At 27.1% G+C, this 54,314-nt stretch carries 42 protein-coding genes, 2 tRNA genes and 2 pseudogenes (2 of these 46 running past the window's edge); 15 read left to right on the forward strand and 31 right to left on the reverse strand.

Annotated features, from left to right (window positions below):
- Positions 1-619 carry the 5' portion of a pyridoxal phosphate-dependent aminotransferase gene (locus H0H63_RS01415; protein ID WP_185858765.1) on the reverse strand. The gene continues 572 nt to the left of window position 1, outside the view, so 619 of the gene's 1,191 nt are visible here — the first part of the coding sequence; it begins with the start codon at positions 617-619; its stop codon lies beyond the left edge, outside the window.
- Between the two features lie 85 nt (positions 620-704).
- Here H0H63_RS01415 and rsmG point away from each other — a divergent pair, with 85 nt between their 5' ends.
- The gene (gene rsmG, locus H0H63_RS01420; protein ID WP_185858766.1) at positions 705-1,325 is read left to right on the forward strand and encodes a 16S rRNA (guanine(527)-N(7))-methyltransferase RsmG; all 621 of its coding nucleotides are present in this window, start codon (positions 705-707) and stop codon (positions 1,323-1,325) included.
- A 4-nt stretch (positions 1,326-1,329) separates the two neighbouring features.
- Positions 1,330-2,286: an amidohydrolase family protein gene (locus H0H63_RS01425; RefSeq protein ID WP_185858767.1), complete on the forward strand. Its 957-nt coding sequence runs from the start codon at positions 1,330-1,332 to the stop codon at positions 2,284-2,286.
- 1 nt (position 2,287) lies between these two features.
- On the opposite strand, the gene lysS is transcribed toward H0H63_RS01425, so the two are convergent.
- Positions 2,288-3,781: a lysine--tRNA ligase gene (gene lysS, locus H0H63_RS01430; RefSeq protein WP_185858768.1), complete on the reverse strand. Its 1,494-nt coding sequence runs from the start codon at positions 3,779-3,781 to the stop codon at positions 2,288-2,290.
- Positions 3,782-3,852: 71 nt separating this feature from the next.
- On the opposite strand from lysS, the gene lipB reads away from it, so the two are divergent.
- Positions 3,853-4,566 (forward strand): lipoyl(octanoyl) transferase LipB, encoded by a 714-nt coding sequence (gene lipB, locus H0H63_RS01435; RefSeq protein WP_185858769.1) that lies wholly within the window; start codon positions 3,853-3,855, stop codon positions 4,564-4,566.
- 11 nt (positions 4,567-4,577) lie between these two features.
- On the opposite strand, the gene mtaB is transcribed toward lipB, so the two are convergent.
- The 10 genes from mtaB to H0H63_RS01485 form a co-directional block, all read right to left on the reverse strand.
- Positions 4,578-5,906, reverse strand: coding sequence for a tRNA (N(6)-L-threonylcarbamoyladenosine(37)-C(2))-methylthiotransferase MtaB (gene mtaB, locus H0H63_RS01440; RefSeq protein ID WP_185858770.1), 1,329 nt, complete (start codon positions 5,904-5,906; stop codon positions 4,578-4,580).
- A gap of 78 nt (positions 5,907-5,984) precedes the next feature.
- Positions 5,985-6,629 carry a peroxiredoxin gene (locus H0H63_RS01445; RefSeq protein ID WP_185858771.1) on the reverse strand — a complete coding sequence of 215 codons (645 nt, stop codon included), beginning with the start codon at positions 6,627-6,629 and terminating at the stop codon, positions 5,985-5,987.
- 70 nt (positions 6,630-6,699) lie between these two features.
- Positions 6,700-8,523 carry a DNA primase gene (gene dnaG / locus H0H63_RS01450; RefSeq protein ID WP_185858772.1) on the reverse strand — a complete coding sequence of 608 codons (1,824 nt, stop codon included), beginning with the start codon at positions 8,521-8,523 and terminating at the stop codon, positions 6,700-6,702.
- Between the two features lie 5 nt (positions 8,524-8,528).
- Positions 8,529-9,179: a ribulose-phosphate 3-epimerase gene (rpe, locus tag H0H63_RS01455; protein ID WP_185858801.1), complete on the reverse strand. Its 651-nt coding sequence runs from the start codon at positions 9,177-9,179 to the stop codon at positions 8,529-8,531.
- 6 nt (positions 9,180-9,185) lie between these two features.
- A complete protein-coding gene (locus H0H63_RS01460) occupies positions 9,186-9,998 on the reverse strand; it encodes an enoyl-ACP reductase FabI (RefSeq protein ID WP_185858773.1) in 813 nt (270 codons plus the stop codon).
- A gap of 10 nt (positions 9,999-10,008) precedes the next feature.
- Positions 10,009-11,268 carry a methionine adenosyltransferase gene (metK, locus tag H0H63_RS01465; RefSeq protein WP_185858774.1) on the reverse strand — a complete coding sequence of 420 codons (1,260 nt, stop codon included), beginning with the start codon at positions 11,266-11,268 and terminating at the stop codon, positions 10,009-10,011.
- Between the two features lie 43 nt (positions 11,269-11,311).
- Positions 11,312-12,385, reverse strand: a complete 1,074-nt coding sequence (locus H0H63_RS01470; protein ID WP_185858775.1) for a bifunctional 3-deoxy-7-phosphoheptulonate synthase/chorismate mutase type II — start codon at positions 12,383-12,385, stop codon at positions 11,312-11,314.
- 7 nt (positions 12,386-12,392) lie between these two features.
- The gene (locus tag H0H63_RS01475) at positions 12,393-13,247 is read right to left on the reverse strand and encodes a prephenate dehydrogenase (RefSeq protein WP_185858776.1); all 855 of its coding nucleotides are present in this window, start codon (positions 13,245-13,247) and stop codon (positions 12,393-12,395) included.
- Positions 13,244-14,401, reverse strand: coding sequence for a pyridoxal phosphate-dependent aminotransferase (locus H0H63_RS01480; RefSeq protein ID WP_185858777.1), 1,158 nt, complete (start codon positions 14,399-14,401; stop codon positions 13,244-13,246). The genes H0H63_RS01475 and H0H63_RS01480 overlap by 4 nt, the downstream gene beginning before the upstream one ends.
- A complete protein-coding gene (locus H0H63_RS01485) occupies positions 14,398-15,237 on the reverse strand; it encodes a prephenate dehydratase (protein WP_185858270.1) in 840 nt (279 codons plus the stop codon). Before H0H63_RS01485 ends, H0H63_RS01480 begins: the two co-directional genes overlap by 4 nt.
- 210 nt (positions 15,238-15,447) lie before the next feature.
- On the opposite strand from H0H63_RS01485, the gene H0H63_RS01490 reads away from it, so the two are divergent.
- A complete protein-coding gene (locus H0H63_RS01490) occupies positions 15,448-16,773 on the forward strand; it encodes an Nramp family divalent metal transporter (protein WP_185858802.1) in 1,326 nt (441 codons plus the stop codon).
- 4 nt (positions 16,774-16,777) lie between these two features.
- Here H0H63_RS01490 and rplI read toward each other — a convergent pair whose 3' ends face one another.
- The 5 genes from rplI to mnmE all read right to left on the reverse strand — a co-directional run bounded on the left by rplI (position 16,778) and on the right by mnmE (position 20,893).
- Complete coding sequence (gene rplI, locus H0H63_RS01495; RefSeq protein ID WP_185858271.1) at positions 16,778-17,239, reverse strand: 50S ribosomal protein L9; 462 nt, start codon at positions 17,237-17,239, stop codon at positions 16,778-16,780.
- Positions 17,240-17,241: 2 nt separating this feature from the next.
- Positions 17,242-17,544 carry a 30S ribosomal protein S18 gene (gene rpsR, locus H0H63_RS01500; protein WP_185858272.1) on the reverse strand — a complete coding sequence of 101 codons (303 nt, stop codon included), beginning with the start codon at positions 17,542-17,544 and terminating at the stop codon, positions 17,242-17,244.
- Complete coding sequence (gene rpsF, locus H0H63_RS01505; protein WP_185858273.1) at positions 17,537-17,881, reverse strand: 30S ribosomal protein S6; 345 nt, start codon at positions 17,879-17,881, stop codon at positions 17,537-17,539. The genes rpsR and rpsF overlap by 8 nt, the downstream gene beginning before the upstream one ends.
- 74 nt (positions 17,882-17,955) lie before the next feature.
- Positions 17,956-19,479 (reverse strand): glutamate--tRNA ligase, encoded by a 1,524-nt coding sequence (gltX, locus tag H0H63_RS01510; protein WP_185858274.1) that lies wholly within the window; start codon positions 19,477-19,479, stop codon positions 17,956-17,958.
- 16 nt (positions 19,480-19,495) lie between these two features.
- Positions 19,496-20,893 carry a tRNA uridine-5-carboxymethylaminomethyl(34) synthesis GTPase MnmE gene (gene mnmE / locus H0H63_RS01515; RefSeq protein WP_185858275.1) on the reverse strand — a complete coding sequence of 466 codons (1,398 nt, stop codon included), beginning with the start codon at positions 20,891-20,893 and terminating at the stop codon, positions 19,496-19,498.
- 37 nt (positions 20,894-20,930) lie between these two features.
- On the opposite strand from mnmE, the gene H0H63_RS01520 reads away from it, so the two are divergent.
- The 5 genes from H0H63_RS01520 (at position 20,931) to H0H63_RS01540 (ending at position 27,758) form a co-directional block, all read left to right on the forward strand.
- On the forward strand, positions 20,931-21,821 hold the full coding sequence (locus tag H0H63_RS01520) for a N5-glutamine methyltransferase family protein (protein WP_185858276.1): 891 nt from the start codon (positions 20,931-20,933) through the stop codon (positions 21,819-21,821).
- A 12-nt stretch (positions 21,822-21,833) separates the two neighbouring features.
- Positions 21,834-23,858: an NAD-dependent DNA ligase LigA gene (gene ligA / locus H0H63_RS01525; RefSeq protein ID WP_185858277.1), complete on the forward strand. Its 2,025-nt coding sequence runs from the start codon at positions 21,834-21,836 to the stop codon at positions 23,856-23,858.
- 145 nt (positions 23,859-24,003) lie between these two features.
- Positions 24,004-26,406, forward strand: a complete 2,403-nt coding sequence (gene lon / locus H0H63_RS01530) for an endopeptidase La (protein WP_185858278.1) — start codon at positions 24,004-24,006, stop codon at positions 26,404-26,406.
- A gap of 49 nt (positions 26,407-26,455) precedes the next feature.
- Positions 26,456-27,664 (forward strand): diaminopimelate decarboxylase, encoded by a 1,209-nt coding sequence (gene lysA / locus H0H63_RS01535; RefSeq protein ID WP_185858279.1) that lies wholly within the window; start codon positions 26,456-26,458, stop codon positions 27,662-27,664.
- 10 nt (positions 27,665-27,674) lie between these two features.
- Positions 27,675-27,758: transfer RNA gene (locus H0H63_RS01540), tRNA-Ser, on the forward strand.
- 50 nt (positions 27,759-27,808) lie between these two features.
- Here the strand turns inward: H0H63_RS01540 and metG are convergent.
- Positions 27,809-29,503, reverse strand: coding sequence for a methionine--tRNA ligase (gene metG, locus H0H63_RS01545; protein WP_185858280.1), 1,695 nt, complete (start codon positions 29,501-29,503; stop codon positions 27,809-27,811).
- A gap of 21 nt (positions 29,504-29,524) precedes the next feature.
- Between metG and H0H63_RS01550 the strand changes: the two genes are divergently transcribed.
- Positions 29,525-30,421, forward strand: coding sequence for a 5'-3' exonuclease (locus H0H63_RS01550; RefSeq protein ID WP_185858281.1), 897 nt, complete (start codon positions 29,525-29,527; stop codon positions 30,419-30,421).
- A 10-nt stretch (positions 30,422-30,431) separates the two neighbouring features.
- On the opposite strand, the pseudogene nadD reads toward H0H63_RS01550, so the two are convergent.
- Together nadD and H0H63_RS01560 are read right to left on the reverse strand one after the other, a co-directional pair.
- Positions 30,432-31,018 (reverse strand): annotated as a pseudogene (nadD, locus tag H0H63_RS01555) (nicotinate (nicotinamide) nucleotide adenylyltransferase).
- A 44-nt stretch (positions 31,019-31,062) separates the two neighbouring features.
- The gene (locus tag H0H63_RS01560) at positions 31,063-32,157 is read right to left on the reverse strand and encodes a porin (protein ID WP_185858282.1); all 1,095 of its coding nucleotides are present in this window, start codon (positions 32,155-32,157) and stop codon (positions 31,063-31,065) included.
- 144 nt (positions 32,158-32,301) lie between these two features.
- Here H0H63_RS01560 and H0H63_RS03105 point away from each other — a divergent pair.
- The 3 genes and pseudogenes from H0H63_RS03105 to ribB all read left to right on the forward strand — a co-directional run bounded on the left by H0H63_RS03105 (position 32,302) and on the right by ribB (position 35,922).
- Positions 32,302-34,115 (forward strand): annotated as a pseudogene (locus tag H0H63_RS03105) (DNA translocase FtsK 4TM domain-containing protein).
- A 6-nt stretch (positions 34,116-34,121) separates the two neighbouring features.
- Complete coding sequence (locus H0H63_RS01570; RefSeq protein WP_185858283.1) at positions 34,122-35,273, forward strand: LptF/LptG family permease; 1,152 nt, start codon at positions 34,122-34,124, stop codon at positions 35,271-35,273.
- Positions 35,274-35,280: 7 nt separating this feature from the next.
- Complete coding sequence (ribB, locus tag H0H63_RS01575; protein WP_185858284.1) at positions 35,281-35,922, forward strand: 3,4-dihydroxy-2-butanone-4-phosphate synthase; 642 nt, start codon at positions 35,281-35,283, stop codon at positions 35,920-35,922.
- Between the two features lie 4 nt (positions 35,923-35,926).
- On the opposite strand, the gene H0H63_RS01580 is transcribed toward ribB, so the two are convergent.
- The 11 genes from H0H63_RS01580 to dnaE form a co-directional block, all read right to left on the reverse strand.
- Positions 35,927-36,000, reverse strand: a tRNA-Asp gene (locus H0H63_RS01580).
- 12 nt (positions 36,001-36,012) lie between these two features.
- Positions 36,013-36,342 (reverse strand): thioredoxin, encoded by a 330-nt coding sequence (gene trxA, locus H0H63_RS01585; RefSeq protein ID WP_185858285.1) that lies wholly within the window; start codon positions 36,340-36,342, stop codon positions 36,013-36,015.
- Between the two features lie 64 nt (positions 36,343-36,406).
- The gene (locus tag H0H63_RS01590; RefSeq protein WP_185858286.1) at positions 36,407-37,498 is read right to left on the reverse strand and encodes a M20 family metallo-hydrolase; all 1,092 of its coding nucleotides are present in this window, start codon (positions 37,496-37,498) and stop codon (positions 36,407-36,409) included.
- Positions 37,489-38,274 carry an acetylglutamate kinase gene (gene argB / locus H0H63_RS01595; RefSeq protein WP_185858287.1) on the reverse strand — a complete coding sequence of 262 codons (786 nt, stop codon included), beginning with the start codon at positions 38,272-38,274 and terminating at the stop codon, positions 37,489-37,491. Before argB ends, H0H63_RS01590 begins: the two co-directional genes overlap by 10 nt.
- Entirely contained in the window at positions 38,271-39,227 is a 957-nt protein-coding gene (locus tag H0H63_RS01600; protein ID WP_185858288.1) for a Rossmann-fold NAD(P)-binding domain-containing protein, read from the reverse strand. Before H0H63_RS01600 ends, argB begins: the two co-directional genes overlap by 4 nt.
- A 9-nt stretch (positions 39,228-39,236) precedes the next feature.
- A complete protein-coding gene (gene carB / locus H0H63_RS01605; RefSeq protein ID WP_185858289.1) occupies positions 39,237-42,473 on the reverse strand; it encodes a carbamoyl-phosphate synthase (glutamine-hydrolyzing) large subunit in 3,237 nt (1,078 codons plus the stop codon).
- A gap of 20 nt (positions 42,474-42,493) precedes the next feature.
- Entirely contained in the window at positions 42,494-43,600 is a 1,107-nt protein-coding gene (gene carA, locus H0H63_RS01610; protein WP_185858290.1) for a glutamine-hydrolyzing carbamoyl-phosphate synthase small subunit, read from the reverse strand.
- Positions 43,590-44,744 carry an aspartate aminotransferase family protein gene (locus tag H0H63_RS01615; protein WP_185858291.1) on the reverse strand — a complete coding sequence of 385 codons (1,155 nt, stop codon included), beginning with the start codon at positions 44,742-44,744 and terminating at the stop codon, positions 43,590-43,592. Before H0H63_RS01615 ends, carA begins: the two co-directional genes overlap by 11 nt.
- A 19-nt stretch (positions 44,745-44,763) precedes the next feature.
- Positions 44,764-45,741, reverse strand: a complete 978-nt coding sequence (gene argC / locus H0H63_RS01620; protein ID WP_185858292.1) for an N-acetyl-gamma-glutamyl-phosphate reductase — start codon at positions 45,739-45,741, stop codon at positions 44,764-44,766.
- Positions 45,738-47,507, reverse strand: coding sequence for an argininosuccinate synthase domain-containing protein (locus H0H63_RS01625; protein WP_185858293.1), 1,770 nt, complete (start codon positions 47,505-47,507; stop codon positions 45,738-45,740). The genes argC and H0H63_RS01625 overlap by 4 nt, the downstream gene beginning before the upstream one ends.
- Before the next feature lie 153 nt (positions 47,508-47,660).
- Positions 47,661-51,980: a DNA polymerase III subunit alpha gene (gene dnaE / locus H0H63_RS01630; RefSeq protein WP_185858294.1), complete on the reverse strand. Its 4,320-nt coding sequence runs from the start codon at positions 51,978-51,980 to the stop codon at positions 47,661-47,663.
- 182 nt (positions 51,981-52,162) lie between these two features.
- Between dnaE and rpsA the strand changes: the two genes are divergently transcribed.
- Both rpsA and H0H63_RS01640 read left to right on the forward strand, forming a co-directional pair.
- Complete coding sequence (gene rpsA, locus H0H63_RS01635) at positions 52,163-53,977, forward strand: 30S ribosomal protein S1 (protein ID WP_185858295.1); 1,815 nt, start codon at positions 52,163-52,165, stop codon at positions 53,975-53,977.
- A 12-nt stretch (positions 53,978-53,989) separates the two neighbouring features.
- Positions 53,990-54,314: the 5' end (the start) of a ribonucleoside-diphosphate reductase subunit alpha gene (locus H0H63_RS01640; RefSeq protein ID WP_185858296.1), read on the forward strand. Its footprint extends 1,391 nt past the window's final position; only the first 325 of its 1,716 coding nucleotides appear in the window; the start codon lies at positions 53,990-53,992; the stop codon falls past the right edge of the window.

Genomic DNA, 54,314 nt, shown 5'->3' on the forward strand with positions numbered 1-54,314 from the left:
TTTCATCAGAAAGAATCATTATTTTTGGATATTTTTTAAAAATTTCTGCTAAATTTTTTAATTCTTCATAAGAATAAACACTTCCTGTAGGATTACAAGGGGTACTAAAAATAAATAATTTAGTTTTACATGTAATAGCTTTTTCTAATTGTTCCGGATGAATCTTAAAATTATTTTTCATAGTTGTTTGAATTACAACAGGACAAGATTCACATAATTTTACCATTTGTAAATAACTAACCCAATAAGGAGCAGGAATAATGACTTCATCATTTTTATTTAACAAAGATAAAAGAACATTCATGATAGCTTGTTTTGCTCCAGTAGAAACTACAATTTGAGAAGGAGTATATGTTAAATGATTATCTCGTAAAAATTTTTTGCATATAACTTTTCTAAGTTCTAAATATCCGGATACAGGAGTGTAATAATGGTACCCTTCATCTATAGCTTTTTTTGCGGCATTTAATACGAAATTAGGAGGTAAAAAATCGGGTTCTCCCAAACTTAAGTTGATAATATCATACCCTTTATTTTTCAATTCTCTAGCTTTAGCTGACATAGCTATAGTTTGCGAATAAGATATATTCTGTAAACGATGAGATAATCTATTTTTCATAGATATTTTATTTAGAATTTGAAATGATTACAAATCTAAATAAATTTGGTTATAAATTTATTTAATTCGTTAAAATGCTATTTATATGGAATTAATTAAAAAATATTTTCCATCTTTATTGGATCAACAAATCTATCAATTGTCTTATTTAAAAAAATTATATGCATATTGGAATACATATGTAAATTTGATTTCCAGAAAAACATTTTCTGATTTCTATCAAAAACATATTCTTTTTTGTTTAGGAATAGCTAAAGTATTTTCTTTTTTTCCTGGATCATGTGTGATGGATTTAGGTACAGGAGGAGGTTTTCCTGGAATTCCATTATCTATAGTTTTTCCACATACAGAATTTATATTAGTAGATTCTATTAGAAAAAAAATTAAAATTATAGAAAAAATCATAGACGATCTTCATTTAAAAAATGCAAAACCTATTTGTATACGCGCAGAAAAATTAGAAAAGAAATTTGATTTTGTAGTAACTAGAGCTGTAGCGAAAATAGATATTATTCAGAATTGGATAAAAAATAAATTTAAATACAAATCAAAATATCCATTTTATAATGGAGCTTTATATCTAAAAGGAGGAAATATTTATGAGGAAATGAAAAGATTTCCCCATGCTATAGAATATTCTTTAAAGCATTTTTTTCAAGAACCATTTTTTATAACTAAAAAAGTTATTTGGATTTCTAACATTTAAAAAAATGAATCCTAAAAAAATTTTTATAGAAAAAATTAAAGAGAAAGGAGGATGGGTAAATGCTCATTCCCACTTAGATAGAGCTTATACTCTAACAAAAAAAAATTTCAAATATTCTTATTTTTCTATCAATAAAAAATGGTATTTGGTTGATGAAATGAAACGTTTATCTACAGAAGATGATATTTATATACGTATGGAAAAAGCTGTAGAATATTTTATCATGCAAGGAACACAAGCTTTGTGTACTTTTATTGATGTGGATGAGATTATTGAAGATAGAGCTTTAAAAGCTGCTAAAAAATTAAAAAATAATTATGGGAATTTTATTCATATTTGTTTTGCCAATCAAGTTCTTAAAGGAGTATTAGAAAAAAAATCCAAATATTGGTTTGATCAATCTATAGAATTTGTAGATATCATTGGTGGATTACCTGCTAAAGATTATGGAAAAGAAGACGAACATTTAGATATTTTATTAGAAACAGCTAAAAAAAAGGGAAAAATAGTACATGTACATGTAGATCAATTTAATACCAACGAAGAAAAAGAAACTGAAAAATTAGCAAAAAAAACGATAGAATATGGAATGCAAGGAAAAGTGGTAGCTATCCATAGTATTTCTTTGGCAGCTCATCATAGAACTTATCGTTACAAAATATATCAATTAATGAAAAAAGCAAATTTAATGGTCATATCTTGTCCCATTGCTTGGATTGATCATACCAGAAATGAACATTTAACTCCTAGCCACAATTCTATCACTCCAGTGGACGAGATGGTCCCTGAAGGAATTATAGTAGCTTTTGGAACAGATAACATCTGTGATATCTACAAACCTTTTTCTGATGGAAATCTATGGATAGAATTACGTGTTATGTTAGAAGCTTGTCATTATTATGATATAGACCATTTGGTAAAAATTGCTACAATAAACGGATTAAAAGTTTTAGGATTATAATTTATTTTTTTATTACTTTTTCTGGACGCATTTGTGGAAAAAGTAAAACTTCTTGAATAGAATTATTTTGAGTTAGTAACATGACCAAACGATCGATTCCAATTCCAATTCCTGCAGTAGGAGGCATTCCAAATTCCAAAGCTCGTATGAAATCTTTATCAATAGACATAGATTCATCTTTTTTGTCTCCATTTTTTATTGACTTTATTTGTTCCCGAAAACGATACATTTGGTCGATAGGATCATTAAGTTCTGAATAAGCATTCGCAATTTCTTGTCCATTTATAATAAGTTCGAAACGTTCTGATAAATTTTTTTTACAACGATGTTTTTTGGTTAAAGGACTCATTTCTATAGGAAAATCAATAATAAAAGTAGGATTTATATAATTTTTTTCACATTTTTCTTCAAAAATGTTATCAATGAGTTTGGATTTACTCATTTTTACATTTTCTTCTATATGCAATTTTTTACAAACTATTCTTAATTCCTCTTTTTCCATTTCTTGTAGATCGAACCCTGTGTATTTTTTAATAGAATCCAATATAGAAATACGAGGAAAAGGAGTTTTAAAACTAATATGATTATTTTTTTTAAATTTATTCCATATGTATTTCATCAGTTTTTCTGTAAAATTCATCATCCAGTAATAATCTTTATAAGCTACATAAAGCTCTAGTACAGTAAATTCTGGATTATGAATACGGTCCATTCCTTCATTTCTGAAATTTCTGGAAAATTCATATACTCCATGAAATCCACCAATGATAAGTCTTTTCAAATAAAGTTCATTAGCTATACGTAAATATAATGGAATTCCAAGTGTATTATGATAGGTTTCGAAAGGACGAGCAATTGCTCCTCCAGGAATGGATTGTAAAACAGGGGTGTCTACTTCTAAATACCCTTTTTCATCCAAGAAATTTCTTATATTTTGTATGATTCTCGTACGTTTAAAAAAAATGTCTTTTACATGATCGTTTACGATAAGATCAACATAACGCATACGATAACGTTGTTCTGTATTGGAAAAAGCATCATGTATTTTTTTATTTTTATCTATTTTTACTTGTGGCAATGGTCGTATAGATTTGGATAATAAAGTTAATTTATCAACATGTACCGTAATTTCATCCATTTTTGTCTTAAATAAAAAACCTTTCACTCCAATAATATCTCCTATATCTATAAGTTTTTTTAAAAAAATATTGTAAGTATCTTCCTTACCCATTTTATCCGAAGATAAATGATCCTTCGAAAAGTAGATTTGTATACAACCTGTATGGTCTTTTATTTCTCCAAAAGAAGCTTTTCCTAAAATTCGAAAACGCATTAAACGTCCAGCTATGCTAATGGTTTTTTTTTCTGTAAAAATTTTTTTTATATTAAATATTGTATCATTAACTATATATTCTTCTGAAGGATATGGGTTTATACCTAATGATTTTAGTTGATCTATTTTTTTTATGCGTATAATTTGTTGTTCTGATAACATATACTGATTTTTGTCTATCCCAAGGTATGAACAAGACGAAGGTACATTTGATTATATTATATTATATATTTATGAAAAAAAAAATACTTTTTTTCGAAGATTTAGGAAAAAAAGAATATAAAGAAACTTGGAAGTATCAAAAAAAATTATTTGATGATCTCATCCAAAAAAAAGAAAATAACAAATTTTATAAAAAAGAAGCAGGATATTTTCTTTTTGTAGAACATCCACATGTATACACTATAGGTAAAAATGGAAAAAAAGATAACCATTTATTGGTTACATCAGAATTTTTAAAAAAAATAAATGCTAGTTTTTGTAAAACAGATCGAGGAGGAGATATCACTTATCATGGACCTGGACAACTTATAGGATATCCCATTTTGAATATGGATTATTTTTTTACGGATATTCATAAATATCTTCGGATGTTAGAAGAAGTGATTATCCATTTTTTATGGAAAAATTATGGAATCATTGGAGAACGAAAGAAAGGAAGAACAGGAGTTTGGTTTCATAATCAAATAGGAAAATCAAGAAAAATATGTGCAATAGGAATTAGAATAAGTCGTTGGGTTACTATGCATGGATTTGCTTTAAATGTAAATACAGACTTACGGTATTTCGATCATATTATTCCTTGTGGAATTTATAATCAAGAAGTTACTTCTTTAAAAAAAGAATTAAAAAAAAATGATATCTCTTTTCAGGAGGTTAAACAGATGGTAAAAAAATCCTTTCAAGAAATTTTTGATGTAGAATTTGTTTCTATGCATCATAAATAAAAAAATAAATTCTATGAAATGGATTTTTTTATTTCTGCTATCACAATTCCGTCTTGATCTATTTTTCTTATCCAAACATCTTGTAATGTATTTCTATATATAGTAGCATCGTTGTATGAATTCAATGGGATTTTAGTTCTAATATAATTTTCTGTATATCCATACAAATATTCTTTATCTGGATGATTGTTTTCGAACAAAACTGTTTTTTTCGTATGAATTTGTTTTTCACAAAACAAACGATATTTTTTCTTCGAAAGAACTCTCAAAATTTTATTTCGTTTCCATTGTATTTTTTTAGATACATGTTCCTGTATAGGTATAGCAATGGATTTTGTATTTGGTCTAGAAGAATAAGTAAATATATGTATAGATGAAATTTCTAATTTTTTTAAAAAATGATAAGTTTCCAAAAAATGTTTATGTGTTTCTCCAGGAAATCCAACAATAACATCTGAACCTATATAAGCGTTTGGGATTAAATCTCGTATTTTTTTTATTTTTTCTTGGTAAAGTTCTCTTCTATAACGTCTATGCATTTTTACCAAAATATCATTGCTACCAGATTGTAAAGGAATATGAAAATGAGGAACAAAATGTTTACTTTTAGACAAAAATTCAATATATTCAGATTTTAATAAATTAGGTTCGATAGAGGATAAACGTATTCTTCCTTTTTCTTCTATATCGTCGATAGCTTGTATTAAATCAAAAAATGTATTTCCAATTTTTCTTCCATAATCTCCAATATTAACACCTGTTAACACAATTTCTTTTACCCCTTTTTTTAAAAGAAACTTAATCTTTTTCAAGATATTTTCTATACTATCAGAACGAGAGAATCCTCTAGATATGGGAATGATGCAGTAACTACATTTATAATCACATCCATCCTGTATTTTTAAAAAAGATCGTGTTCTATCTCCAACGGAAAACGATGGAAAAAAAGTATTTTTTTTGGACGTATTGTAAAAAATATTTGCATCATATTTTTTTTTTACTTTTCCCAAATAATCTATAATTTTAAATTTTTCTTCATAACCTAAAACTAAATCAACTCCAGTAATAGAAGAAACTTCTTTAGGATTCCATTGAGCATAACATCCTATTGCTATAATAAAAGCTTTGGAATTTTTTCTTATAGCAGAACGTACAATGTATTTAAATTCAATTTCTGCATTTCTTGTAACAGAACAACTATTGATGACATAAATATCGGCAAAACTATTGAAAGGGACATGTTGATAATATAAATTAGAAAATTTTCTTGCTATAGTGGATGTTTCTGCATAATTCAGTTTACACCCCATAGTATAAAATGCTATTTTTTTTTTCAACATTTTTTTGAATATGAATCAGTAAGTATCAAGTAACTACTATCATTATTTACGTATCGTCCTATCCCATATGATCCACTTTTATTTATTATAATAATCTACAATTCCACGATGAGTCGCCTTCATTGCTTTTTTTCCTTTAGTCCAATTAGCGGGACATACTTCCCCACTTTTTTCATAATATTGAAGAGCATCTATCATACGAATAGCTTCATGGACATTTCTACCTAAAGGGAAGTCGTTAATTAAAAGATGTCGTATAATTCCTTTTTTATCTATTAAAAATAAACCTCTGTAAGCAATAAGTTCCCTAGGTTCCGTAGAAGATTGACCCCCTTCCTCATAAGGAGGATTGCAAATCCAATTACCAGATAAAACTCCATAATTATGAGAAATAGTTTTATTAATATCAGAAACAATAGGAAAAGTGACCCCATCTATTCCACCTTTTTCTTTTGGCATCTGTAACCAAGCCCAATGAGATTGTTCTGTATCCGTAGATACAGCAATGATTTGTACATTTCTCATTTCAAAAGACTTTATGTTTTCTTGAAATGCATAAATTTCTGTGGGACATACAAAAGTAAAATCTTTGGGATAGAAGAAAAGTAAAACATACTTACTTCCATGAAATTGTTCTAAAGTAAAATTTTGTACAATATCTTTCCCATTTATAACCGCACTAGCCGTAAAATTATGGGCTTTTCTTGAAATTAAGGTATTCATTTTTTTCTAGTTTTATTTATTACACAACGTAATTTACCAAAAAAATTTTTACTAAAAAAAGAAAAAAGAATCACACATATCTATGTAATTTTTTAGAAAGTTTATTTTTTATATTTGTTAAATACATGATTCTTTTTAGAAAATATTTTCTGTCATTATTTTTTGTTGTTTTATGATGTTGTATTTCTTTTTTTATCAATTTAGAAATATACAAATATTTATATTTCAATAAAATATCTATAACATATTGATCTATATGATCCTCTTTAGAGGGAACTTGTATTCCTTTTTTATCCCATTTGGATAATGAATAAGATTTTTGATTCTTTCTATTATCCAAAAACTTGAATGTTTTTTCTTTTTGTGAAAAAATTTGATCAAAAATTTCTTGGTTATCTTTCAAAAAAGAACGTAATTTATAGGCTTTAAAAACATGCAATATTTCTTCTTTTACCGTTCTATTATATTTTGTTATTATTTTACTTCCATAATTCAAAATCAATCGAATCAATTCTTCTTCCAAAAAAGGAAAATCATCTTTTTTTTCATAAAAAAACGTTTTATGTTCCTGAACCGTGCTTATCGTCCTTAGTTTTTTTTTTTTATTTATTTTTTCTAATTCATCCATTAAAACTTCTTGACGAATCCTTAATACTTTGGAAGCTTCTTGCAAATATAATTCCTTTTGAATAACATGGGATATTTTCGAAATACTATTCAAAATATTTAAAACAAAAAATGATTTTTTAATGGGATCATCTTGATGAAATTTTTCATATATTTTTTGTTTAAAAGAAATAAAATTATAACTATTTTTTGATAAAAAATCTTTTAGTTGGGAAATAGAATATTTTTTAGATATAGAATCTGGATCTTCTCCATTAGAAATGAATAAAATTCGTAAATTCATTGTTTGTTCCAATATCATATTAATTCCTCTTAAAGAAGCTTTAATTCCAGAACGATCTCCATCATAAAAAAGAATAATATTTTTTGTAAATTTTTTAATCAATAAAATTTGATCTACGGTTAGTGAAATTCCAGAAGAAGAAACCACATTTTTTATTCCAGATTGATATAAAGAAATTACATCTGTATATCCTTCTACTAAATAACAAAGATCTTCTTTGATAATGTTTTTTTTAGTTTGGAACAATCCATATAAAATTTTACTTTTTTGAAAAATCTCACTTTCTGATGAATTAATATACTTGGTTGTTGAAGAAATAGAATCAATATTTCTTCCACCGAACCCTATAACCCTTCCTGATATACTATGATGGATTGGAAACATTACACGTTTACGAAAACAATCAAAATGGTTATATTTTTTTACAATAGAAAGACCCGATTTTTTTATATCCCATATTTTAAATCCTTTTTTTAGTGCATGGTCCGTAAAAGAACTCCAATAAATAGGAGCATATCCTAATTCAAATTTTTGAATTATTTTCATATGTAACCCTCTTTTTTGAATTAAATAATTCAATCCATTTTCTTTTCCTTCTTTGGTAAAAGATAATTGATTTATGAAAAAATGTTTTGCATAATCTTGTATGGAGTATAGTTTTTCATATTTTTTATGATCTATTCTATTCAAAAATTTTTGATCAATATTGATCCCATATCTCTTAGCAAGATAACGCAATGATTCTACATAAGTAAAATGTTCATGTTCCATAAGAAAAGTAATAATATTTCCTCCTTTTCCAGAACTGAAATCTTTCCATATTTTTTTTGTAGGAGATACAACAAGAGAAGGTGTTTTTTCATTAGAAAACGGACTTAAACCTCTATAATTGATTCCACTTTTTTTTAATTCTACAAAATCTCCAATTACATTTTCTATGCAAGAAGAAGAAAGTATTTTTTGTATAGTTTTTTTAGAAATCATATTATTTATTCCTCTAATAATCTATGAATAATTTTTTTTGGATTAGAATTAGAAAAAATAGTAGTTCCTGCTACTAATATATCTGCTCCATTTTTGAATAATAAAGAGGCATTTTCTAAATTAATACCTCCATCTACTTCTATAAGTGCAGAAGAATCTTTTTGTAATATTAAATCTTTGGTTTCTTCTAATTTTTGATATGTTTGTTTAATAAATTTTTGACCGCTAAAACCAGGATTAACACTCATCAATAAAACAAAATCTATATCTTTTATCACATCTTTTAATAGAAAAACTGGAGTATGTGGATTCACAGCTACACCTACTTTTATTCCATATTTTTTAATAGAATAAATAGTTTTGTGTAAATGAATACAAGCTTCATAATGAATATGTAAATGATCGGATCCACAATCTTTAAACTCTTTTATATATCGTTCTGGTTGTAGGATCATCAAATGGACATCCATGGGTTTATGGGCGTGTTTTTTTACATATTTAGTAAACAAAGATCCAAAAGAAATATTAGAAACAAAAGAGGAATCCATAATATCAATATGAAACCAATCTGCTTCACTTTCATTTATCATTTCTATATCACGATATAAAAAAGCTAAATTTGCTGAAAGTAAGGATGGAGCTATAATTTTTTTCATCATTCTTCAGTAATTTTCTGAAATCAGAGCTTCACTAATTATTCCAGTATTAGAAAAACCTCCATCATGATACAAATTTTGCATTGTTACTTTTCTTGTTAAATCTGAAAAAAGTGTAATGATATAGTTAGCACAATCTCGAGCAGAAGCGTTTCCTAACGGAGATATTTTTTCAGAAAAAATAAAAAATTTATTAAACCCTTTAACGGCTTTTGCTGCTCTTGTAATACTAGGAGATTGTGAGACTGTATTTACTCTCACCTTTTCTTTTATTCCCCAATAATAACCAAAATTACGAGTAATACTTTCTAAATAAGACTTATAATCCGACATATCTACATAATGTGGAAAACATCGTTGAGAAGCAATATATGTTATAGCTACAATAGAACCCCATTTATTCATCGCTTTCTTTTTCCAAGCTGTTTGCATAATTTTATGATAAGATACAGCAGATATTTCCCATCCTTTTCTTAAAAATTCGTAATTCATAGAGGGATAAGTCAATCCTTTTCGTATATTCATAGACATAGCTATGGAATGTAGTAAAAAATCTATTTTTCCTCTGAAATGATCTAATGTCTTTTCAAATAATATATCCAGATCTTGTATGGAAGTAGCATCTGCTGGAATAACCATAGATTTTGTTTTACGAGATAATTCATGAATTTTTCCAATTCTTAAAGAAACTGGAGTATTGGTTAATACAAAAGACGCTTTTTCTTCATAAGCTTGTTCTGCGACTTTCCAAGCAATAGAATTTTCGTCAAAAGCTCCAAATATAATTCCTTTTTTTCCTTCCAATAGATTATAAGACATAGAAAAACACCTATTTTTTTAATTTAAAAATATCTTTTATAACAGGTAAATAATCCAACTTTTCCCATGTGAAAAGTTCTACTTCTTTTTGTATTTTATTCCCTTCCATATCCGAAAAATACTTCCATACTTTATTTGGAATTTTTCCCATATGTCCATACACAGATGTTTCTTCATACATAGGTTGATGTAATTTTAATCTTTTTCCTATAGCATAAGGACGTAAATCAAAAATTTTATTTATATTCAACACAATATCTTCACTATTTATCTTTGATTTACCATAAGTATTTACAAAAATACTAATGGGTTTTACAATTCCTGCTGCATAGGATATTTGTATCAGTAGTTCATCTGAAATTCCTGATGCAACAAGATTTTTAGCTATATGTCTGGCAGCGTAAGCTCCAGATCTATCCATTTTAGATGGATCTTTACCAGAAAAAGCTCCTCCTCCATGAGATCCTTTTCCTCCATAAGTATCCACGATCATCTTTCTTCCGGTTACCCCTGTATCTCCATGAGGGCCTCCAATCACAAACTTTCCTGTAGAATTAATGTAATATTTTGTTTTATCCGTAAATAATTTTTTTCTATTTTTGTATAGAAAATTCTTCTTCACTCTTGGAATCAAAATATTGATAATATCGTAAACAATCTGTTTATGCATTTTTTCTTTTGTATCAAACTCATCATGTTGAGTTGAAATAACAATAGCATTAATATGTACCGGTACATTGGTATCCGAATATTCTAAAGTAACTTGCGATTTTGCATCTGGACGTAAATACGTCATTTTTTCTCCTTCATTACGAATCAATGAAAGTTCTCTTAATATACAATGTGAAATTTCTAATGATAAAGGCATATAATTTTCCGTTTCTCTCACAGCATATCCGAAAACGATACATTGATCTCCAGATGCTTGATCTTCTTTTTGTTTTGATTTTTTTATCCCATTTAGTAGATCCAAAGATTGTTCCTGAATAGAAGAAAGAATTCCACAAGAATCTGCATTGAATTTATATTCATTTTTAGTATATCCTATTTTTCGAAGTGTATTACGAGCTATTTTTTGAATATTGACCCAAGTATTAGAATGGACTTCTCCAGCTAATATAATTTGGCCCGTAGTCACTAAAGTTTCTATAGCTACTCTAGCATTTGGATCATATGCTAAAAAATGATCTAATATGGAATCCGATATTTGGTCTGAAATTTTATCAGGATGACCTTCTGAAACCGATTCACTGGTAAATAAATAAGCCATTGTTTTGTTTTAGGACTGATCTTAATTGAACTAGAACTATCCCCTACCTGATCGTATTTTGAATTTTAATAGATTCTTGGTGCAACAGTTTGAAAACTCCTTCAAGTAATTCTTCAGAAATTCCTAAACTTTTTCCTAAATTAATAGATTTTTCCATCATATTTTTCCATCTTTTAGGTTGAAAAACAGCGATATCTGAATTTTTTTTCAAAGTTCCTAATTTTTTTGAAATGTTCATTCTTTCTGCTAAAAGCGCAATAATATTCTCGTCTAATTCATCAATTAAAATTCTGAAAGAATTTAAATCTCTTTTACTTTTTTGATCATATTTTTTTATATATGTCAATTTTTTTAACATTTCCAAAAGATTTTCCGGAGTTATTTGTTGTTGAGCATCACTCCAAGCATGAAGAGGATCACAATGACTTTCTACCATTAATCCTTCATATTGAAAATGATAAGCTTTTTTTGCTATCTCCAAAATACCTTCTTTATTTCCGCAAATATGTGAAGGATCACATATAATTGGTATTCTAGGAAGGATCTTCCTAAAATTCAACAAAAGATTCCAATTAGGTTGATTGCGATACTTTGAGTTTTTGTAAGTATAGAAACCACGATGGATTACTCCTAATTTACTTATTCCTTTCGACAATAAACGTTCTAAAGCTCCTATCCATAATTCAATATCAGGATGAATAGGGTTTTTTACCAAAATAATTGTATCCTTTTCTCCTTCTAGAGCATCCGCTATTTCTTGAACAGTAAAAGGACTAGCTGTACTTCTAGCTCCGATCCAAAGAACATCAATTCCAAAAGAAATAGCTAATTTAACATGTTTTGCATTAGCTATTTCTGTAGCAATCATTAAACCAGTATCTTTCTTTACTTTACGAAGCCATTCAAGTCCCTTTTTTCCAATTCCCTCAAAATTATTAGGTTTTGTCCTTGGTTTCCATATTCCTGCTCTAAATATTTGAACATAAGAAGTATTTAATCTTTTAGCGGTTTCTAATATTTGTTGTTCACTTTCTGCACTACAAGGCCCAGATATAATTAAAGGATGATTCCACTTATCAATCCAGGTTCTGTCTATATTATTGTTTATTTTTTCCATCGTAGGTTTATAATTTACACATATTTTTATCTTTTATATCGTTTGCTTTTTTCATATACTGATCTATTTTATTAAAATTTTTATTTATCAAATAATTACGAAATTCTTCTAGATGATCAATATAAAAATCTATAGCTCGAATCATATTATCTCTGTTAGAAATAAAAATAGGTAACCACGTTTCAGGATTACTTTTGGCTAAACGTGTAGTTGAATCTAATCCACTTCCCATCATATTATTAAATATTTTTCCTTCATTTTTAAATTGTTTTAAAACTGTACTAGCTAAAGCAAAAGATATGACATGAGGTAAATGAGATACATAAGAAATATATAAATCATGTTCTTGAGACGTCATATAAATCATTTTCATTTCCATAATAGAATAAATTTTTGTAACGACAGATATCGCATCTGTAGCACTCAATTCAGAATCGCAAATAATACAATTTTTTTTATAAAATAGATCTGAATGAGCATAAACAGGTCCTGAATTTTCAATTCCTGCAATAGGATGTGTTGCTACAAATCGATTCCTTTTTGGATGAGAAAAAATCCTATTATGAATATTGGATTTAGTTGATCCAGTATCTAATATCACTACATCGGTCCCTATTTCATTAAGAATGCTTGGAAGTATTTTTTCTATTCCATCCACGGGAATAGATAAAATAATTACTGAAGATTGTGTAACGAGATCCTGCAAAGGAATTATCTCGTCTACAATTCCAAGTTTTATAGCATGGGAAGCATTTTCCTCATTAGAATCTGTTCCTATAAATTTATCCCCAAAATTGGACTTTCGCAAACCCAATCCAATAGATCCCCCGATCAATCCTAATCCTATAATTCCAATATTCATGAAAAAATTCTCTTTTTTGCTTTTTCTAAAATTGTTACTGGACAACACATAGAAACTCTTATATATCCTTTTCCTTGACTACCGAATACACTACCGGGTGTTACAAATATGTGATATTTTTTTAGAAAATCGTCAGCCCATATACGATCATTTTTTTCTGAACCATTTATTTTTGCCCAAACAAATATTCCAGAACATTTTTTATTATATTTCAAATTTAGATAATCACATATTTTCCATATAATTTTCCTCCGTTTAAAATATTCTATATTCAGTTTTTCAAACCATTTCGAATCATGATTCATCGCTTCGATTGCTCCAACTTGTATGGGAAAATACATCCCAGAATCCATTTGACTTTTTACTTTTAGTATATTCTTAAGTAATTCTTTATTACCTATTATCATTCCAACTCTCCATCCAGGCATATTGTAACTTTTACTTAAAGAATTTAATTCCAAAGCAATATCCTTAGCCTCTTTGATATTAAAGATACTTAAAGGACGATCATTGTTTAATATGAAACTGTAAGGATTATCATGTACGAGTAAAATACGATTTTTTTTCGCAAAAAAAACAATTTCTTCTAACTTTTTAAAAGTGATGGTCCCCCCAGTAGGCATATGAGGATAATTAATCCACATTATTTTTACCCTAGATAGATTTTTATTTTCTAATAACTGAATATTCGGAACCCAATTTTCATCTTCATAAAGATCATAATAAATAATTTCTGTTTCCAAAAGATTGGATATAGAGGAATAAGTAGGATATCCAGGATTTGGAATCAAGACCTGATCTCCTCTATCTAAATAAGACATACTTATATGCATAATTCCTTCTTTAGATCCCATTAACGGTAAAATTTCATTGATAGGATCTACATCATATACTCGATATACTTTTTCATACCATTTAGAAATGGCATTTCGTAATCCTTCTATCCCAATATAACTTTGATATGCATTAGCATACTTTAATTCTGACGCTTTTTTCATTTTATGGATAACTCCAATTGGAGGAAGAAGATCCGGATTTCCAATTCCTAAATTAATAACTTTCACTCCTTTCTTTTCAAGAAGATGAATTTCCTTCATTTTTTCGGAAAAAAAGTATTCCGATATTTGATTCGTTTTTTTTGCAGATACGATCATGAGGAGACAATTCTACCATTTTTATATTCTCCCATAATAGACAATTTATGAAGACAGGGGATTTTTTGTATACGTTTTTTCATTTTTTCATAATCTTTTATATTATTGAATATAATATCCACATAAAAAGAATACTCCCAAGGTCTTTGTATGATAGGAATCGATTGTATTTTAGTCATATTGATTCCAATACTAGAGATAAGACTCAATATTTGAGACAAACTTCCAGTTGTATGGAATATTTTGAAGCTTATTGAAGCTTTATTGAAAGAATTATTTTCTTGTTTACAACAATTTTTAATAATAAAAAATCGAGTAAAATTACTCGTAATAGTTTGTATATTCTTGGAAATAACTTCTAATCCATATTCTTTAGCCGCATTTTCAGATGCGATAGCAGCTATTCCTTTTTTCTTGCATATAGAAATATATTTAGCAGCAGCAGCTGTATCTGAATATTCGGATATTTTTATATATGGATGTGTATCTATGAACAATTCACATTGTAAAATAGCCATAGGATGAGAATAAATTTCCTTTATCTCCTCTATATTTTGTCCTGGATAAGCCATTAGATGATGTTGTATAGGCATATATACTTCTCCCACTATTTTCAAATTATATTCAGATAAAAGACTATAATTCGTTAATATTGTTCCTGCTATTGTATTCTCTATAGCCATTACTCCAATATCTACATTAGATTTAGCAACGGAAATTGCTAATTCCCTAAAAGAAGAACATTCCATTAATTTGTAATTACATCCTTCAAAGTATCTGGAAACAGCTGCATGATGAAAACAACCCTTGACTCCTTGTATAGCTATTTTTTTCATGATTTCATGAAACTAAAGAAACATTATTACAAAAACACTAACTAGTTATAAAAACTAGATCAAATTTCATTATCAATGAAGCGGTAAAACAAATATAATGAAATTATTTTGTTTAATGCAATAATCTATATGAATAAATAATTAAAATAGACAAATTAACAAACAATGATGAAAACAGTTAACTTTATGTTTTCGTCTATTTTATTTGATATGCCAAAAAAAGAATCAGGATGGAGGAATGAAAACAAACATCCTTCTCTTTCGGAAGTTTTTTCTTCCGTTTCTATTCCTAAACAGAAAGGAATATGGAGAAAATTTTTTGCTTTTACCGGTCCAGGATTATTAATTGCTGTAGGTTATATGGATCCAGGAAATTGGGCTACAGATATTGCTGGAGGGTCAAAATTTGGTTATATGCTTTTATCCGTTATTTTTATATCCAATTTTTTTGCTATTATTTTGCAACATTTGGCTTTAAAATTAGGAATTGTTTGTGAAAGAGATTTAGCACAAGCATGTAGAGATCATTACCCTCCCTTTGTTAGTTTTATATTATGGATTTTATGTGAAATAGCTATTGCTGCTTGTGATCTAGCGGAAGTTATTGGTTCCGTATTAGCTTTAAAACTTCTTTTTGGAATTCCTATTACATGGGGGGTCTTAATTACAGCTATTGATGTTTTAATCATTTTATTTTTTCAATATAAAGGGTTTAGATATATTGAAAGCGTGGTAGCAGCTTTAATATTTACAATTTTAGTTTGTTTTAGTTTTGAAATTATTAGTTCAAAACCGGAACTTTTTCCTATATTAAAAGGAATTATCCCTAACCCTGAAATAATTAAAAATTCGCATTCTTTCTATATATCTATAGGAATATTAGGAGCGACCGTGATGCCTCACAATCTTTATCTTCATTCAAGTATTATACAAACCAGAGATTATCCACGAACTATTGATGGAAAAAAAATGGCTGTAAAATATGCTACCATAGACAGTACCTTATCTTTATCTTTAGCCTTTTTTATAAATGCAGCTATATTGATTACATCGGCTGCCACTTTTCATAAAACTGGACATACAGAGGTAGCAGATATTATGGATGCACATAAACTTTTGACTCCCATACTAGGGTCCAGTATTGCTGGAATTTTTTTTGCATTAGCTTTACTAGCATCAGGACAAAATTCTACACTAACTGGAACTTTAGCTGGACAAATAGTCATGGAAGGGTTTTTGAATATCAAATTAAAACCTTGGATTAGAAGATTAACAACTAGACTTATTGCTATTGTTCCAGCTATAATTGCCTCTATTATGTATGGAGAAAAAGGAACCGCCGAGTTACTAATAATCAGTCAAATTATTTTATCCATACAATTAAATTTCGCTATCATTCCACTAGTTTATTTTACAGGAGATTCTAATAAAATGGGACCATTTGTAAATGGCCCTATTTTAAAAATAGTAGCTTGGTTGATCACTATCATCGTCGTATTGCTCAATTTCTTTTTATTATATGATATGATCCTTTAGTTTTTTAGGTTGATGAGGAAGAAGTGAATACTTCAAAATTGAACGTAAACTCTCTTTTTCTATGCAGACGTATACTAGCTTGATGTTTTCCGATTGTTTTAATGACTTTATTTCCAGGAATTCTGATAAATTTTTTATCTATATAAATTCCTTCATTCTTCAAAACTTTCATAAGTTCTTGGTTATTAATAGAACCAAATAACTTTCCTCCTTTTCCTACTTTAACGGGTATTTTAATAATTAATTTTTTTAATTTATCTTCTATTTTTTTTGATTTATCAATTAAAAAACGTTCTTTTTTAGAACGTTGCTTTAATGTTTCATTAATATGCTTTACATTACCAGGTAATGCTAAAATAGCATACCCCTTAGGAATTAAATAATTTCTGGCATAACCAGGTTTTACATCTAATTCATCGTATTGAAACCCCAAGTTATCTACGTCTTTTTTTAAAATAATTTTCATTTTTATCTTAAATCATCTGTTATAAAAGGTAACAAACCGATTTGTCTACATCTTTTGATAGCCGCATTTAATTTATTTTGATTTTTTTGTAAAGTTCCTGTAATACGACGTGGCAAAATTTTACCTTGTGCATTCAGAAATTTTATTAAGAATATAGGATCCTTATAATCTATATATTTAATATTTCTTTTTTCAAAATAACAATATTTCTTTTCTATTTTTGTTTCTATCTTAATAGGAGATAAGTACCTTAAGTCACTTTCTACTATTTGTTTTGTATTATCTTTATCTTCTAAATTATTCATCTTTTTTTAATAATTTTTTTCTTCTTATTTCTGCATATTCTATTCCATATTTATTTAATTTTACAGTTAAAAAACGTAAAATACGCTCATCTTGTCTCAATTTTAATTCTAAATCAGAAATAAAATTAGAATGTAACAAAAATTCAAATAAATGATAACAACCACTTTGTTTTTTTTGAATAGGATAAGCTAGTTTTTTTAAACCCCAATGTTCCTGATAAACTATTTTTCCTTTTTTTTGGATCAGATAATTTTCATATTCCTTCGCTGTTTTTTTTGCCTGATCATCAGATAATATAGGAGTTATTATCATGATATTTTCATAATGTTTTAGCATCTAATTTTTTTTAGAAAATGTAAATCTATATTTTTATGTTATTTATCACAAAAAATTATCAAAAAAATTTAAAACTAAATTTTTTCCTTAATATTACTCCTTAATTTTTTTATACGTCGTATACTTTCTTCCTTTCCTAGCATTTCTAATATTATGAAAAGGTCAATTCCTATTAAAATACCTACCAAAGCTAAACGTAATAATTTCAAAATTATCTTTTTTTCTTTAATTGTTTCTGTCAACAAAGACTTCAAATTTACAGATGTAAATAGGGGGGAAGCGGTATCAGATAATAATACTATTGCTTTTTCTAATTGATAGACCGTATTTCGATTACATATTTTATTGAAAAAATTAGCCTCATAAGAATCAGGATAAATAAAGAAATAAAAAGAATGTTCCCATATTTCATGAATGAAATGGATCCTATCTATCGTTAGATGGATCACTTTCCATAAATAATCTTTACCTATGTCAATAGAACGTTTTCTTAATTTTTCGCAAAGAAATGTAAATACTTCTTTTTTTTTTTCATTTATTAAATATTTTTTATTGAACCAATTTGCTTTTTTTATATCAAAATAAATACTAGATTTCTTTATTCTTTCTAAAGAAAATAAATGGATTAATTCTTTCATAGAAAAAATCTCCCTTTTTATTCCAGGATTCCATCCTAATAAAGCTAACATGTTCACAAATGCTTCTGGAAAATAACCCAATTCCCTATATCCAGGTATAATGATATGACTATCTGGTACTTCCCATTGTATAGGAAATATAGGAAAATCTAAACCATCTGCATTCCTTTTGCTAATTTTTCCTTTTCCATTTTTGTTTAAAATTAAAGGTAAATGTGCAAAATAAGGAATATTCCAACCAAATGCTCTATATAATAAGATATGTAGGGACATAGATGGAAGCCATTCTTCTCCTCTTAAAACATGAGTTATTTTCATTAGATGATCGTCAATTGTGTTAGCTAAATGATAAGTAGCTACTCCATCTGATTTTAATAATACTTTATCATCTAAGTGATCGGTGTCCACTATTATATTTCCACGTATGAGATCATGCATTTTCAATTTTTCTCCAGGTTTTATTTTAAATCGAATGACATAAGAATAACAAGATTTCAATTTAGTATGTAATTCTTCTCTTGTCATAGTTAAAGAATTGTTCAGGGTTATTCTATTTTTAGAATTATAAGAGAACGTTAATCCACGATTGGAATATTCTTTTCTTTTTTTATCAAGATCTTTATCTGTATCAAAAGCATAATAAGCATATCCTTTTTCTAACAACTTATTTATATAAATACGATAAATATTCCATCTTTTTGACTGATAATAAGGAAAATGAGGCCCTCCATATCCCACGCCTTCATCAGGCTCTATTTGACACCATTTTAGTGTTTCAAGAATATATAATTCAGAATTAGAAACAAATCTTTTTTTATCGGTATCTTCTATTCTAAGAATAAATGTTCCACCATGTTTTTTAGCAAAAAGATAATTGTATAAAGCAGTTCTTATTCCACCTAAATGAAGTGGACCTGTAGGACTAGGAGCAAAACGAACTCTTACAAAATCTCGTGACATAATTCATTCATGAATTTTATTTTCCAATACAAAATTTTGAGAAAATATTTTTTAGAATATCTTCATTTGTTATTCTTTCTCCAGTTATTTCCCCTAAATACCGCAATGCTTCTTTAATATATATAGAAACTAAGTCCTCTGAAAGTCCTTTATGTAAAGCTTCATCAGCTAATAAAACCTCTTTTAATGAAAGTTTCAAAGCTTCATAATGCCTGTTTTGTGTAACAACTACTTTTTTTTCTTTTAAATTTTTAATAAATAAAAGACTCAAAGTGTTTAGGATTTTTTTCACTTCAGAACGACTTCTTGCAGAAATTTCAAAAAAATAAGAAACCTTTGATTTTATATGATCAAAATTATGATAATGAGAGATATCCGACTTATTCGCTATTGCAAAAATATTTTTTAGTGGATGCTTTTCTTGTATTTTTTGAATATCACGAATAATATCTATTTGTTTTTTTTTATCTGAATTTGAAGAATCAAAAATATATAAAATAACTTGAGACTCTTTTATTTTATTTATGGTTTTTTGAACTCCCATGATTTCTATGGGGTCTTCAGTATTTCTAATTCCTGCTGTATCCCAAAAATGAAAAAGAATTCCATTTAAAATAACCTCTCCTTTTACACAGTCTCTAGTAGTTCCTTCTATATGTGATATAATAGAAAGATCTTCCTGAATAATCTGATTGAAAAAAGTTGATTTTCCCACATTTGGTTCTCCAATAATGACTGCATAAATTCCTTTTTTTATAGCATTTCCCAATGAAAAAGATTCAATTAAATCTTTTAATATTTTTTCTAATTTTTGTAAAAAAGAAAACAATTCTTTTCTATTAAAAAAAATCATATTTTCTTCTTCAGAAAAATCTAATTCCAATTCTAGAAGAGACGCAAAATATAACAATTTATTCCTTAAATTATGAATAGTCTTAGATAAAGTTCCTTTGATTTGTTGGAAAGATATTTCATGATAGGCTTTATTTTCAGATGAAATTAGATCAGCTATGGCTTCAGCTTGTGATAAATCTACTTTTTTATTTAAAAAAGCACGAAATGTAAATTCTCCAGGACGAGCTAAACGTGTCCCTTTTCTGATTAGTAATTGCAAAATTTGTTGTTGAATGTAATCTGATCCATGACAAGATATCTCTATCATATTTTCTCCTGTATAAGAAAAAGGATATTTGAAAATAGAAACTAATACTTGATCTAATAAATTGTTATTTTCTATAATATACCCTAAATGAATCGTATGTGTAGATTGATTTTTCAGTTTTTTTCCCGATTTTATGGATATAAAAATATTATCAACAATAGATATGGAATGTTTTCCAGAAATACGAATAATAGAAATTGCACTGGATCCAACAGGTGTTGCTAAAGCAATAATGGTATCATCATCTAACATACCAATAAATTTAAATTGATGAAATTAAACATTTTTTATGTATTTGTATGAATTTTACCGTTTATTTAAAAAAACTCTTAAAAATTTATATCCAGAACCTAAGGAGTTAGAAACTCTCTTTTTTTTACTTACTACTCACATTTTTCAATGTGATCAAACGAATATACTGTTACAATTAGGTAACAAAGAAAAAATAAATTTTTTAATTTACAAGAAACTAATAAAAAAATTATGGGAATTAAAAAAAAATAGACCTATCCAATATGTAATTGGAAAGGCCTATTTTTTTGACATGGAATTCATCGTGAATGAAAAAGTATTTATTCCAAGACCAGAAACAGAAGAACTGGTATTATGGATTCTACAGGAACATAAGAGTCATAATTTTGTTCAAATATTTGATATTGGAACAGGAAGTGGATGCATTAGTATTATCTTAAAAAAAAGAAAATTGGGAATGATTCATGCCATAGATTTTTCTCATGAAATCCTTGATATAGCCCGTAAAAATGCAAAATTACATAATGTAGAAATTTCATTTGAAAAAGTGAATCTTTTGAAAGAAATGATCCCTACATCAAAAATGAACAATAATTCTGTTAGTATTATTGTTAGTAATCCCCCTTATATTAGACTATCCGAAAGAAAATTTCTACATCCAAATATTATTCAATATGAACCTATTCAAGCTTTATTTGTTCCTGATGAAGATCCTTTTATTTTTTATAAGAAAATTTTTTTTTGTATAAAAAAAAAATTCGCTGGAATAGTTTATGTTTATTTTGAAATAAACCAGTTTATTTATTTAGATGTTATCGAATTACTAAGTAAAATAGGGTTTCTAAATATAGAAATAAGAAAAGATTTTCAAGGTTATTCACGAATGATTCGTGCAGTATATTACGCGTATAATAAAAGAATATTATAACAACAACCAACTATGGATCATGAAATAGAAAAAAAAATATATAAACTAAGAAAAGAATTATCGAAACATAACTATACATATTATAATTCAAATACTTCGGATATATCCGATTATCATTTTGATAAAAAATTAAAAGAGTTACTTTTTTTAGAGAAAAAATATCCTGAATTGTATGATCCTAATTCCCCCACAATAGAAATAGGTTCAAAAATTATGGAAAATAATAATGGAAGAGATGCAGTGTATCATAAATACAAAATGTATTCTCTTCAAAATACCTATTCTAAAAAAGAATTAATAATTTGGAAAAAACGAATCGATCAATCAATTCGTTCTTTATCCTTTGTATGCGAATTAAAATATGATGGCGTATCTATTAATTTAATTTATAAAAATGGGATTTTAACAAATGCAGTCACTCGTGGAAATGGAGAAAAAGGAGAAGATGTTACAGATAATATAAAAACTATAAAATCTATTCCATTAAAATTAATAGGTAGAAATTATCCTACATATCTTGAAATACGTGGAGAAATTTTTATTCCTATAAAAAATTTTATGAAAATAAATAAAAAACGTATAATCGATGGAAAAACTCCTTATGCGAATCCAAGAAATACGGCTAGTGGAACATTGAGAATTCGCGATTCTAAAGAAGTAGAGAAAAGAGATTTAGTTTGCATCGTATTTCACGCCAAAGGAAAAAATTTGCCTTTTAATACACAATATGAAGCTATAAAATACATAAAAAATTGGGGATTTCAAATCCCAGAAAAAGCACGTTTCTGTAAAAATATGAAAGAGATATTTCTTTTCATAGATTTTTGGAATTTATGGAAAGATAAACTTCCTTACCAAACGGATGGTATAGTTATTAAGGTAAATGAATTAGAAAAACAATCTATTTTAGGATTTACGAATAAATATCCCCGTTGGGCTATCGCCTATAAATTTAAACAAAGATTATCTGAAACCAAATTATTAGACTTAACGTTTCAAGTAGGACGTACTGGTATTATTACTCCTATAGCCCATGTTGCTCCTATTTCAATTTCAGGAACCACAGTGAAAAGAGTTGCCCTATATAATGTAAATTTTATAAAAAAAATGGGAATTCACTATGAAGATTCCCTTCTACTAGAAAAATCAGGAAATATTATACCAAAAGTAACAGAAATTAATATAAAAAAAAGGTTGAATCAAACTTTTCCTGTATTATTTTTAAGTAAATGCCCATCATGTCATAGCGTTTTAACAAACAAAAATCAATTATTTTATTGTACAAATCACAATTGTTTTTCTCAAAGAATAGAAAAAATAAAACACTTCGTAAGCGAAAAGGCTATGAACATAAAAAGAATTGGAAGTAAAATAATAACAAAATTATACAAAAAAGGTTTTTTATATAATTTTTATGATTTATATCAATTAAAAAAAGAAAACCTAATTCAAATAGATGGAATCAAAGAAAAATTGGCGGATCACATTATCAATAGTATAGAAAATTCTAAGAATATTCCCTTTTGTAGAGTCTTGTATGCTTTAGGTATTCGTCATGTAGGAGAATATATTTCAAAAAAACTAACAGAATCCTTTTTAGATATCCACTCTTTAATGCATACAAATTACAATCACTTAATTTCTATTTCAGGGATTGGAAAAAAGATTGCAGAAAGTATACTTACTTATTTTTCAAGTATTGAAAATCAATACATCGTTCAAATTCTTATCAAAAAAGGATTACATTTTTCTACTTTTTCCACTATGATGAAAAAATGTTCTTTTTTTGAAGAAAAATCTTTCGTATTTACAGGAAAATTAAATAGTATGACTCGAAACAAAGCCAAAAATATAGTGGAAAATTTAGGTGGAAAAGTATATAACTCTGTCAATAATAAAATTAATTTCATAGTAGTTGGAATAAATTTTGGTTCCAAATTAGAAAAAAGTATGAAAAAAAATCACATACAAGTTTTAACAGAAAACATTTTTTTGGACATGCTAAAAGAGGCAAAAAAAGAAAAAATGTTTGAATGATTTTTATTATAAATTCAAAAGAAAAATAGTCTATATAGATGGTTTTTTTTTTCATATAGAAAACAGTATATTTAATTTTTGATATAAAAAATGTTGTGGAATGATAGGAATTCATGCATCATTTAAGTAAGAAATCTATTTTAGTATGTTGCTAAAAAATATATTTACAGAATCTGGGTTTGAGTCTGAAGCTGAGTTTATCCCATTAATGAGTCAAGATGAAGAAGATCAGTTACTCAAAGACGATATTCCGGAACAATTGTGTATCCTAACAGTAAGAAATATGGTTTTGTATTCTGGAATTGTTTTTCCAATTATAGCAGGGAAAAGTGGATCCATACAATTGTTACAAGATGCTTATGGTTTTGATAAAACCGTTGGGGTATTAACACAAAAAAATTCTGGAATAGAAAATCTTAGCGAAAAAGATTTGTATTCTATTGGAACGGTTGCTAAAATATTGAAATTATTAAAAATGCCTGATGGAAATACTACTGTTATTTTGCAAGGAAAAAGGAGATTCAAAGTAAATCGTTTTATTCAAAATGATCCATATTTTAAAGCAGAAATTATAGCTTTAGAAGAAAATAAACCTTCCGTAAAAGATAAAGAATATCTTGCTTTAGTAGAATCTATAAAGGAAATTGCTATAAAAATTATTCAGGATAACCCAAACATCCCATCAGAAGCAAGCATTGCTATTCGCAATATAGAAAGTCCTTCTTTTTTAATTAATTTCGTAGCAGCTAATATGAATTTAGCTACCAGAGATAAACAGAAATTGTTAGAATACAATGATTTAAAAAAAAGAGCAATGGAAACATTACGTTTTCTAAATGTAGAACATCAACAAATTAAATTAAAAAACGATATTCAATCCCGTGTTCGTAATGACATGGATCAACAACAAAGAGAATATTTTTTACATCAACAAATTAAAGCTATACAAGAAGAATTAGGAGATATTTCTTATGAAAAAGAAATTGATGAAATGCGTGCAAAAGCCTCCAGAAAAAAATGGCCAAAAGAAGCAAAAAAACAATTTGATAGAGAATTGCTAAAAATGCAAAGAACTAATCCTCAAATGCCAGAATATACAGTACAAAGAAATTATTTAGAATTGATGATTGATCTTCCTTGGGGAAGATATTCAAAAGATAATTTTGATTTAGAACATGCACAAAAAATATTAGATAGAGATCATTATGGGTTGGAAAAAGTCAAAGAACGCATTATAGAATATTTAGCTGTATTAAAATTGAGAGGAGATATGCGTTCTCCTATTCTTTGTTTTTACGGTCCACCTGGAGTGGGAAAAACTTCTTTAGGGAGATCTATAGCTACCGCTATGAAAAGAAAATATGTACGTATTTCTTTAGGAGGATTACATGATGAGTCAGAAATACGTGGACATAGAAGAACTTATATAGGAGCCATGCCAGGAAGACTTTTACAGTCTATACGAAAAGTAGGAACTTCCAATCCAGTATTTGTGATTGACGAAATAGATAAAATGGGGTTAGGAACCAATGGGGATCCTTCTTCTGCTATGTTAGAAGTTTTAGATCCAGAACAAAATACCTCGTTTTACGATAATTTTTTAGAAATGGGGTATGATTTATCCAAAGTATTATTTATTGCTACAGCAAATTCTCTTTCTCACATACAACCAGCTCTCATAGATAGAATGGAGGTTATAGAAATGAATGGATATACGGTAGAAGAAAAAACACAAATTGTAAAAAAACATATACTTACTAAACAATTAAAAGAGAATGGATTAAAAAAATCATATCTGATACTTGGAACAAAACAAATAGAAAAAGTCATTGAAAGTTATACTAGAGAATCTGGATTAAGAACTTTAGAAAAACACATTGCTAAATTAGCACGTTATGTAGCTAAACATATTGCGATGAATAAAAAATATATCAAACATTTAAGTATTGATAAAATAGAAAATATTCTTGGAATACCAAATGATCCAAATCGTTATGAAGAAAATAATGTACCTGGAGTAGTGACAGGTTTAGCTTGGACTCATTTTGGAGGAGATATTCTATATATTGAATCCAGTTTATCTAAGGGAAAAGGTAATTTAAGCATGACTGGTAATTTAGGAGAAGTTATGAAAGAATCTGCAACAATCGCTTTACAGTACATAAAGACTCATTATAAAGAATTTAACATAGATCCTATCATGTTCGATGAAAAAAATGTACATGTTCATGTTCCTGAAGGGGCTGTTCCAAAAGATGGTCCATCTGCAGGAATTACAATGTTAACTTCTCTAGTATCAAGTTTTACAAAACGAAAATTAAAGCCTCATGTAGCTATGACAGGAGAAATAACTCTGAGAGGAAAAGTTCTTCCTGTAGGTGGAATTAAAGAAAAAATTCTAGCGGCTAAACGTGCTAATATTAAAGAAATTATTCTTTCACAAGATAATAAAAAAGATATAGAAGAAATTAAACCGGAACACTTGAAAGGGTTAACCTTTGATTATGTTAGAAATATGAATGATGTGATCCATTTAGCTTTGTTGTAAATGTAATAAAAGTTTTTTTTATGAAGTATGAAGAATGAATTAAAATAATATGAATCATAGAGAACATCTAATTCAACTAGCAAATAAATACGGAACTCCTCTTTATATATACGATTCTTGTAAAATACAAAATCAATATAGGAAAATGAAAAAAGCTTTTAGTGAAATTAAAAGTTTAATCATTAATTATGCTTGTAAAGCTAATACAAACCTGAATATATTGAAATTTTTTAAAAAATTAGGAAGTGGATTAGATACCGTATCTATACAAGAAGTAGAACTAGGATTAAAAGCGGGGTTCCAGCCTAGAAAAATCATATTTACCCCCAACGGGGTTTCTATTCAAGAAATAAAAAAAGCTGCTAGTTTTGGGGTTAGAATTACTATAGATAATCTATCAATTTTAGAACAGTTTGGAGAATATAATCCAAATTATTCTGTAGGGATTAGAATCAATCCACATATTATGGCAGGAGGACATTTAAAAATTTCAGTAGGACATATAGATTCTAAATTTGGGATTTCTTACTATCAAATTCCTCATATGAAAAGAATATTAAAAAATACAGGACTAAAAATAGAAGGATTTCATATGCATACAGGATCCGATATATCAAACATAAAATCCTTTTTAGAAGGAGTTCAAGTATTATTGCAAATAGCTACCGATTTTCCAAATCTTGATTATATTGATTTTGGTAGTGGGTTTAAAGTTCCATATACTAAAAATGATATCAAGACAGATCTTTCTACTTTAAGCAATTCGATTACAGATAAATTTAAAGTTTTTTGTAAAACTTATGGAAATCAAGTCACTTTTATTTTTGAACCAGGTAAATTTTTGGTAAGTGAATCTGGATATTTTTTAGTTCATGTAAATGTCATCAAACATACTACTTCTACTGTATTTGCTGGGGTTGATTCAGGGTTTAACCATTTCCTTCGTCCTATGTTTTACGATGCTTATCATTGTATTGAAAATATTTCTAATCCAAATGGTCGTTTTCGTTTTTATACAGTGGTAGGATATATTTGTGAATCGGATACCTTTGGATTGAACCGTAAAATTCAAGAGATCCGTGAGGGAGATATTTTATGTATTAAAAATGCAGGAGCTTACTGTTTTTCTATGTCTTCTAATTATAATTCTCGTTATAGACCTTCTGAGGTTATGATTTTAAATGGAAAAGATTTCTTGATAAGAAAAAGAGAAACAATGCAAGATCTTATCAGAAATATAGTAGAAATAGATATTTAAAGAAATGAATGGAGAGATGGCAGAGTGGTCAATTGCGGCGGTCTTGAAAACCGTTGAGGTAATCCCTCCGGGGGTTCGAATCCCTCTCTCTCCGCTACTAACTAATTGAATTTCAATACTTTTTCTATTTATTACGGTTTTTTTTCATACATCATTCATTGTATTTTTTTTCAATTTTTTTAATTGTTTTTCAACACTATCATTAGTTATTTTTTTAAATAAAAAGATATGACTTCCTAATGAATGTCCTGGACGTAAAATTTTTTCTATATTTTTTATTTGATTCCAAAAAAAAGTTCTCAAACGAAGCATTTCTAATAATTTTTTTGCAGTATATGGAAGAAAGGGTTCTGCTAATTGAGCTAATATTCCTACAATTTGTAAAGAAACATAAAGAATAGTATATATCCGTTTTTCTTCTTTTTTTTTCCAAGGCTCTTCTTCTGTTAAATATTTGTTCCCAAGTCTAGCTAAATCCATAAAACATGCTAAAGATTCTCTGAATTTGTAGGATTCGATTAATTTTCCTATATATTCTGGATAATTTTTTATTTTTTTTAAAATATTTTTATCCTTGATAGATAAAATACCAGGATCAGGAACAATGCCTTTATTATATTGTTGAACTAAAGTTATACTTCTATTTACGAAATTTCCTAATATAGCAATCAACTCAGTATTATTTTTTCTTTGAAAATCTTTCCAATTAAAATTATTATCTTTTTTTTCTGGCATATTAGCGATAAGCATATAACGAAGAGGGTCTTGTTGATTTGGAAAATCTTCTAGATATTCATGCCCCCACACGGCCCAATTTTTAGAAGTAGATATTTTTTTATTTTCTAAATTAAGAAATTCATTAGCCAATATTTGATCAGGTAGTATATATCCATTAGTTTGAAGTATAACTGGAAAAATGATGCAGTGAAAAACAATATTATCTTTTCCTATAAACTGAATCAATTTTGTTTTTTTGTCTTTCCAATAAGGTTCCCAGTCTATTTTTTTTCTTTTTGACCATTCTATGGTGGAAGAAATATATCCTATAGGAGCTTCGAACCAGACATATAGAACTTTTCCTTTTTCTTTCGTTATAGGTGGTGGGATAGGTACAGGAATTCCCCAATTCAAATCCCTTGTTATAGCACGAGGTTTGAGTCCTTTATCTAACCAAGACTTTGCTTGTCCATATACATTTGATTTCCAATCTTTTTGATGATCGACTAAAATCCATTTTTCTAAAAATTTTTGATATTGATTCAAAGGAAAGTACCAATGTTTTGTTTTTTTCAAAACTGGATAACTACCACTTATAGTAGATTTTGGATGTATTAATTCTTCAGGAGTTAACGAACTTCCACAAGTTTCACATTGATCTCCATAGGCATCTTCTTCTTCACAATGGGGACAAATACCGGATATATATCTATCCGCTAGAAATTGTTTAGCCTTTTTATCGTAATATTGTTCAGATTCTTTTTCAAATATTTGTTTGTGTTCATAGAATTTTTTAAAGAAAGAAGTAGAAATTTCGTAATGAATTTTTGTAGATGTTCTTGAATAATTGTCAAATTGTATTCCAAAATTAGTAAAACAATTTTTAATCATATTATGATACTTATTTACTATTTCTTTAGGTGTTTTTTTCTCTTTTTTAGCTTGTATGGAAATAGGAACTCCATGTTCATCCGATCCACATATAAAAATAACATCTCTGTTTTTTCTTCTAAGAAAACGAACAAAAACATCTGCAGGAAAATAAACTCCTGCTAAATGACCTATATGAATTGGTCCATTTGCATATGGTAAAGCTGCAGTGACTGTATATTTATTTTTCATAATTTAATTAAAAATTAATGTATGAATAAAAAATTATTTTTAATAGATGCATATCCTATTATTTATCAGAGTTTTTATGCTTATAAAAAAAATCCTCTTTTTACTTCAAAAGGACTTAACACTTCTCCTATCGTAAATTTCACATATTTGTTGATTAATACATTAAATAATGAAAAACCATCTTATATGTCTACTATTTTTGATTCAAATAAAGAAACCTCTTTTCGAAAAAAAGAATATTACAAATATAAAGCACATAGAAAAAAAACACCGGAAGCTATTTCCACAGCTATTCCCTATATTATAAAAATTCTAAACACTTTTAAAATTTCTTATTTTCATGCTCCAAACGGATATGAAGCTGATGATATGATCGGAACAATAGCTAAACAAGCAGAAAATAAAGGGTATCTCATTTATATAATTACTTTAGACAAGGATTTTTTCCAATTGGTTACAAAAAATATTAAAGTTTATATCCCACCTTTTAAAGGAAATCAAAAAAAAATATTAGGAATAAAAGAAATCAAAGAAAAATTTGGGGTAGACGATCCAAAACAAGTTATAGATTTATGGGGAATAATGGGGGACCCTTCTGATAATATACCAGGATTTCCAGGAATAGGAGAAAAAAATGCTATAAAATTTATTCAAAAATATGGAAGTATTGAAAAGTTACTAGATTCTGTTCATCATCTTAACGGTAAGATTAAAAAAAACATTGAAAATAACAAAAGTTTAGGTATTTTATCCAAAAAATTAATTACTATTGTTACTAATATTCCACTATTTTATTTTCATGAGGAAAAATTTCATGTTAAAAAACCAAATTGGAATTCTATTCAAAAAATATTCGAAGAACTGGAATTTATAAGATTATTAAAAAAGGCTTATCAATATTATAAAAATATAAAATGAAAGACTAACTTTAGTTAGTTCTATAAAAATTATATTTTTCCATATAGTTCCAAACTTCTGGATGAAGCATAGGTTTCATATTTTTTCCTTCTAAAATTGCGTTACGAATTAAAGAAGAAGATATTTCAATAATTGGAGCTTCCAAAAAAATTATGTCCTTCTTATGATGTTGTAAAAAAGGAACATTTTTAAAAAAAAATCCAATTCTAGGGTAAACCAAAATATCATATTTATTCAAAATAATTTTATAATCTTTCCATTTTTTTAAAGAAAAAAAAGAATCTTTTCCCAAAAGAATAGAAAATCTATTATTAGGATATTTTTTTTCAATATTATGTAGGGTATGAATTGTATAAGAAGGATAATATCCATATTCTATATCCAATACCCTCATTTTATCATAACCATAAATAGCCATTTTAACCATTTTTATACGGTGTTCATAATCTAAAAGATTTTTTTTTTTAATGGATTTTGTGGAGAAACCACAAACCAAACATGATCTATGCTTGAAAATTCTATTATATGATTAGCAATGATTATATGTCCTAAATGGATAGGATTAAATGATCCAAAATAAAGTCCTATTTTTTTCATACCAGTAAAAAAAATACCGAGTATGATCTCGATATTTTTATTTTTTAAATGATCTTAACACGATAACTCAATCCTAAAATAATAAAATGATCATTTTTATTTTCTTTTTTAATCTGATCTAAATTATAGTTGACCCTTTGATTTTGATATACAAAATGAAAACTAAGATCTTCATGATGAATTGTGGGAACAAATTCTATACCTCCATAATAAGTATATGCTTTTTTGAACAATTTTTTTTCTCCAAGAATATCATTAGTTCCTTTTTTAGAGCTTCCCATTTCATATACACCTTTTGCAATTAAATTCCATTTTGGAATAAAGTTATATTTTAATTTGACTAAATAAGTTCCATATTTTACAGAAGCTGTATTTTTATAATCATGATTATATGATTGTAATATTTTTGTAATAGAACCATTTCTTTCTATATCCTCATCACTTAATATGTAGTCTGCTTCTATAGAAATAGGGTTCATATGGAATTGACTCCCTAAAGCTAGTAATTTCCAAAATTTTTTATTTTCATTTTCTTGAAAGATAGAATAGGACCATCTATTTCGTATGATTTTATTCCAACTCCAATTCCAATTCATAGAATACCCCATAGGGGTGTTCACTTTTTGAATTGTATCTTTTTCCTGGTTATTATTTGAAATACTATTTACAACTTGTAATTGAAATTCATGATTTTTTATTGGAATATAAATAAAACTGAATCCAACAGGATTATCCTTATTTTTGTATACATCTGTATATCGATATGCAGTTTCCTTATTAGCATATTCCATACTTCCAAAAGATGCCGCTTGTTTTCCTATTAAAAAATAAAGGTTATCATTCCACTTATATTTTAAATAAGCTAAATCAACTATTTTATCCATATTTTTTTTATTCAGTTTATTGGAAAAACAATAACTGATTTTATCATTTACCTTTCCGATCACTTCCAAATTTAAATGATCATCATAAAAACGAGATCCTTCAAAAAAATCTTTTTTTATTGTAGAATTTATACTATTCGTAAAATCTACAAATATGTTAAAATAAGGGGTTTTATCTTTGTTTATAGTTGTGGCATGACTATAAAAAGAATAAGAAAATAAAAAAATAAGTAAAATAAATTTTGTTTTTTTCATTTTTTTGATTTTATTTATTATTAATATAATAAATTTCCCAAAAAAAAACTTGAATCAAAAAAAATAGATAAAATTTTTTTTCATAAATCCTTTTGTATGCAACCCAAAAATATTTCAAGAAAAAAAAGCAGAAAAAAAAATAATATAATAACCATTTTTGGATTTTTTTTGCTAGGAAGTAGTCTTTTTTTGTTCCTAAGCTTTTTATCTTTCCTTTTTCATTGGGAAAATGATCAAAGTCAACTAGAAAAACTTTTTGATAAAGAAATTATTGCAGAAAATTTACTTGGAAAAATAGGGGCTACTTTAGCTCACTATTTTATTCATTGTGGAATAGGAATTAGTGCTTTTTTTATTCCAATCCTATTATTTTTAACAGGATTAAAAATTCTTTTGATAAAAAAAAAACTATTGAATACTTTTTATAAATCAACTATATATAAATTTATATTTTTCAGTATATGGATTCCAATTACTTTTCATATGATTATTCCTGATCGAGGAATATTTAGTGGAATTTTTGGATTTGAAATAGGGAATTTTTTAATTCACTTATTTGGAAAAGTAGGATCATATATACTTATTTTTACGAGTATTATTTTTTACTCTATCATTATTTTCCATATAACTACTATAAACATAAAAAATGGAATAAAAAAAAAAAACTATATATTGAAAAAATAATAGATAAAATATCAAAATTTTTTTACTTTTTAAAAAAAAAGAGAATCCGTCTTCCATCTAAAAAAATAGACAAGAATAATAAAAATATTCTACATTCTATTCTTTATAATAAAAAAAAAGATTTTTTATCATTCACTGACATAGACTTGGAATCTAATAAAAAAAAAATTATTCAAATACTAAACTATTATAAAATAGAAATATATAAAATTACAGGGATCATAGGCCCTACTATTACTTTGTATGAAATCTATCCTAAGGTAGGAACTAAAATTTCAAAAATAAAGAACTTAAAAAATGAGATTGCCTTAAATTTATCCGCTATATCCATACGAATTATAGCTCCCATCCCTGGAAAAGGATCAATTGGAATAGAAATACCGAATAAACAACGTCATACAGTTTATATGAAAGAGATTCTTTTCTCAGAAGAAAGTGAAAAAAAGAGTCATCAAATGGAGTTACCTATTTTTTTAGGAAAAACAGTATTTAATGAAATTTTTATCATAGATTTAGCCAACATGCCTCATTTGCTTATAGCCGGATCAACCGGTCAAGGAAAATCCGTAGGATTAAATGTCATGATTATTTTTTTGTTATATCAAAAAAATCCAGAAGATATAAAATTTATTTTGATAGATCCCAAAAAAGTAGAATTATCTATATACAAAACTATTTCCAAATCTTATTTTGCTACCCTACCGAATTATAAACCTATCATTACTAATTTACATGAAGTAAAAAATATATTAAATTCTTTATGTAAAGAGATGGATAAAAGATATGCTATTTTAGAAAAATATAAGGTAAGAAACATTAAAGAATACAATATTAATAACCATAAAAAATATCATTTACCTTATATCATACTAATTATTGATGAGTTTGCAGATTTAAGTTTTTCTTTTTCTAAAGAAACAGAAATATATATAACTAGACTTTCACAACTTGCTCGTGCGGTTGGCATTCATTTAATTATAGCAACACAACGTCCATCAGTTGATGTCATTACTGGTTTGATAAAATCTAATTTCACTGCAAGAATTGCATTTAAAGTTAGTTCTAAAATAGATTCTAGAACAATATTAGATTGTACAGGAGCTGAACAATTGATAGGGAAAGGGGACCTTCTTTTTTCTAACAAAAATGAATTAATACGGTTACAATGTCCTTTCATGAATTTATCAGATATTCAAAAAATAGTTGATTTTTATGGAAATCACAATCAAAAAAATGAATATTTTTTTCTTCCTGAACCGGATAAGAATATTTAATAAGGAATGAAAAAGATTGATTTATACATGATTCGTTTATTTATTACTCCTTTTTTAGTAATTTTTTCTACAATATGGGTCCTTTTTATGATTCAATTTTTTTGGAGTAAAATAGACGAATTAACTGGTAAAAACATTGATATTTTCATAATATTAAAATTTATATATTACTTTGGTTTATCTATTATTCCATTAGTTACTCCTATTACCTTATTGCTTACTTCTATTATGATGTTTGGAGATTTATCAGAAAATCAAGAACTTATAATTTTTAAATCTTCTGGAATATCTCTTTTCCGTGCCATGAAACCTATTTTGATAATAACGATTATATTATCCATTGTATTATATTTTTTTTCAGATTTTGTCATTCCAAAAGCAAAAATGAAAGCTAAAAAATTAGGATATCAAATATCGTTAGCTCATCCCTATTTAAAGTTAAAGGAAGGTTTCTTTGTTAATTTTTTACCAAATTGTTTCATAAAAATAGATAGGAAATATAATAATCAATTACATAACATCTTTATTTTTTTTTATGGAAAAAATTCACTTGTCAATACTATTCTTTCTAAAAGAGCAATTTTTCTTTCCAATAAAAAAGATGGATATATTCAATTTAAATTAATTAATGGTATTTTTTATAGTGAAAATGGAATTAATGATTCCTCTTATCAAATTGTACAATTTGATACTTTCATTCAAAATTTTAAAATTCCTTCAGAGTCTTCAGAAAAAGAAATAAAATATAATAATGATTTTTATTACCAAACCCTTAATACAAAAAACCTTATTGAAGCAATTCATCTTTTAAAAAAAGAAAAAAAAAATCACGTTTTTGAGAATAAAATATACTTGTCAAAAGTACAATTAGAATTACAAAAAAAATTTACATTTCCAATAACATGTATTATAATGTTTCTTATTGGAGCTCCATTAGGAGCTATTATTAGAAAGGGAGGAATAGGTTACCCAACTATTATGGCTCTAATTATATTCATCATTTATTATATTTTGCTTACCATCACTCAAAATAAAGTTGAAAGATATGAAATTTATCCATGGATAGGAGCATGGATTCCGAATCTTATTTTTTTTCCAGTAAGTATATGGATTACTTATCATACTGTTATGGATAATTTTTTATATATAAAAGAATAATAAAAATATGGGTTTTGATTCGAATAAAAATTTAGATGGGATTGAAGAGGCTATACAGGATATTCAACATGGAAAAATTATTATTGTAGTTGATGATAAATATCGTGAAAATGAAGGAGATTTTATAGTAGCCGCTGAAAAAATAACCCCTAAAATTGTGAATTTTCTCATAACTCATGGTAGAGGATTAGTTTGTGTTTCTTTAACAGAAAAAAAATGTGATCAATTAGAACTACCTATGATGGTAAAAAACAATACAGATCCTATAAAAACGGCTTTTACGGTATCTGTTGATCTACGAGGATACGGCGTAAGTACTGGAATTTCCGTTTCAGATAGAGCAAAAACTATTCTTGCTCTAGTCAAGGAATTAAATCCGGAATCATTCAACAAACCAGGTCACATTTTTCCTATTAGAGCAAAAAAAGGAGGAGTATTAGAACGACCTGGACATACAGAAGCTGCTATTGATATCACTAAAATGGCTGGATGCACTCCTGGAGGAGTAATAGTAGAAATTCTTAATAAAAATGGATCTATGGCACGTCTTCCACAATTGATTCAAATAGCTAAAAAATTTCATATGAAAATTATATCCATAGAGGATATCATCAAATATAAAATAAAAAATATAGCATCATATCTATAAAATACGGTCTGGACGGGATTTGAACCCGCGACCCCATGCGTGACAGGCATGTATTCTAACCAACTAAACTACCAGACCAAAAAAACTATTTTATTGAATAATTATTAAAGAATCTAATTTTTTTCTTATATCCTCTTTAGAAGCCATTCCAATATGGACATCTTGTTTTTCTCCATTTTTAAAAAAAATTAGAGTCGGTATACTGCGTATTCCATATTTAGAAGAAGTTTTTGGATTATTATCTACATTTAACTTAAAAACTAATATTTTAGTATGATATTCAGTTAATACATCTTCTAGTACCCCATACAAAGCTCTACATGGAGCACACCATGGAGCCCAAAAATCTACTATAATGGGTTTTTTCGATTTGGATAATACGACTTGATCAAAATTATCATCGTTTATTTCTTGTAACATACTTTTTTTTATTGATTTAAAAATAAAAAAACATTACAATACAAATTTACCTTTTTTTTTTGTTTCAAATTCCAAAGTTAAAATCTTTTAATAAACCGATATAAATATCTATTCCTTCCATGATTTCTGAAATAAAAACGTATTCATTAGGGGTATGAGAACGTACACTATCTCCAACTCCCATTTTAATAGTAGGAAAAGGCATAATACTTTGATCTGATAATGTAGGAGATCCATAAGTATTCCTTCCTATCGATTTAGCCTTTATAACAATCGGATGCATAGGATCTATAAAAGAAGAATTTAAATGAGAATTTCTAGGTTTTATTTTAGAGCGAATTTCTTTTTGTATGATTTCAATTAACTCCTCATTTCGGTATAATTCATTATTTCTAATATCTATAACAAAAGAACAAAAATCAGGGATAATATTATGTTGTATTCCTCCTTGTATTTGAGTTACATTTAAGGTAGTAAAACCTAGAAATTTAGATTTTCTATTGAAAGAAAACTTTTTTAAATGTTCTATATCTTTTGTAGCTATGTAAATAGCATTAATTCCTATATCTCTCGCAGAATGACCGGTTTTTCCTTCAGAGATGCAATCCAATACTAGTAATCCTTTTTCAGCAATAGCTACTTGCATATTTGTAGGCTCTCCTACAATACCTAAATCTATAGATCCCAATTCCGGTAAAATAGCTCTTACTCCTAAAGATCCAGATATTTCTTCTTCTGCAGTAATTGAAAGAATCAATCGGTAAGGTAATTCATATAAACTACTTAAATATATGAAAGTAGATATTAATGAAACTACGGACCCCCCAGCATCATTACTACCTAATCCAATAATTTTGTTATCTTTTTTTATAGCAGTAAAAGGATTTTTTATCCAATTTTTTCCTGGTTTAACCGTATCATGATGAGAATTTAATAATATAGTTCGTCTATTATTTTCTTTTTTGGAATAATTAGAACTTTCAGTCCATATATTGTTAAATTTTCTTTTTACATCAAATCCATATTGATGAAGATAATCCTCAATAAGGATCGAAACCTTATTTTCTTTTTTGGATATAGAAGGGGTATTGATTAATTGAATAAGAAGTTGAATAGCTTCCTTTTTTAATATTTTCAAATTAACTACTACAGACATAAAATAGTATTATTATTCATGTCATTTAAATAATGATTAGGTAAACCTATACTAACCTGAGAGACTCCATTTTTTAATGCAAAAAAAGCATTTTCCAATTTAGGAATCATACCATTTTTTATGGTATGATTTTTTTTCATTTCTTGAAATGAATGAAAATTTATTCTTTGAAAATAAGATTTAGGATTATGTAGATCTCGTAAAACTCCTTGTTTTTCAAAACAAAAATGTAAATTTATTTCGTTATTCTTTTCTTTTGCTAAGGATATAGCTATATAAGAAGCTATTGTATCTGCATTTGTATTTAGTAAATCTCCTATCCCATTATGGGTTATAGAACAGAATACAGGAATTATCTTTTGATTCAATAAAAATTTGATGAAATGGGTATTAATACTTTGTTTGTTGATATCCCCTACATATCCATAATTAATATTTATATTATTCCGTAAATATGATTGAATAGAATTTCCATCTGCCCCACATAAACCTAAAGCATTACAATGATTTGATTGTAATATGGCTACAATATTTTTATTAATTATTCCGGCATAAGTCATTACAACTATATCCAAAGTTTCTTTATCTGTTATTCTTCTACCTTGTACAATGTTTTTAGAAATCCCCATTTTATTTAATATAAAATCGGCTTTCCTTCCTCCTCCATGAATTAATACTTTGTATCCTTGTAATTTGCAAAAATTTTTTAAAACATCATTAAGAATTTTTTGATCATTAATTAAATGACCTCCAATTTTTACTATATGGATTTTCATGATAAATATTGTAGAATTTTTAAAAAAATTATTTGAGAAGCAAAAATTCTATTTTCTGCTTGTTGTAAGACAATGGAATATTTGCTATCTAAAACCGAATCTTCCACGACTACATTTCTCCTTACAGGTAAACAGTGCATAAATTTAGCTTCATTGGTTAGTTTCATCTTTTTTTCAGTAATCATCCATTCAAAACTTTTACAAATAATTTTTCCATAATCTAAATAGCTACTCCAATTTTTAGCATAAATAAAATCTGCATTTATAAATGCTTCATTTTGGTTATATGTAGTAGAAATTCCATTAGAAAATTTTTTATGAAGATTATATCTCTCTGGATACGTCATCATGAAATCTATTTGATCTATTTTGGAAATCCATTGAGAAAAAGAATTTGCTACAGAATGAGGTAACGGTTTTATATGAGGAGCCCAACTTAACACTACTTTACATCGTTTTTTAAAAAAAGATGTAAATTCTGCAATAGTCATTACATCTGCTAAAGACTGCAAAGGATGTAAGGTTGCACTTTCCATATTGACTACTGGAACTTTAGAATATTTTAATATTTTATGAAATAAAACTTCTTGATAATCATATTCTTTATCCAAAAGATTTGGAAAAGTTCTTACGGCAAGAATATCACAGTATATACTCATTACAGAAATAGCTTCTTTCAGATGTTCTTGTGTCGTTTTCATGATATTTCCATCACTCATTTCAATTTTCCAAGAATCTTGGTGGATATCTAATACCCAAGTATTACATCCCAAATTGGAAGCTGCTTTTTGACAACTAATCCTTGTACGTAAACTAGGATTAAAGAAAACTAATCCTATTGTTTTGTTTCTTCCAAAATTCTTAAAATTATATGGATTTTTCTTTAAAAGAAGAGCATCTTTAACAAGATCATATACATCAGTAACATCTTCTACGCTAAAAAAATTTTTCATAAATTTCATTCATTTATATTCATTCCAATCTTTTATAAATAATTGATCCATAGATAAATTACAAAATGCTTGTATAAAAACTTTGGCTAAACGTGTATTAGTAAGTAAAGGAATATTAAAATCTACGGCATAACGTCTTATTGTATAATCGTTATCCAATTCTGGTTTACTTAAATTTTTTGGAATATTAATAATAAGATCCAATTTTCTATTTTTAATTAATTCAATAACATTGGAATATTTCTTTACATTAGGCCAATAAACTTTGATAGAAGGAATTCCATTATTGGATAAAAAATTATTGGTTCCTTCTGTAGCATATAATATATATCCTTTTCTATGTAATAGTTTGATCCCTTCTAAAAGGTCTAATTTTGATCTAATAGGACCTCCAGATATCAATATATTTTTTTTTGGAATAATATAACCAACAGAAAGCATAGACTTTAAAAGTGCTTCATCAAAAGTATTTCCTAAACATCCTACTTCTCCTGTGGAAGTCATATCAACACCTAAAATAGGATCTGCATTTTGTAAACGAGAAAAAGAAAATTGGGAAGCTTTTACTCCTAAAAAATTTGTAATAAAAAAATTAGGTTCTATTTTATTTTTCTTTTTTCCAAGAATAACTTGAGTAGCTAATTCAATCATATTAAAATTAGAAACTTTTGATACAAAAGGAAAACTCCTTGAGGCTCTCAAATTGCATTCAATTACTTTTACTTCATTATCTTTAGATAAAAATTGAATATTAAAAGGACCAGATATATTAAAATATTTCGATATTTTTTTAGATGTATTAATAACTACCTTTAAGGTAGATACATATAGATTATGTGGAGGATAGACCAAAGTAGCATCTCCAGAATGGACTCCTGCGAACTCTACGTGTTCTGATATAGCATAATACAAAATTTCTCCATTTTGAGAAACAGCATCTAACTCAATTTCTTTTGCATTTTTTATAAATTCTGTAATGATCAATGGATATTCAGGAGATATAGATACTACTTTTTCACTAAGATAATATTGAAGTTCTTCTTGGTTAGAAATTACATTCATATCCGCACCTGAAAGAACATACGATGGTCGAACTAATATAGGAAAATCTACTTCTTTGATAAATTGATGAATAGAATCAAAATCGGATAATTCTTTCCATCTAGGTTGTTCAATTCTTAAATCATCCATTGCATGAGAAAATTTGTATCTATTTTCCACTTTATCTATAGAAATAGGAGAAGTTCCTAATATATTTATCTTTTTTTCATAAAGTTTCAAAACTAAATTATTAGGAATTTGTCCCCCCATGGATACAATGGTCCCTTTAGGTTTTTCTAGTTCAATAATGTCTAACACTCGTTCTAAAGTCAACTCTTCAAAGTACAACCGATCACATACATCAAAATCAGTGCTTACAGTTTCTGGATTATAATTAATCATAATGGATCTATAAGATTCTTTCTTAATAGTATTTAATGCATTGACACAACACCAATCAAATTCTACACTACTTCCAATTCTATAGACACCAGACCCCAGTGTAATAACGGATTTTTCATCTTCTTCATAAATAATATCATGTTGAATAGAATGATAAGTTAAATATAAATAATTGGTATGTGCTGGATATTCAGAAGCTAAAGTATCAATTTGACGAACATATGGAATTATATTTTTTTCTTTTCTATATTCTCTTATTTCTTGTTCTAAATGATAAATATTATTACTTTTATTCTTTTTTTTCATAAAAAAAATACCAGCTATCTGCATATCCGAAAAACCTTTTTTTTTAGCTTCTTGTAATAATTCATCCGGAATATCTTTCCAATTATCAAATTGATCTATCTTTTTTTTTGTTTGAAAAATATTATCGAGTTGATATAAAAACCATAGATCAATCTTTGTTAAATCATGTATTTCTTTCATAGAAATACCTTCTTCTAAAGCTTCTTCTAAAAAGAAAATTCTTTGATCTGTAGGTTGTTTTATAGATTCTTTCAATAAATGAATAGATCCCAATTTCTTTTTATTCACGTTTATGAATCCTTGTTTTCCTATATCTAACATACGGATTCCTTTTTGTAAAGCTTCTTCAAAAGAACCTCCAATAGACATAACTTCTCCTACACTTTTCATACTACTTCCAATTGTATTAGAAACTCCATAAAATTTTTTTAGGTCCCACCTAGGAATTTTACATACTACGTAATCCAAAGCTGGCTCAAAAAAAGCAGAAGTGTTTTTAGTTACATAATTCCTTAATTCATGCAATCCGTATCCTACAGCTAATTTAGCAGCGACAAAGGCTAATGGATACCCAGTTGCTTTGGAAGCAAGAGCACTTGAACGAGATAGACGTGCATTAACTTCAATAACACGGTAATCTTCTGAACTTGTATCTAATGCAAATTGGACGTTACATTCTCCAATTATGTTAAAATGTCTAGCAATACATATAGCTAATTTTCGTAAGGTATAATATTCAGAATTTGTTAAAGTTTGAGATGGAGCAACTACGATACTTTCTCCTGTATGAATTCCTATAGGATCAAAGTTTTCCATATTACATACAGAAATACAATTATCGTATTTATCTCTTACTATTTCATATTCAATTTCTTTCCATCCAATTAAATATTCTTCTACAACAATTTGAGAAGAATAAGAAAAAGCTTTATTGACTATTTTTTTTAAATCATTAATATTCTTAGCCAAACCACTACCTAAGCCTCCTAGGGTATAAGCTGATCTAATGATAACAGGAAACCCTATATCCATAGAATAGGAAATAGCTTCATCTATAGAATGAACTACAAAACTTTTTGCCGTTTTTATGTTGATATGAGTTAACTTTTTTCGGAATAAATCTCTATCTTCACTGTTAATAATAGATTCCATAGGGGTTCCTAGAACTTGAATTTTATATTTTTCTATAACTCCTTCTTGGAAAAGTTGAATTCCACAATTTAATGCAGTCTGTCCCCCGAAAGACAATAAAATCCCTTTCGGTTTTTCCTTATCGATAACACTTTTAATAAAAAACAACGTCAAAGGAAGAAAATAAATTTTATCAGCAATTTCTTTCGAAGTTTGAACAGTTGCAATGTTCGGATTAATCAATATCGTATAAATGCCCTCCTCTTTAAGGGCTTTTAATGCTTGTGTTCCAGAATAATCAAATTCACCAGCTTCTCCTATTTTTAATGCACCTGATCCCAGTATAAGTACTTTCTCTATTTTCATATACTAATTTTAGAAAATTATTACTTTATTGTATTACTTCTAACAATTGAATTTATAAAAAAATCGAATAAAAATTCGGTATCCATAGGTCCACTTGAAGCTTCTGGATGAAATTGTACCGAGAAAAAAGGTTTATAATCATGAATAATCCCTTCACAAGTATCATCATTTAAATTTTTAAAAAATATTTTCCACTCTTTAGAAATATTTTTTGCATCCAATACATAGCCATGGTTTTGTGATGTGATAAAACTTTTTCCAGTTTTTAATGATAAAACGGGCTGATTATGTCCTCTATGTGCATATTGTAATTTATAAGTATCTCCTCCTGCAGCAATTCCAAGTAGTTGATTCCCCAAACAAATTCCAAATATAGGTCGTTCCTTTTTCATAGCTAAACGAATATAATGTATAGGTTTTTCATAAATTTTAGGATTTCCAGGTCCATTAGAAAGAACTAATCCATCATATTCTTCCCCCGTAAAATCATAATTCCATGGTACTCTTATAATAGTACAATCTCTTTGTAAAAGACAACGTAAAATATTATTTTTTAAACCAAAATCTACAAGTAATATTTTATATTTTCCATTTCCATATATGATTTTTTCATGAATAGATACTTGATCAGAAAGATTATCCTGATTAGGGTCATAAAAAGGAATATCTTCATCATTGTTCATTAAAATTTTTCCTAACATAGATCCCCCCATTTTTCTCAGTTTTTTTGCAATGTATCTTGTATCTATTCCATATAATCCAGGAACTCCATTTTTATACAACCAATCAGATAGAGAAAGTCTCATATTCCAATGGGATGGACGGTTAGAATAATAAGAAATAATAAGTCCAGAAATTTGAATCCTATCGGATTCATAAAATTTAGAAATGGATTCTTTACAAGAAGAAGAAAATGGAATTCCGTAGTTTCCTATTAATGGATAAGTATAAGTCAATATTTGACCTTTGTAAGATGGATCTGTTATACTTTCTGTATAACCAGTCATTGCCGTATTAAATACAATTTCTCCAGAAGAGGATACTGGAGCCCCAAAATGATAAGCTTCATACTTTATTCCATCTTCCAACATAAGGATAGCTCTTTTTCTTCTTTTATTATTTTCCATTTTTTTTATATAAATAGAATAAGGATTTTTTTAATTTATTCATAAATAATTCTATATGATTTTCTCTAATATTAAGTGGAGGAAGTAATCGTAAAATACATGGATTATTAGATGTACCGATAAATACTTTTTCTTTATAAATTAAAATATTTTTCAAATATTGAATGGGAAAATCAAATTCGAGACCTATCATGAGTCCCCTTCCTCTGATATTTTTAATTTCAGGAATGAGACGCAATTCTTGTAACAGTATTTTTCCCATTTTTTTTGCATTTTCAATTAGATTTTCTTTTTTTATAATTTCCAATACAGATATTCCAGCTGTGCAAGCTAAATAATTTCCTCCAAACGTACTTCCTAACATTCCATGATAGGATTTAAATTTAGGATGTATTAATACTCCTCCTATTGGAAAACCGTTCCCCATTCCTTTAGCTATAGTAATTAAATCTGGTCGTATAGAATCATACAATTGGTGAGAAAAAAAAGATCCTGTTCTTCCATATCCACTTTGTACCTCATCAATAATCAATATGACATCGTATCTTTTGCAAAGATCTCTAACTTTATAAAAAAAATAAGAACCGGGATCTATGATTCCAGATAGACCTTGTATTCCTTCCGTAATTACCGCACAAATATCTTGATTCTTTAATTTTTCTTCTAATAAATCAATATTTCTATAATCTATAAGTATAGTTTCATGTTGAGCATTAAAAGGAGATACCAATTTATAGTTATCCGTTACCGAAATACTTCCACTAGTTCTTCCATGAAAAGCCCCTTTAAAAAATATCATCTTTTTTTTACCCGTATGAAAAGAAGCTATTTTTAGTGCATTTTCATTAGATTCTGTTCCAGAATTACATAGAAATAAAGAATAATCTTCATATCCTGAAATACTTCCAAGTAAATTTGACAATTTATTTTTTTGAGAAATAGAAACACTATTAGAATAATAGGATATTTTGTGGATCTGTTCTATTAAAGATTGAATATAATATGGATGTGAATGTCCAATGGAAATTACTGCATGTCCTCCATAAAAATCTAAATACATATTTCCTTTTGTATCGAAAACATAAACTCCTTCTCCTTTATTTAATTCTATATTTAGAATAGGATAAACGTCAAATAATTTCATTTCTTTTTTTTTTTTTTGATCAAAAACGAACGGATTTTAATTGTTTTAACCCATAAGTTTCATCTAAATTAAATATAAGATTCATATTTTGTATAGCTTGTCCAGATGCTCCTTTTATAAGATTGTCTATAATGCTTATAACAATCAAATGATCTTTTTCTTTAAGAAGATATAAAATACATTTATTAGTGTTTATCACTTGTTTAACATCGATGTTGATATCCGAAATATTTACAAATGGATGATCTTCATAATATTTTTCATATATTTCTCTATTTTTTGTCAAAGAAAGTGTAGAATGAGTATATAAAGTGGTTATAATTCCTCTAGAAAAATTACCTCTATAAGGAATAAAATAAATTTTAGAAGAAAAATTATTTTGTATTTGATGAATAGTTTGTTCAATTTCCTGTAAATGCTGATGTTGGAATATTTTATACGAAGAGATATTATTGTTTCTCCAACTGAAATGGTTTGTATTACTAAGTCTTCCTCCAGATCCGGTTGAACCGGTTACAGCACTAATATGAATATCTTTTCTTAATAATTTATTTTTAGCTAATGGAAGAACAGATAAAAGTATGGATGTAGCAAAACATCCAGGATTGGCTATATTATTCGATTTTTTTATTTCTTTTTTTTGAAATTCTGGAAGACCGTATATAAAATTTCTATTATTAAAAACGGATTGATTGATCATCCTAAAATCTTGACTAAGATCAATTACCTTTGTATTATCCGATACTTGATTCAATACTTTTCTAGATTGTCCATGTCCAGAACAAAGAAATACTATATCAATTTCTTGATTTAATTCACGGTTAAACCGAATTCCTTCTATTTCTCCTAATAAATCTTGATGAATCAAATGAATCAATCTTCCTGGATTACTTTTGCTTACTATACTTTTTATCTTTATTTTAGGATGATGAATGATTAATCTAATTAATTCTCCTGCAGTATATCCAGTTCCTCCTATAATACCTATTTCAATCATTTTTCTTTTTTATTTAAATTGTGATACATTTTCATTTGATTGCTTAATATTTTTGTAAATCCCTTAACATCTTCTGCAGTCCAAGCATAATTCATTTCTCCATATTTATCCGATATATTGTTAGAAGAAGAAGCCATTAAATCAAACTTAGACTTTATTCCTACTAAATGAAATCGATAAGGATATAGAATAATATTTACAGTTCCGGTTAATCTTTTTTGTGTGCTTTTTAGAAATTTTTCTATATCACGCATAACAGGATCTAAATATTGAGCTTCATGAAGTAACATCCCATACCAATTAGATAGTTGTTCTTTCCAATAAAGCTGCCATTTTGTAAGAATATGTTTCTCCAATAAATGATGAGCTTTAATAATAATAATTGCAGCTGATGCTTCAAAAGCGACTCTTCCTTTAATACCTAAAATAGTATCTCCTATATGTATCCCCCTTCCTATAGCGAATTCTGAAGCTATTTTTTCAATTTTTATTATATTTTTTATAGCATTTTCTTTTTCTTGATTAACTCCCACTAATTCTCCTTTTTCAAATTCTAATTCTAATTTTTCACTTTTACTTTTTATTAATTTACTTGGATAAAACTCTTCCGGAAAATCGTGATAAGAAGTAAGAGTTTCTTTTCCTCCTATACTAGTTCCCCAAATTCCTTTATTTATAGAATATATAGCTTGATCCCAACAAATAGATATTCCTTGATTTTTTAAATATTCAATTTCTTCTTTTCTAGATATTTTTCTATCTCTTATAGGAGATAAAGTTATTTTTTCTGGGCAAAGAATTTGAAAAGCTATATCAAATCTGATTTGATCATTTCCTGCTCCTGTACTACCATGAGCAATTGCTTTCGCTTGAATAAAAGTGGCGTATTGTGCTATTTTAATAGCCTGAAAAATTCTTCCTGAACTTACTGAAAGTGGATAAGTATTATTCTTAAGAATATTACCAAATATGAGATATTTTATACAATTTTGATAGTATTCTTCTATAGCATCAATAGTTCTATGAGATTTAGATCCAATACTTAAAGCTCTTTTTTCAATTTTTTTCAATTCTTCTTGATGGAATCCTCCCGTATTAATAATTACTGTATGAACATCGTATCCTTCCTGTATCAGATATCTTAAACAATAAGAGGTATCTAATCCCCCACTATAAGCTAAAATAATCTTATCTCCTGGATACAAATAATTTTTTTTATTATTATAAATTTTAGTATCCGTATTAGGATTATATAAAAGACCAGTACATAGACACATTTTTCTATGATTTCTAGTTAGAATGTCAAAATTTGCGCAACTTTGACATCCTTTCCAAAAATCTTCTGATTGGGTAAGTTCGTTAAAAGAAACGGGCTTAAAACCCAATTCAGTATTTATTTTAATAACTGGATTACTTGTTGTAATACTAAAAATTTTAGAATGAGGAAATTTTTTTTTGGAAAGTTCGAATATTTTAATTTTAATAATTTTAGCCAATCCTTGTTTTCTAAATTCGGGAAAAACAATCAAACCGGAATTGACGACAAATTCTTTATTTTGAAAAATATCAAGATAACTAAAACCCGCTAACTTTTCATTACAAAAAGCAATAACGGAATTTCCATGAATCATTTTTGATTTAATATACTCCGGATCTTTTTTTGCTATACCAGTTCCTCTAATTTTTGCTGATTCTTCAATTTTTTTACAAATTAAGAAAGCATATTTTGTATCCTCTTCATAAGATACTCTAACTTTTATGTTCATCTTCTAAATACCCCGCCAAGAAAATAAAAACGTTATTCGGTATGATGAATAATACTTCATATATTATACTTTTTACTTTAATACTATAATACTGTAATAATTAAATACAAATTTAATAAAGTCTTTGTAATTAATTATACTTTAGATCCGTTTTTAATTTAAACAAAAAGATAATCCTTTTATTTTTTCTAGCTTTTCCAAAAAATTAGAGTTAATATTAATTCCATATTTTTTAGATTCAAAATTTAAAAAAATTTTATTTTCTTTATCATAAAGAACAATATGAAGTTGTTGATTTCCTTTTTGTTGATAAACAAGTTTTTCTATATTACTAATAAATACGTTATTTAATTCTTTAATATTGATTTTTATTATTAATTTCTGTACTAATTTTTTCATGACATTTTGTAATTCTTCTATATATAAGATGTTTATTTTATATTCTTTATATTTTTTTGATTTTTCAATAGAAATACATAAATATAATAAACTGTTTTTCAAAAGAATTGATTTATATTTCAAATATTGTTGTCCATATATTTTGAATTCTTGAGAAGTATGGTAATCTTCTAATAAAAAAATTCCATATTCTGTTCCACTTTTTGGATAGGTTATTTTCTCTATTTTTGATAAAATACCACATATAGAAATTTTTTTTCCTACTAAAGAAATAAATTCCTTTTTTTTTAATTGATCTAAAGATAGATTTGTAAAATATTTTATTTCATAATAATAATCATCTAAAGGATGTGCAGAAGAATAAATGCCCAATACTTCTTTTTCTTTAGATAATTTATATATATTACTCCATATATTGTTTTCCGTGATAGTAGGAATAGGGGGGATCTCCCCTTCAATCTTTTTTTTATTTTTTTCTTTTTTCAATTTGGATACAAACCGGATCAATTTTTCTATAGTACTTAGTTTATTATTTTTTTCTCTATGAAAATAGACTTCTCTATGGATTTTAAAACTGTCTAAAGAACCGGATAAAATTAAATTTTCTAAAGTTTTTTTGTTCACTATTCGTAAATCAACTCTTTTTACTAAATCAAAAATAGAAGTGTATAGACCATTTTTTTCTCTTTCTATAAGAATTGTTTTTACAGCATTTTTTCCAACTCCTTTGATTCCAGCAAGACCAAATAGAATCCTACTATTATTATCATCATGGTTAATAACTTTAAAAAAAGAATCACTTTCGTTAATATCTGGACTCATCACAAGCATATTCATTTTTTTACATTCTTCTATAAAAAAAGTAAGTTGTTTCATGTTATACATGTTATTACTCAATACAGAAGCCATATACTCATATGGAAAATGCGCTTTCAAATAAGCGGTTTTAAAAGCTATATATGCATAACATGTAGCATGAGATTTATTAAAAGCATAACAAGAGAAATATTCCCAATCTTTCCATATTTTTTCTAAAATACTTTGATGATATCCTTTTTTCATAGCTTTTTCAAGAAATTGATCTTTCATTTTATTGAGTACTTTCTTTTGTTTTTTTCCCATCGATACTCTAAGTAGATCCGCTTCTCCTTTACTAAATCCAGCTATTTTTTGAGCTATTAACATTACTTGTTCTTGATAAACTGTTATTCCATAAGTTTCTTTTAAAAATTCCTCCATTTCTGGTAAATCATAAGAAATTGCTTCTTTTCCATGTTTTCTAGATATAAAATTAGGTATATATTGTAAAGGGCCAGGTCTATATAAAGCAGTCATTGCTATTAAATCATCAAATTTATCAGGTTTTAGTTTACGTAAATATTTTTGCATTCCTGTAGATTCATACTGAAAAACAGCTACCGTTTTTCCTTTCTGAAAAAGAGAATAAGTTTTTTCATCTTTTAAAGAAAAGAAAAATACTGTATTAATATTTTTTCCCCTTCTTTTTTTTATAAGATTCACAGCATCTTTAATAATAGTAAGTGTTTTTAATCCAAGAAAATCCATTTTTAATAATCCAGCATGTTCTACAACGTGATTGTCAAATTGCGTAATCAATAAATTTGATTCCTTGGATACAGATACTGGAATATATTCTTTAATATCATGTGGACTTATTATAATCCCACAAGCATGTACTCCTGTACTTCTTATAGTTCCTTCTATAACTTTTGCTTGCTGTAAAACTTTTCCTTCTAAGGAATCTTTATTGTTTGCTATGTTTCTAAGTTTTCGTATATTATTTATTTCTTCTTTGTTCACTTTTTCTAATGGATTTATTTCCGATAAAATGGTATTCAATGACAACATATTTGGAACCATTTTTGCTAGACGATCTGTTTCTTTTAAAGATAAATTTAATACACGACCAGTATCTCTAATAGATGATTTTGCTCCCATCGTAGCATATGTTATAATTTGAGCTACTTGGTTTTTTCCATACTTTTTAACAACCCATTCAATAATTTTATCACGTCCTCTATCATCAAAATCAATATCTATATCGGGTAAAGATATTCTATCCGGATTTAAAAACCGTTCAAAAAGTAAATGGTATTTTATTGGATCTATATCCGTTATTCCTATACAATAAGCAACAACAGATCCGGCTACTGATCCTCTTCCAGGTCCTACTGAAATATTCATTTTTCTAGCTTGATTAATAAAATTATGAACAATTAGAAAATAACCAGGGTATCCAATCTTTTCTATCGTATTTAATTCAAAAAGAATTCTTTTTTGAATTTCCTTGCTAATGTTTTTATAACGTTTTTTAGCCCCCTCATAAGTTATTCGTTTTAAATATCTATTTTCTCCTCTATTTCCACCATCTATTTGATCCATGGGATTTTCAAAATATTTTGGTATTTGAAATTTTGGAAGCAATATTTCGTTTGAAAGATGATAATCTTCAATTTTACTAACTAATTCTTCTAAAGAATCAAAAGCTTCTGGAAGATCAGAAAATATATTTTTCATTTCTTCTGTATTTTTAAAGTAAAATTCATGATTTGGAAAACCAAATCGACCACCTTTATCTTTTCCTATAGGAGTCAATTGCTTTTCTCCATTTTTTATACAAAGTAAAATATCGTGAGCATTGTATTCTTTTTTATCTAAATAAAAAGTATTATTTTGTACAATATATTTCACATGATATTTTCTAGAAAATTTAAGTAGTATATCATTGACATGATCTTCTTCTTTTAATCCATGACGTAATAATTCTATATAAAAATCATCACCAAAAAGCTCTTTCCACCATAAAAAAATATTTTCTGCTTTTCTTTCTCCATAATTCAGGATAGTGTATGGAATTTCTGCGTTAAGATCTCCGGAAAGAGCAATTAAATGATCCTTATATTTTTCAATTAGTTCTTTTCCTATTCTAGGAATTCCAGCATAAAAACCTTTTGTAAAACCAAGTGAACAAAGTTTTGCAAGATTTTTATAGCCTTTTTTATTTTTAGATAAAAAAACTTGTTGATATCGTTTATCAGGTTGTTCTTTAGTAAATTTATTTTGTAAATAATTGTACGAAATAAAAACTTCGCAACCAACAATTCCTTTGATCGATTTTTTTGGATAATATTTTTTATTTATAGAATGAATAGCATTTAAAAAATGAAAAGATCCCATCATATTTCCGTAATCTGTTATTCCTACAGCTGGCATATTAAAATGCATCGCTCTATCAACTAAAGATTGAATATCTATAGTAGAGTAAAGGATAGAAAAATAAGTGTGATTATGAATATGAGAATATTTTTTTTTTTTTAATATTTCATTATTACTATTATTGAAGTTTATCCTTTCTTTTTTCTCTATAAAATTCTTTTCTTCGTCTGCTACTAATAAATCTAAAGGGGGAAAAATAATTCCGTTAAAATACTTATTTCTGAATTTACATATTGTTTTTTCTTCAATTCCTATATCTTGATGCGATATGATTCCAATTCTTAATAACTCTAAAAAACAACGAGTTGTAATTTTTACATCATTTTTCGCATTATGCAAATTTTTAACTTTTTCTCCAAAAAGTTTTTGATGTAATTCAGACAATGTAGGCCATTTAAATCTTTTTTTATTTCCTAATAATTTACAATAAGAAACAGAAATGACTTTAGTATCCAACATTTTTTTCTTTTTAAAAGAAATTTCTATTTTATTTCTGTAAAATTCACATTCTATAACTTTTATATCAAATTCTAAATTATGTCCAATTATACATTGAGATTTATCAAAAGATTTTTGAAACTCACGGAGTACAAATTTTAAGCTAAACCCATATTTTTCTGCTTTTTCATTAGTAATTCCATGAATTTTGAAAGCATTGAAAGGAATATCATAATGGTCAGGTTTAATGATAAAATTTTTAGTTTCTATTAAATCTCCCATGACATCATGACATTGCCATGAAATTTGTACAATTCTCGGCCAATTATCTGTATGAGTTATTGGAATTTTGTAAGAGATAGGTAATCCTGTTGTTTCAGTATCAACAATGAGGTACATTTTATTTGAATTAATAGAAAAAGTTACTGAAAAATTATTAGTTTTGTATTACCTGTTTTTTTAAAAAAAATCAATACTATCAGATAAATACTTTATTTATTCTGTTTATTTTATTATATGTTTTCTAATATTATAATGAAAATAAATAGTCAATAGTGAAGTGAAAAAAAATAATAAAAATTATGTTTAGTCAAACAGAAAAAATAAAAACAAAAACGTCTTCTTTATATTTTGATGACAAAGATCAATTAAATAAACAGGGAAAAATTACAAGAAATTTCGATTGGAAAAAATATGAAACTCATTTAAATCACGATCTTCAGGAAGAAAGAAGAAAGGTTGAAGAGTTATACACAAAAACTTTACCAAATATACAAGAATTAGAAATATATGAAGGAGTAGTAACACATATTACTAATGATAAAACGGTGATTGTAGATATTGGATTCAAAGCGGAAGGAGCCATCCCTGTAAATGAATTTAGGGAGGATTTTACCATTAGTATTGGTAGTAAAATAGAGGTTATGGTTGTTAAAATGGATTATAAAGGACAATGTATACTCTCGTATCAAAAAGCAAAAATGCTAAGAAATTGGCAACGTATTAATGAAGCATACGATAAATCTGAGGTTATGTTAGGTTATGTTGCAGCTAGAACAAAAGGAGGTTTAATTGTGGATCTATTTGATATAGAATGTTTTCTTCCTGGATCACATATCAATGTTAAACCTGTTCGTGATTATGATACTTATGTAGGAAAAACCATGGAAGTAAAAGTAGTTAAAATCAATAAAAAAACAAAAAATGTAGTTGTTTCTCACAAAATATTAATAGAAAGAGATATTGAAGAACAGAGAAAAGAAATGATATCCAAATTAGACAAAGGTCAAGTATTAGAAGGAAAAATAAAAAACATTCTTCCTTATGGAGCATTTGTAGATTTAGGGGGGGTAGATGCTTTACTTCATATCACTGATATGAGTTGGCCCCACATTAATCATCCTACAGAAATAGTTCAATTAGAGCAAGAATTGAAATTTGTTGTATTAGGGGTAGATAAAGATAAAAATCGTGTTCAATTAGGATTAAAACAATTACAACCTCATCCTTGGAACTCTTTAGATAAAAATTTAAAGGTTGGAAGTAAAGTAAAAGGAAAAGTTAGTGTTTTAGCAGATTATGGAGCTTTTGTAGAGATTATTCCAGGAGTAGAAGCCTTGTTACATATTAGTGAAATGTCTTGGTCTACTGATTTATCTTCTACTCAAGATTTTGTTCAAATAGGAGATGAGTTAGAAGCTATTATATTGACTATAGATAGACAAGAAAGAAAAATGTCTTTGAGTGTAAAACAACTTACTCCAGATCCTTGGATGAATATTAAAGATAAATATCCAGTAGGATCAAAACATGTTGGAATTGTAAAAAAATTTACAAATTTTGGTATTTTTTTGGAATTAGAAAAAGGAATATCTGGAATTATTTACATTAATGATTTATCATGGATAAAAAAAATTAAACATCCTTATGAATTTTGTAATATAAACGATCGATTAGAAATTGTTGTTTTAGCATTAGATTCTCAAACAAGAAGAATAAATTTAGGACATAAGCAATTAACGGAAAATCCATGGGATAAATATGAAAAAATCTTCCATGTGGGAAGTATTCACTATGGTATGATTTCAAATTTATTTGATAAAGGAGCTTCTATAAAATTTATGGAAGACCAAGAAATAGATGCTTTTTCTCCTTTTCGATTTTTAGAAAAAAAAGATGGAACTGTTCTTAAAAAAGGAGAAAAAATTAATTTTAAAGTAATAGAATTTAATAAAGAAGCTAAAAAAATTATAGTTTCTCATACCTCTATTTATCGTGATAAAGACCAAAAAAAAGAAAAACGTGTAAAAAGTAGAAAATTTGGAATATCTACTTTAGGAGATCTAGAAGGATTAGCTAAACTAAAAGAACAAATAGAAAAAGAAAGAAACAAATAGTTCTAAATAAAAATGGAAACACATCCTATTGCAGAAAAAGAAGGATGGAAAGTTGGAAAAGATTTTCCTGTTTGGGCTAATAATGAATTATATTTAACTACAATTAAAGGGGGATACTTATTAGATGGGGAAACTCCTTTTGAAGCATATAAAAGGTTATCAGAAAATGCATCAAGAATTCTTGTAAAACCTAATATAGAAAAAGAATTTTTTAATATTTTTTGGAAAGGATGGCTCATTCCTTCTACTCCAGTTATGGTAAATTTAGGAACAGAAAAAGGACTACCTATTAGCTGCTTTTCTGGAAGAATTGGAGATAGTATGTATGAAATATATA

The sequence above is a fragment of the Blattabacterium cuenoti genome (assembly GCF_014251655.1).
Taxonomy (GTDB): domain Bacteria; phylum Bacteroidota; class Bacteroidia; order Flavobacteriales; family Blattabacteriaceae; genus Blattabacterium; species Blattabacterium cuenoti_I.

What these genes read in the sequence shown, in the direction of transcription:
- rsmG (WP_185858766.1), top strand. Translation starts at nt 705, where the DNA reads ATGGAATTAATTAAAAAATATTTTCCATCTTTATTGGATCAACAAATC.
- H0H63_RS01425 (WP_185858767.1), top strand. Translation starts at nt 1,330, where the DNA reads ATGAATCCTAAAAAAATTTTTATAGAAAAAATTAAAGAGAAAGGAGGA.
- lysS (WP_185858768.1), bottom strand. Translation starts at nt 3,781, where the DNA reads ATGTTATCAGAACAACAAATTATACGCATAAAAAAAATAGATCAACTA.
- lipB (WP_185858769.1), top strand. Translation starts at nt 3,853, where the DNA reads ATGAAAAAAAAAATACTTTTTTTCGAAGATTTAGGAAAAAAAGAATAT.
- mtaB (WP_185858770.1), bottom strand. Translation starts at nt 5,906, where the DNA reads ATGTTGAAAAAAAAAATAGCATTTTATACTATGGGGTGTAAACTGAAT.
- H0H63_RS01445 (WP_185858771.1), bottom strand. Translation starts at nt 6,629, where the DNA reads ATGAATACCTTAATTTCAAGAAAAGCCCATAATTTTACGGCTAGTGCG.
- dnaG (WP_185858772.1), bottom strand. Translation starts at nt 8,523, where the DNA reads ATGATTTCTAAAAAAACTATACAAAAAATACTTTCTTCTTCTTGCATA.
- rpe (WP_185858801.1), bottom strand. Translation starts at nt 9,179, where the DNA reads ATGAAAAAAATTATAGCTCCATCCTTACTTTCAGCAAATTTAGCTTTT.
- H0H63_RS01460 (WP_185858773.1), bottom strand. Translation starts at nt 9,998, where the DNA reads ATGTCTTATAATCTATTGGAAGGAAAAAAAGGAATTATATTTGGAGCT.
- metK (WP_185858774.1), bottom strand. Translation starts at nt 11,268, where the DNA reads ATGGCTTATTTATTTACCAGTGAATCGGTTTCAGAAGGTCATCCTGAT.
- H0H63_RS01470 (WP_185858775.1), bottom strand. Translation starts at nt 12,385, where the DNA reads ATGGAAAAAATAAACAATAATATAGACAGAACCTGGATTGATAAGTGG.
- H0H63_RS01475 (WP_185858776.1), bottom strand. Translation starts at nt 13,247, where the DNA reads ATGAATATTGGAATTATAGGATTAGGATTGATCGGGGGATCTATTGGA.
- H0H63_RS01480 (WP_185858777.1), bottom strand. Translation starts at nt 14,401, where the DNA reads ATGATCGTATCTGCAAAAAAAACGAATCAAATATCGGAATACTTTTTT.
- H0H63_RS01485 (WP_185858270.1), bottom strand. Translation starts at nt 15,237, where the DNA reads ATGAAAAAAATAGCTATACAAGGAGTCAAGGGTTGTTTTCATCATGCA.
- H0H63_RS01490 (WP_185858802.1), top strand. Translation starts at nt 15,448, where the DNA reads ATGCCAAAAAAAGAATCAGGATGGAGGAATGAAAACAAACATCCTTCT.
- rplI (WP_185858271.1), bottom strand. Translation starts at nt 17,239, where the DNA reads ATGAAAATTATTTTAAAAAAAGACGTAGATAACTTGGGGTTTCAATAC.
- rpsR (WP_185858272.1), bottom strand. Translation starts at nt 17,544, where the DNA reads ATGAATAATTTAGAAGATAAAGATAATACAAAACAAATAGTAGAAAGT.
- rpsF (WP_185858273.1), bottom strand. Translation starts at nt 17,881, where the DNA reads ATGCTAAAACATTATGAAAATATCATGATAATAACTCCTATATTATCT.
- gltX (WP_185858274.1), bottom strand. Translation starts at nt 19,479, where the DNA reads ATGTCACGAGATTTTGTAAGAGTTCGTTTTGCTCCTAGTCCTACAGGT.
- mnmE (WP_185858275.1), bottom strand. Translation starts at nt 20,893, where the DNA reads ATGTTAGATGATGATACCATTATTGCTTTAGCAACACCTGTTGGATCC.
- H0H63_RS01520 (WP_185858276.1), top strand. Translation starts at nt 20,931, where the DNA reads ATGTATTTGTATGAATTTTACCGTTTATTTAAAAAAACTCTTAAAAAT.
- ligA (WP_185858277.1), top strand. Translation starts at nt 21,834, where the DNA reads ATGGATCATGAAATAGAAAAAAAAATATATAAACTAAGAAAAGAATTA.
- lon (WP_185858278.1), top strand. Translation starts at nt 24,004, where the DNA reads ATGTTGCTAAAAAATATATTTACAGAATCTGGGTTTGAGTCTGAAGCT.
- lysA (WP_185858279.1), top strand. Translation starts at nt 26,456, where the DNA reads ATGAATCATAGAGAACATCTAATTCAACTAGCAAATAAATACGGAACT.
- metG (WP_185858280.1), bottom strand. Translation starts at nt 29,503, where the DNA reads ATGAAAAATAAATATACAGTCACTGCAGCTTTACCATATGCAAATGGA.
- H0H63_RS01550 (WP_185858281.1), top strand. Translation starts at nt 29,525, where the DNA reads ATGAATAAAAAATTATTTTTAATAGATGCATATCCTATTATTTATCAG.
- H0H63_RS01560 (WP_185858282.1), bottom strand. Translation starts at nt 32,157, where the DNA reads ATGAAAAAAACAAAATTTATTTTACTTATTTTTTTATTTTCTTATTCT.
- H0H63_RS01570 (WP_185858283.1), top strand. Translation starts at nt 34,122, where the DNA reads ATGAAAAAGATTGATTTATACATGATTCGTTTATTTATTACTCCTTTT.
- ribB (WP_185858284.1), top strand. Translation starts at nt 35,281, where the DNA reads ATGGGTTTTGATTCGAATAAAAATTTAGATGGGATTGAAGAGGCTATA.
- trxA (WP_185858285.1), bottom strand. Translation starts at nt 36,342, where the DNA reads ATGTTACAAGAAATAAACGATGATAATTTTGATCAAGTCGTATTATCC.
- H0H63_RS01590 (WP_185858286.1), bottom strand. Translation starts at nt 37,498, where the DNA reads ATGTCTGTAGTAGTTAATTTGAAAATATTAAAAAAGGAAGCTATTCAA.
- argB (WP_185858287.1), bottom strand. Translation starts at nt 38,274, where the DNA reads ATGAAAATCCATATAGTAAAAATTGGAGGTCATTTAATTAATGATCAA.
- H0H63_RS01600 (WP_185858288.1), bottom strand. Translation starts at nt 39,227, where the DNA reads ATGAAAAATTTTTTTAGCGTAGAAGATGTTACTGATGTATATGATCTT.
- carB (WP_185858289.1), bottom strand. Translation starts at nt 42,473, where the DNA reads ATGAAAATAGAGAAAGTACTTATACTGGGATCAGGTGCATTAAAAATA.
- carA (WP_185858290.1), bottom strand. Translation starts at nt 43,600, where the DNA reads ATGGAAAATAATAAAAGAAGAAAAAGAGCTATCCTTATGTTGGAAGAT.
- H0H63_RS01615 (WP_185858291.1), bottom strand. Translation starts at nt 44,744, where the DNA reads ATGAAATTATTTGACGTTTATCCTATTCTAAATATAGAATTAAATAAA.
- argC (WP_185858292.1), bottom strand. Translation starts at nt 45,741, where the DNA reads ATGATTGAAATAGGTATTATAGGAGGAACTGGATATACTGCAGGAGAA.
- H0H63_RS01625 (WP_185858293.1), bottom strand. Translation starts at nt 47,507, where the DNA reads ATGAACATAAAAGTTAGAGTATCTTATGAAGAGGATACAAAATATGCT.
- dnaE (WP_185858294.1), bottom strand. Translation starts at nt 51,980, where the DNA reads ATGTACCTCATTGTTGATACTGAAACAACAGGATTACCTATCTCTTAC.
- rpsA (WP_185858295.1), top strand. Translation starts at nt 52,163, where the DNA reads ATGTTTAGTCAAACAGAAAAAATAAAAACAAAAACGTCTTCTTTATAT.